This window comes from Brucella pseudogrignonensis (genome assembly GCF_032190615.1).
Taxonomy (GTDB): domain Bacteria; phylum Pseudomonadota; class Alphaproteobacteria; order Rhizobiales; family Rhizobiaceae; genus Brucella; species Brucella pseudogrignonensis_B.
Window position 1 is genome coordinate 56234 of the sequence record NZ_JAVLAT010000001.1, and the last position, 56951, is coordinate 113184.

A 56951-nucleotide genomic window follows, 5' to 3' on the forward strand; every position below is an offset into this window, starting at 1 on the left:
ATGCCCTGTGCTGCACCCGTTACTAATGCGACTTTAGCTGGATTTGCCATGATGTATCCTTTTTTTTTGATAAGCGGGGACGATTCTGAGGCCATCGACGACCCTCGTGATCACGTTCACATGGTCTGATGACGCTGCAAAGACAATTAGGATTAGCTGATGTTGATTTCATTGATCGTGATCAACTTCTCACTCATTGTCTTTAAGCTATAGATTTAGCTTCTTAAATCTAAGGTCAAGCTATATACTGGATTAAAATTATCAATTTTGGGCATGTCATGACCATTTTATCGAAGTCGTTTAGCTCAAACGGTTTGGGCACAGTGCATCGCAGGGGCTTTTTCGCCTTGGCAGCCGTGGCGCTTGTTGCTTTTTCAAACCCAGTATCGCTGCATGCTGAGGACAGACCAGTGCTGCGCGTTGCGCTTGCAACGAGCATTTCCAATCAGGCTGCGGAAGTTGCAGCTGCGGAGGCGAAAGAGCAGGGATTGGATGTCGAACTGGTGGAGTTCAGTGACTGGAATACGCCGAATACGGCCGTTGCAGACAAGACCGCAGATGCAAATCTTTTCCAGCATATTCCGTATCTGGAATACACCAACGCCAATACCGGCAACGGACTTGTTCCAGTTGCTCCTGCGTTTAGCACCCCTTTCGGTCTTTACTCCAAAAAGTATGCAAAACTCGAAGATCTGCCTGATAACGCGCAGATTGCGTTTTCAGGAGATGTTATCAATACGGGCCGTTCCCTGTTGCTTTTGCAACAGGCGGGCTTTCTTGAGTTGAAGCCCGGTACAGACCAGCGCGCCAGCCTTGAAGACGTGGTGAAATGGAAGAAACCGCTTAAGATTGTACAGCTTGATGGTCCGCAAATTGCGCGTTCGCTGGATGATGTCGACGCCGCGGCTACCTATCCTACGTTCGCCAAACTTGCAGGATTAGAAGCATCATCTGGTCTGATTTTCGAGAACGAACCGATCTATGCATTTCAGTTCGTTACGCGGCCGGAACTGCGTGATGATGCACGGCTGAAGAAGTTCATTGAAGTTTACCAGAACTCTCCAGCTGTTAAGGCAAAGCTGCACGAACTCTATGGTGAAATGGTTTCATTCCCGCGTTAGAGGGGATTAGGCCATGCACTCTTTGAATCAGTTTTCTATAAGTATGCGCTGGAGAGTTTTAGCGTCTATTTTGCCAAATTTCTGTCTGTTGTTTAAATAGGGCATTGAAGCCGGGATGTGGTTCAGCTAGAAACGCCTCAAATGAGGCTTTCGCGCCTCCCGGCGATGCACCCGTAGCTCAGCTGGATAGAGTGCTGCCCTCCGAAGGCAGAGGTCACTGGTTCGAATCCAGTCGGGTGCGCCATAAAATCAATGACTTAGCAGTGATTGACATCTCCCTCCAAAATTGCAACTCACCAAATAATCACCAACTGAAAATACATAGTGATTAGTGATCAAGAATGAAAAATGCCCAGTTCAGGAGACTGACGATTCGTTTATTAAAATGCTTTCGAGGCTCTGAGATTATCTTGTCCGCTGGAGATGATTCCTGTTGGGCCCACACAACCGATCAGCTTCATTGTACAGCGGGGAGGTCTCGGATGTTGAATAAATAATCCGCTGCCACTTGTTTATGGTTTCCCGAGCGCAGACACTGCAATCTATATGCTCATGACCCCAATCATTGTGCGGTTAAAAACCTAAGAAATACAGCAAACATTTATCTGCTTTTGCTATGTAAATCTTATTTTATGGAAGATTGTCACTAATCATTCCTTTGAAAGGAATGGCGCGAGTGACGGGGCTCGAACCCGCGACCTCCGGCGTGACAGGCCGGCACTCTAACCAACTGAGCTACACCCGCGCATTGTTCCGATGCTTTCGCTTGGGAACGATGCTCATGTATGCGGGAACGCAGCCAGCGTCAATCGTTTCTATGCGTAAGACCATAAAAAAATGAGATAATTTGAATTTAAGCCCGACCTTGTGGATAAACTTGGCGTTTTTTGCTCGTGAAAAGGGAAAACCAGGGCAACATAGGAGTTATAAATGGAAAACGGCAGCTCGAATATGAGTGCCGCTACCTTCAGAGATTCGTTTAGCGAACAGTTTCGCCGGTCTTTGGATCAATCTTAATCTCGACCTTCGCGCCATTTTTCATGAAATATTCTATTTCATAATAGCCGCGATCATTCCAATCGACTTCATCGATATATTGAACGTCCGCTTGCTGCTCGATCTTAGAAATAATTTCAGAGAGTTTTGCGCCTTCGGGAGCGGCTGCAAAAGCTGATGCGGATGTTGCCGTAAGAAGAATGGCGGCGATCATGGTGCGCATGTAGGACTCCTTCGATTGTTACAACCTGTAGGTAAGGCTGCAAAATGTCTAATCAAGGAGCGGTATCGCCAGATACCTCATTGCCACGAGCCAAAATGTGTCTGCACAAGGCAGCCGAACACAAGGAATGCCAATATGGCGAGGGCGATCAAGAGTATTTTCATTATATGATCATCCTCATTGTTCAGATCACATACAAGAAAACTGTATGTGATCTGAAATTGTCAGGTCGATCAATGAAAGGAACTGATTTCGATCAACGGTTACGATTGTCGACTGAAAATGCACCCGCACCCGTTGCTACGAGGGTGATGAATACAAAACAGAACAAAATGGAGGCATCGCCGCCGTTTGCGACAGGGAAGAAGCTTTTTGGCGCGTGCGCCAAAAAATAGGCGAATGCCATGTGGCCCGAAAGGATGAAGGCAACCGGTCTTGTAAACCAGCCAAAGAAAATGAGCGCGCCACCAATGATTTCCAGCAAGGCCGAGGCAAGCTGCAACGCCGAGAGGCTATCAGGGCCAGCAATTGGAAAGCTGAAAGCTTTCTGTGTGCCGTGCTCAAAATAGAGAAGTGCAGTTACAATACGAAGAATGCCGATTGCGTAAGGCTGGTATTTGTTGAGCGAGCTGTTTTCTGCCACGAGTTTTTCCAAACATGAGATTTAAAGTCAATAAATCCATGAAGCCAAAAACCGCCATAAATGCAAGTATTTGCTAATGAAAAATGCCGCTGAATGTCAGCGGCAACGTGTTTGTCCGAGCTTTACGTCAAACTGACGTGGACCAACCATTCCGTTTTTCATCGGCTTAGAGACGATTGTTGCTCTAAGAGAGCAGGGACCAGCAATCACTTGGTACTTGTCGTCGTTTTGATAGATTACCTTGTCTATCGGGTATTGAGGCACAGCTTGGGCGGCTGCTTCAATAACGGCATTGAGTTCTTTTGCGCGTTGATAATTTGGGGCCAGTGCAGCCTCAGCAGCGCTTGCAACAACAAATAGTGAAACAGTGCCAAATATGATTGCCAGACGATCCATACTGATCTCCATCCAGTTTAATATTCAATAAAATTAAGCGGGCAGAAAAATAGGGCCCGCCTGTTGCCTCCCAAAGGTATCATCACAGTCATGCGATAAGATAGTGAAATCGGACGCAGGCTTTTCTTCACACCGCTCATCGCTGTTCAATCATTAAAAACCGTAAGAAGATTTCATCACGCGTCCCATTGATATCCCAAAATCTATCGCCATTTCCGATATTCGATAAACTTGAATAGCCAATGGATAATTGATGGCCATAGCCCCACAGCGCCGAGCACTGCTAATCGTCAATCCGAAAGCTAGGAATGGCAAAGGGTTCAATGCAGACATGCGCGCAATACTCGAACGCGGTGGCATATCTCTTGTTGAAAAAACAGCCAAGGGAGATGAGTCGATCTCCGATGTCATACGTGGCAATAGTGATGTTGATTTGGTCATCGTTGGCGGCGGCGACGGCACGCTGAATGCTGCAGCCCAAGGCCTTATGGAAACCAAATTGCCTTTGGCTATTTTGCCGTTGGGAACTGCAAATGACTTTGCGCGCACAATTGGTATTCCGGCTGATCCAACAGAAGCGACACGGCAATTGCTTACCTATCAGCAGCACCCCATCGATCTGGGGGAGGTGAATGGTCATCTCTATTTCAATGTGGCAAGCATTGGTTTTAGTGCTGAACTGGCCCAGAAACTCAGTGCCGATGCGAAGAAAAAATGGGGCAAGCTCGGCTATGCAATTGCAGCCGCCAGAATTTTGGCGCGATCGGAGCTTTTCACGGCCTATCTTGAACATGATGGAATAACTGAGCAGATAAAAACGCTTCAGGTCTCGGTGGGAAATGGCAAGTTTTATGGCGGCGGAATGGCTGTTCAAAAAGATGCGACCATTGATGATGGTAAACTGGATTTCTATAGTCTCGAAGTCGATCACTGGTGGAAGCTACTACGTTTGTTGCCAAGCTTACGCCAGGGCACGCAATCGAAGTGGGATGATGTACGCGCGTTTCCAACGACTGAAGTGATTATACGCACCAAAAAGCCACGCCCTGTGAATACGGATGGTGAGCTTTCAACGTGGACGCCTGCCCATTTCAAGCTGCATCGTAAAGCGATCAACGCTTTCAGGCCCGCATAAAAAATGGCCCGCTCTAGCAAGAACGGGCCTAATTCATGACGTTAGGTGATTGGCTCGGAGGTCATAAGAGCCGTATAAGTAACGGCTGCCCCCCTCAATTGTTCCTTCATCAGAAGAAAAAGTACCAGATAAACAGCACTGCAATAAAAGGTACGCCGAGAAGCCATAGGATAAGTGCACGGAACATTTTTTCTCTCCTTCGTGTTGAAAAAACAACGTGGTAGGGGCGTTTTGGTTCCCTGAGAGATGTGATGAAATTTTGTTAACCTTCATCGACTCAAGTCCCCGATTTGCAAATTCTTTAATGATCCGTCAATAATTCGGTGACATCACTATTTGCTCAAAGATATTTTGACCTCTCGGGTTGCGTAAAGAGTTGCGGGTGTGTGGCGTATGAGTTCGAACGGGTGGCAAAGCCGCGATGGAAGCGTAAGGCTAGCGATTAAGCGTGAAAAACGCGGATCGACTGCAATGTTGACATTCGTGGCGTTAGCTCTCGCTTTGGCAGGCTGCGCAAGCGCTTCGCAGCCGAAGTCATCAAAGAAAAAACATCCAAAAGAATATTTCGCTGAATCCAAATATGGTGTCAAAGCCAGTCCGCGGGTGACGAATGTGCAGGGAAAGCCTCTGCCGCGTGGTGGTGGGCGTGATCAGACGGGCAAGCCTTATCAAGTCAAGGGCCGTTGGTATTATCCGAAAGAAAATAAGAACTATGCTTCGCGAGGCCGCGCTTCCTGGTATGGCAGTGCTTTCCATGGACGCCTGACAGCTAACGGCGAAATCTACGATATGACGCATTTGACGGCGGCACATCCGACGATGCCGTTGCCAAGTTATGCGCGCGTTACCAATATGTATAATGGCAGTTCTGTGATCGTGCGTGTGAATGATCGCGGACCGTTTGAGCGCGATCGCGTGATTGATCTGTCGCAGAAGGCTGCTGAAATGCTGGATTATCAGCACCACGGTACTGCTGATGTGAAGGTCGAGTATGTCGGACGTGCACCATTGGACGGGCAGGACGATGCTTATCTTATTGCCTCTTATCGCCCTGGTAATGCTGATCCGATCGGACAACCTGCAACGGGTGTTATGATGGCAATGAATGCCCCAACACCGACGCCTGCTGGTATCGCCGCTATGCCAGTTCCGCAATCATCACCGTTTGAAGTAAATCCTGCATATGGTGACGGTGGGGCGTCTGTATTGCCAGCCAGTGTTCCAATTCCTTCACCAAAACCAGCAATTGGTTTTGGTGTCGCCAATGCATCTCAGCTAGGAACTTTGGGCTATGCGTCTGACCGTATGACCGTTTCTGCATATGCAGAAGAAAAAACATATGGCAGCATTCTGACTGCTAGCGCTGTTTCTGATGCGTGGAAGCGAAGAAATGCGGAAGAGCAGCGTGAATATGTTGAGTTGGGCACGTTTAGCTCGCTTGAAGACGTTATAAAGCTTGAAAAATTGCTGCCGCGTTCCGCACGTGTTACACGCATGAAAACGCCGACGAAAAATGGCGATATGTATGAGCTGACGGCCTTCTCGCAAAAAGGCAACAATGACGATCTGCTTCGCGCTGCTTGGAAGGCTGGAGCGACCGACGCCTTTGTCGTTCGTGCTGACTGAAAAGAGCAGAAGCCGCGAGGCAAGCTTGTCAAAGCATGACAGGTGTATCATGGGGTGCTCTTCGATCGGCATAAAGTTTGCAATGGCGGCGACTGTCGCTCTTGCATTGTCGTCTCCGGGCTTTGCGCAGCCTGTTGAGGTGATATTTGCAACCAAAGCCCCACAAGTTCTGTTGCTCGATGATACAAGCGGCACGGTTCTCCTTTCTAAGAATCCGGACCTGAAAATTCGGCCTGCGTCACTTGCTAAGCTGATGACGGCAGAGGTTGTTTTCGAAGCGCTTCAAAAAGGCGAAACGACGCTCGAAACGACCTATCCGGTAACTGAATTTGCGTGGCGAACGGGTGGTGCGCCTTCTGGCACATCAACAATGTTTGCTGCTTTGAAGTCGACGCCAACAGTAGCGGACCTGCTGCAAGGTATGATCGTGCAGGCGGCAAATGATGGTGCAATCATCCTTGCTGAGGGACTTTCCGGCAGCGAAGCAGCCTTTGCCGAGAAAATGAATGCGCGTGCGAAAGAACTGGGGCTGACCGGTTCCAATTTCGTCAACGCAACCGGATTGCCTGCTGACGGACAGACAGTAACGTTGTCTGATCTGATAAAACTTGCGCGACACATCCACAGCGCGCACCCTGAAAACTACAAATATTACGCTCAGGATGCGTTCACCTGGAACAAGATTTTCCAGCGTAACAGAAATCCACTGCTGCGACTTGATATTGGCGCGGATGGCATGGGTACGGGCTATACTGAAGCATCCGGCTATGCGCTTGTTGGTTCCGCCGAGGAGAATGGCCGCAGGCTTTTTCTTGCGATGAGTGGTCTCACCAGCATCAAAGAACGCGAAGAGGAAGCCAAAAAGCTTATTCAATGGGGCATGACGTCTTTTGATGCCGTCAATATTTATGTGGCTAATGAAGAGGTAAGCATGGCACAGGTGTTTGGCGGTGCAGCTTCAAGCGTTCCGCTCAAAGTCAAAGATGCTGTCGAATTACTGTTGCCCAAAGAGGGCCGCGATAAGCTTCAAGCACGCGTTTCCTATGAAGGTCCGCTCAATGCGCCGGTTACAGCGGATACGCAGATCGGGACAATTGCATTTGAACTGAACGGCAATGTGGTTCAGCAAATGCCGCTTTACACAGCGCAAGCGGTGCCTGTCGGCACACTTTCTCAGCGCGCAATGGGCGCTGCACTCGAGCTTTCCACTGGTTGGCTGCGCAAGTATCTCTAAAGCGCATCCCGAAAAGTGGGAACCGGTTTTCGGACGAGATGCGCGTTCAAAAAATATCTGGGGCGCCAATCTGATGTAATCAGATTAAAGGCACACGGGATACTCGACCTGACAGTGAAACCTCATTAAACAAGATCAAGCTTGTTTTGAGAGAAACTCAATTTTGCGGAAGTCAGTTTGACCGGATTGTTTATTACATTCGAGGGTGGGGAAGGTGCTGGGAAGTCGACCCAGATCGCCTTGCTGGCAGAGCATCTGCGCGCTCTTGGCCTTGATCCGCTGATAACGCGCGAACCGGGTGGTTCTGCGGGTGCCGAAGCTGTTCGCCATGTGATTCTAAGCGGTAATGCCGAGAGCTATGGCCCCGCGATGGAAGCATTGCTGTTCGCTGCCGCCCGCGCCGATCATGTTGATCAGCTGATCCGTCCGGCGCTTGCTGAAAGCCGCATTGTGCTTTGCGACCGATTTATCGATTCGAGCCGCGCCTATCAGGGCGTAACCGGCAATCTCGACGCCATCTATATGGCAGCCATTGAACGCATTGCGATTGATGGCGCGATGCCTGATCTCACAATCATTCTCGATATTCCTGCCGAAAAAGGGCTTTCGCGCGCCAATAAGCGCCGCGGGAGCGATGTGGCAGATCGTTTCGAGAAAGAGGCGATAGCTGTGCATGAGGCGCGCCGCCAAGCCTTTCTCGCTATCGCCGAAGCAGAACCTGATCGCTGCAAAGTGATCGATGCTGATCGCGATCAAGATGCGATTTCTGCCGATATTATTGCTGTTACTGATGAAATTCTGAAGAAAAGGGGACTTCTGTGATCGAAGAACTCGACGTCCCCAAAGCCCATGATTCAATCGAAGGCGTGGCTGAACCATCTGCCAGCGATTACCTGACTGGTCATGGTGAAATCACATCGTTTCTTGCGCAAGCCTATCGCGAAGGGCGCATGCATCACGCATTGCTGTTTGAGGGCGAGCAGGGCATAGGCAAGGCGACACTGGCATTCCATCTGGCAGGCCACATGCTTGCGCATGGTGATCATGCATCTGCGCCTGAAACCATTGAAACACCTGATTTCAGCAAACCGCTCTGGCGACAGATCGCAGGTGGCATGCATCCGGCGGTGCTGCATATCAACCGGCCTTTTGACCAAAAGACGGGTAAGTTCAAAACTGGTATTCCCGTTGAGGAAATTCGCCGTGTTACCCATTTTCTGACCCGCACAGCATCAGACGGCGCTTGGCGCGTTGTCATTGTCGATCCCGCTGATGACATGAACCGCAATGCCACCAATGCTCTGCTAAAAACGCTGGAAGAACCACCGGCGCGCGCGATGTTTATCCTGATCTCGCATTCTTCTGGCCGACTTCTGCCGACGATCCGGTCGCGCTGCCAGAGCATCCAGTTCAAGACGCTGGCGGATGCGCCACTCACCGGTGCATTGACGCATATCGGGCCAAGCGTTGGCCTTGATGCGGGCAATATCACACCGGCGCTACTAACGCGGTCCGAGGGCAGCGTGCGCAAAGCGCTGCTTTTGGTTGCCCATTGTGGTCTGGAAATCTCCGACACGGTCGATGCAATCCTGCGGGCACAGAGTTTTGATCTGCCAAAAGCACAGGCGCTTTCAAATGTTGTCAATGGTCGCGAGGCCGAAATTCAGTATGAGCTGTTTCGCGATTATCTGATGAGCCTGATCGCCGATGAAGCGCGTCGCTATGCCGATTCGGGGCAATTGCAGAAAGCAGATCAATGGTCCCGCTATTGGAGCGAGTTGACCCGTGAAATTACCAATGCTGAGACCTATAATCTCGACCGCAAGCAGGCTGTTATGATCCTTTTGGAAAAAACGCATCGCGCTTTTCGATCTGGCGTGCCGCCGCTTACGTGACATGCCGTCTGACTTGCGTTATGTCACCGCTAACGTTTTTGAACATCACACTTGAAGAAGCCGGATTTTAGATGAGCCGCGAAAAATTCTATATTACCACTGCGATTGCTTACCCGAATGGCAAGCCGCACATCGGTCATGCTTATGAGTTGATTGCGACCGATGCTATGGCGCGTTTTCAGCGTCTCGATGGCAAGGATGTTCACTTCCTAACCGGCTCGGATGAACACGGCATCAAGATGTTGCAGAGCGCGCGTAAGGAAGGCATCACGCCCCGCGAACTCGCAGATCGCAACACGGCTGCTTTCCAGCGCATGGGTGAGTTTCTGAACAGCTCACACGATGATTATATCCGCACCTCGGAAGGACGCCACTACAAGGCCAGCCAGGCAATCTGGCAGGCAATGTCTGCCAATGGCGATATTTATAAGGGCGGTTATGCGGGCTGGTATTCGGTTCGCGACGAAGCCTATTATGGCGAAGACGAAACCGAAGTCCGAGCAGACAATGTTCGCTACGGTCCACAGGGCACGCCGGTCGAATGGGTTGAAGAAGAAAGCTATTTCTTCCGCCTGTCCAATTATCAGGACAAGCTCCTCGAACTATATGAAAACAATCCCGGCTTCATCATGCCTGCGGAGCGTCGCAACGAGATCGTTAGCTTCGTAAAGTCGGGCCTGAAAGATTTGTCGATTTCTCGCACGACGTTCGACTGGGGTATTCCTGTACCTGGCGATGAAAAGCACGTCATGTATGTGTGGGTCGATGCGCTGACCAACTATATTACTGCGCTCGGCTACCCGGATACCACGGACGAGAAGTGGGCTTACTGGCCAGCCGATGCACATATCATTGGCAAGGACATTTCGCGTTTCCACGCGGTTTACTGGCCAGCATTCCTGATGTCGGCAGGGATCCCGCTGCCAAAGCGCGTCTTCGCACATGGCTTCCTGTTCAACCGCGGTGAAAAAATGTCGAAGTCACTCGGCAACGTCATCGATCCGTTTGAACTGGTTGAACGCTATGGACTTGATCAGCTGCGTTACTTCCTGATGCGCGAAGTGCCCTTTGGTCAGGACGGCAGCTACAGCCACGATGCAATCGTCAATCGCACCAATGCTGATCTCGCCAATGATCTTGGCAATCTCGCACAGCGTTCGCTGTCGATGATTGCAAAGAACTGTGAAGGCAAAGTGCCCGTTCCGGGGGCGTTCTCGGAGGCAGATAAGGCCATTCTCGATCAGGCTGATGCAGCGCTGGAAACAGCGCGCAAGGCAGTTGGCGATCAGGCATTGCACATCGCACTTGGCGGCATTTTTGCAGTTGTTGCAGAAGCAAACCGCTATTTTGCAGGGCAGGAGCCTTGGGCGCTGCGCAAGACCGATCTGGAACGCATGGGCACGGTGCTTTATGTAACGGCAGAAGTGATCCGTCGCGTCGGTATCATGGTTCAGCCCTTCATTCCGCAGTCGGCAGAAAAACTTCTCGATATTCTGGCAATCCCGGCAGATCAGCGTCAGTTCTCTGACGTGAGCGCGCATCCGCTTGTCGGCGGTGCAGAGCTGCCAGCGCCAGAGCCGGTTTTCCCGCGCTATATGGAACCAGAAGAGCCGAACTGAGCCGAATATGCTTGTTGATAGTCATTGCCATCTAGACTTTGCAGATTTCGAGCCGGAGCGCGATGCGATTGTGCAACGCGCGCTTGATGCTGGCATCAAACGCATGGTCACGATTTCAACGCGTGTGCGCAAGTTCGATACGATCCGCGCACTCACGGAGAAATACGAAAGCGTCTATTGTTCGGTTGGCACCCATCCGAACAATGCGCATGAAGAACTTGATGTTACTGCCGACGATCTCGTGCGGCTGGCAGAGCATCCGAAAGTTGTCGCCATAGGCGAGGCGGGGCTTGATTATCATTATGATTATGCGCCGCCAGAAGCCCAACGTCAGGGCTTCCTCGTGCATATTGAAGCCGCTCGTCGTACGCAGTTACCGCTTGTGATCCACGCACGCAGTGCGGATCAGGAAATGGCCGATATTCTGGAAGCTGAGACGGCTAAGGGTGCATTTCCTTTCATCCTGCATTGCTTCTCATCAGGCAAAGCTTTGGCTGAAAAAGTCGTTGAACTGGGTGGTTATGTGTCGTTCTCCGGCATTCTGACCTTCAAGAACTCAGCTGACATTCGCGAAATAGCGCAGATCGTTCCGCGTGATCGTCTGCTGGTTGAGACAGATGCACCTTATCTCGCGCCGAAGCCGCATCGCGGAAGCCGCAATGAACCATCCTTCGTGCAGCATACAGCATCCGTTTTGGCTGAAACAATTGGCGTAAGCCGCGAGGAAATCGCTGACATTACCAGCGAAAATGTCTTCAGGCTTTTCTCCAAAATGCCAAAGCCTGCTGAGGGATAGTCATCGTGGTATCGCCTCGCAATTGTCTGCGTTTCACAATTCTCGGGTGCGGTTCGTCTCCCGGTGTGCCGCGTATCAATGGCGATTGGGGCAATTGCGATCCTCAGAATCCAAAGAACAAGCGTCGCCGTGCTGCTTTACTCGTTGAACGCTTCAATGCGGAGGGGAAAAGCACGGTCGTTGTTATCGACACTGGCCCGGACTTTCGCGACCAGATGATAGATGCAAAAGTGGCGTCGCTCGATGCTGCCATCTACACACATCCCCATGCCGACCATATTCACGGCATTGATGATCTCAGAACCTATGTCGTTGAAAACCGGCGGCTGATGGATGTCTATGCCAACCGGCTAACGCGCAACCGTCTGTTTGAAGCTTTCGGTTATTGTTTCGAGACACCAGTGGGATCGAGTTATCCGCCGATCTTGTCAATGCACGACATTATGGCTGAAACGCCTTTCTCAATTGCCGGAGCAGGTGGGGCGATCCGCTTTGAACCGTTTCGCCAAGTGCATGGCGATATTGAATCACTGGGCTTTCGGATTGGCAATGTCGTTTATTGCACCGATGTTAGCGCGTTCCCGGATGAGAGCCTGAAATATATCCGCCATGCCGATGTGCTGATTATCGGTGCTTTGCAATATCGCCCGCATCCAAGCCATTTCTCGCTGGAACAGGCACTGGAATGGATTGCGTTCTTCGGACCGAAACGCGCAATCCTGACGCACATGCATGTGCCGCTCGATTACGACACGGTCATGCGCGAGACGCCTGATTATGTCGAGCCCGGCTATGACGGGTTAAGCTTTGAAGTTCCAATGACATAAAAAAGGCCCGTTAAGGGCCTTTTTCTTTAATGGTTAGCTTTATCAGGCAACCGAACCCTTAACCGGGAACTGCATGACATTGCTCACTTCAGCTTCTTCTTCGTGAGCTTTTGCTGATTTGTCTTCAAGCTGCAAACCGCCAGCACGAAGCAGATCAGAGAAGCGGCCACCACGCGCAGCCAGTTCATCGAAACTGCCGCGTTCGACCAGATGGCCCTTGTCCATGAACAGAACAATATCGGCAGAGCGGACAGTCGAGAGACGGTGCGCAATGATAAAGGTCGTGCGGTTCTGGCTCAGATCATCAACGGCCTGCTTGACCTTTTCTTCGGTTTCGACGTCGAGCGCACTGGTGGCTTCATCAAGCACGAGGATTGGTGAATCCTTCAGGATAGCGCGGGCAATAGCCAGACGCTGACGTTCACCACCCGAAAGCTGCGAACCGCGTTCACCCACAATCGTGTCATAACCATTTCCCTTTGCGAGAATGAAGTCGTGCGCAGCAGCAGCTTTCGCGGCAGCATGAACCATGTCAGCAGAAGCATTCTCATTACCGACGCGGATGTTTTCTTCCACCGAACGGTTAAACAAACCGGCATCCTGAAAAACAGTCGCAATCGCGTGACGCAGCGAACGACGGCTGACAGTACGTGTGTCTGTACCATCTATCAGAATGCGACCGGCGGCGGGGTCAAACACACGCTGAAGAATATTGATCAGCGTCGTCTTGCCAGCACCCGTTGGACCAACGATAGCGACTGTTTGACCGGGCTTTACTTCAAATGACACATCATAGACGCCCTGACCCGAATTCGGGAATTCAAATGTCACATTGTCGAAAACAATGTCACCCTTAACGTTTTCAAGATCTGTCGCGTCCTGTGGCTCTTGACGATCAGCGGTCGCGTCTTCCATTTCGAAGAATTCTTCAAGCTTGGCACGCGCTGTTACCGTCTGGTTGATGAAGGCGCTGATCTGGTCGAGGCGGCCGATCATCAGCTGTGCGAAGCCAATAAAGGCAATTACGTCACCCACGCGCATCTGCCCCTTGGTCACGAAATATGCACCAAGCAGCAGCACGATAACCATCGAGAGTGTCGAAGCCATGCGGTTCAAACCGCTGGCTAGAGCCCACCAGTTAAGAACCGGAAACTGAACGTTTTCAAGGTTCTTCGCATATTCACGCAGGGACTTCGTTTCCGAAGAAATGCGATTATAGCTCTGCACAACCGAAACGTTGCTGATTGTATCGCTCACATGCTCAAACAATTTGTGGTGATGCTTTTCAACCGCTGCCTGACCGTCCTTGGTTTTGCGCATAACGAGCTGGCCGATCATTACATAAATGACACCAAGCACGACCAGCACCATGGACATGCGCATATCCATTGTCATGGCGACAGGAATTAGCGCGCCCAGAGCCACAACAGTGGTCAGGTGCTGGCGCATAAATTCAAGCCAGAGCGTAAAGAGCGAATCTGTTGCGCGGATCAGGGTGTGTAGCGCGTTCGACGTGCCGCGCTTCTGATGCCATGATAAAGGCATGGTGATTATGCGCTCATACGAGTCGATCATCACTCCCAAACGGCGGCGATGGGCGAGGCGGTCAGCCCCGCGCGCCACAAATACGGCTGCGATGATGTTAAATGCACCAAGTGCGGCCCACATGGCGAGCTGCGTAAAAATATCGCCCTTATCGGAGATAGCCTGAATGACCTGACCGAAAAGGATCGGTTCAGCCAGCATGACAAGGGCAACCAATACGCTTGCAATACACATGGTGATCGTTGCAGCTTTCTCCGCCGCAAGATATTCCATGGCTCGCCAGTAGATTTTGAGCAATGACACCTTAGCACTCCCGCTCGTTCTATTTCAGAGGACTACATGGTGCAGTCGCCCTATTCTATCAATATGCAATGATGGCAAGAAGTGGCGAATAGGTGAAAAGGTTGACCATAAATTAAAAACACATGTAACCGAGCGTGAAGACTCTGAAGCTCATTTGTGGCGGTGGTAAATGCTTTTATGCCTAGCAATCTGCCCTTTGCGCGTCTATTGACAGTCATAAAAGAGCGGCACGCAAGGCTTGTGCCCCAAAGAAGTATTGATCGGGTTTTCTCCATGGCAGGCGTTGAACAAAAAACTGTGGCTACAGACGAGGCTGGTATGCGCCTTGATCGTTGGTTCAAGGTCCACTTTCCGGGGCTCGGCTTTGGACACCTGCAAAAGCTGCTGCGCTCCGGTCAGGTTCGCGTTGATGGTGGGCGCGCAAAGTCAGACACACGTTTGCAGGCTGGCCAGTCGGTCCGCATTCCGCCGATTGGTGGCGATGAAACGCCAACTGGCCCCGTGACAGCGCGTACCATTCGCTCTCAGGATGATGGCGATGTTCTGAAGCAAATGCTGATTTATGAAGATCCGAAGGTCTATGTTTTCAACAAGCCTGCGGGTCTGGCAGTGCAGGGCGGTTCCGGCCTTGTTCGTCATGTCGATGGCATGCTGGAAGCGTGGCGCAATAAAAAAGGCGAAAAGCCTCGCCTAGTGCATCGTATCGACCGTGATACGTCAGGCTGCCTTGTTGTTGCAAAAACACGTGGCGCTGCACAGGCACTAACCGCCGCATTCCGCGAACGTGATACCAAGAAAACCTATTGGGCTTTGGTGAAGGGCGTTCCACGTAAGCGCGAGGACAAGATTTCTACCTGGCTTGTCAAAGAGCAGACGCCGGATGGCGACAAAATGCGCGTTTGCCAGCATGGTGAACCGGATTCCGATCATGCTGTCTCTTATTACCGGATCATCGAGAAGGTCGGCAACAATCTGACCTGGCTTGAGATGGAACCTTACACAGGCCGCACGCATCAGCTGCGCGTTCATGCGGCGCATATTGGTCATCCGATTATTGGCGATCCAAAATACTTCGAAGCTGACCAAAACTGGGAATTCCCCGGCGGCATTCAGAAGAAACTCCATCTTCATGCACGACGCATTCGCATTCCAAATCCATCTGGCGGCATGATCGACGTCACCGCTCCACTGCCACCGCACATGGTGCAGTCATGGAACTTGCTGGGCTTTGATGAGGCAGACACGGAAGAGTAAACATGTCGGGTGCTGGAGGGGAATCGGCAGCGGGAACAGTTCCGGGCAAGGCGGCATTTGACGGGCTGGCAATAGCGCTTGTCATGTTCATCATGTTCACATGGGGGCTCAATCAAGTTGCTATTAAGATCGGCAATCGCGGTTTTAATCCCATGCTTATGGCCGCCGGACGTTCTGCATTGGGCGGGGTTTGTGTCTTCCTTTGGTGTTATTGGAAGCATATTCCGCTTTTCAGGCGCGACGGAACGTTAAAGCCCGGCATTCTGGCTGGGCTTTTGTTTGGCGTTGAATTCGTTCTGATCTTTCTGGCGATGGAGCTGACAAGCGTTGGGCGTGTCGCCCTTTTGATGAATGTCATGCCATTCTGGGTGGCAATCGGCAGTCATTTTCTGTTGGGCGAACGCATGTCGATGCGCGCCTTTATCGGCATGTGCGTGGCATTCTTCGGTGTCGTGATCGTATTCGCCGACAATAGCAGTCGGCCCGGACCTTATGCGCTCTATGGTGATATTCTGGCACTGATATCTGGTATGTTATGGGGGATGACGACGATTGTCATCAAACGTTCGAAGCTTGCAAGTGCTGCACCTGAAAAGACCTTGCTTTATCAGCTGGCTGTCGCAGCAATTGTGCCGCTGCCATTCATGTTTCTAAGCGGCCCCTTGATCCGCGAGCCTGATTTGCTTTCGGTTCTGTCATTTCTGTTTCAATCGATGTTCGTGGTGGCCGTTACCTATCCTCTGTGGTTCTGGATGATAAGTCGTTATCCCGCTTCCAAATTGTCAAACTTTGCATTTCTGACGCCTGCGTTTGGCGTGTTGTTAAGCGGATTGCTACTCAATGAGACACTTGGCTGGAAAATCTTTGCAGCACTGGCTCTGATCGGACTTGGCCTCATTATTATCAACCGACGCGGAAAAGCCGGAGCAACTTCATGAAACTCGTTCTCTTTGATTGCGACGGAACACTTGTCGATAGTGGCGACACTATCCACCATTGCATGGCTGCAAGTTTTAAAGATGCAGGACTGACGCCGCCGGAAATTGAGCAAACCCATTCGATCATTGGTCTTTCATTGCCAATTGCTATTGCGCAATTGCTTGGCCGCGAAGTTGACGAACAGGCATATTGGCTCACGCAGCGTTACAAGGAAAATTTTGTAAAGTACCGTCAGAATCCTGATTTCGCAGAGCCGCTTTATGACGGTATTCTGCCACTTCTGACTGAGCTTGGTAGTCGCGATGATCTGTTGCTAGGCATTGTCACCGGCAAGTCGCAGCGTGGCGTGCGTTCGATTTTTGAACGACATGGCATTGGACATCATTTCGTGACTGTTCGTACTGCCGATAATTGCCCGTCCAAGCCTCATCCGGCTATGGTGCTTGAATCCTGTGCCGAAATGGGGATAGAACCAGAGCGAACAATCGTGATCGGTGATGCGATTTACGATATGCAAATGGCTCGTTCAGCGGGTGCGCGTGCCGCTGGTGTTTCTTGGGGCTACCATAAGCCTGATGCACTGAAAGATGCAGGCGCCCACCATGTCATGAACAAGCCTGAAGAACTCCATGCAATTTTGCATGAAATGGATGCCTTCGCATCCTGACCAACAACAATTGGATAGTATTATGCGCGACACTCTGAGCGATCCCCAAGCTGAAATGCCGATCTCGCAAACCGACCCGGTAAAGCGCTCGCAGGAACTGATGCGCACACCTTTGCCAAAACGGTTTTATGAAAAGGCGGAAGTGGCTGAAACCGAAGGCGGTTTCACGGTGCATCTGGATGGTCGCCCGGTTAAAACACCTGCGCGTGCAGTTTTGCTTTTGCCAACAGCGCAAGCGGCAGAAATCGTTGCAGAAGAGTTTCGCGCACAGGTAGAAGTTATCGATCCTTCCAAGATGCCTGCAACGCGTCTGGTGAACACAGCAATCGACGGCATTGCGCAAGACCCGCAGGCGGTTTTCGAAGATATTCTGCGCTTTGCTGGCACCGACATGATCTGTTACCGCGCCGCGAGCCCGAAAGAGCTTGTTGCTCGCCAGACCGAACAATGGTGTCCGCTGATCGACTGGGCCGAAAGCCTCGGCGCACGTTTTGCACTGGCCGAAGGCGTGATGCATGTTGAACAGTCCCGCGAAGCAATTGCAGCTTTTGGCGTTCATCTGACAGAATTTAGAAATCCGATTGCGCTGGCTTCGCTCCACACCATGACCACACTGACGGGCTCCGCACTCATTGCATTGGCAATTGCTAAGGGCGAATTGTCTGTAGAAGACGGCTGGAAGCGTGCGCATCTCGATGAAGACTGGACTGTCGAGCATTGGGGTGAAGACGCAGAAGCACAAGCGCGTCGCAAGACCCGTCACGGAGAAATGCTGGTTGCAGCCCGCGTGTTGCAGGCGCTCTAGTTATTATTTAGCTAATAAGCGTAGTTTATTGATAGAAATAGAAAACCCGGCTTGCGCCGGGTTTTCTTTCGCGTGCATTTTGCACGTCGTTCCCCTCGGTAACCGTCTTAATCGATGCGGGCCGTTGCCGACCCGCAGTAGCGATTAAACCGAGTAGTACATGTCGAACTCGACTGGATGCGGCGTTGTTTCATAACGCAGCACTTCAGCCATTTTGAGTTCGATGAAGCTGTCGATCTGATCGTCTTCAAACACGCCGCCAGCCTTGAGGAACTCGCGATCCTTGTCGAGTGCCTGCAGAGCTTCACGAAGCGAACCGCAAACCGTTGGGATCTTCTTGAGTTCCTTTGCAGGCAGATCGTAAAGATCCTTGTCCATAGCCTGACCTGGATGAATCTTGTTCTTGATACCGTCAAGACCAGCCATCAGCAGAGCTGCAAAGCACAGATATGGGTTTGCCGATGGATCAGGGAAACGAACTTCAAGGCGCTTTGACTTCGGCGACGAGCCGAAAGGAATGCGGCAGGAAGCCGAGCGGTTGCGAGCCGAGTAAGCCAGCAGAACTGGAGCTTCATAACCTGGAACCAGGCGCTTGTAGGAGTTGGTTGATGGGTTCGTGAATGCGTTTACAGCCTTAGCGTGCTTGATAACGCCGCCGATGAAGAACAGGCAGTTTTCCGACAGGCCAGCATATTCATTGCCAGCGAAAGTTGGCTTGCCATCTTTCCAGATCGAGAAGTGAACGTGCATACCAGAGCCGTTGTCACCGAAAACTGGCTTTGGCATGAAGGTTGCAGTTTTGCCATAGGCATTAGCGACCTGATGCACGACATATTTCTGGATCTGCATCTTGTCGGCATTGCGTACCAGCGTGTCGAATTTCGTGCCAAGTTCGTGCTGTGCAGAAGCGACTTCGTGGTGATGCTTTTCAACGGTTACGCCCATTTCCGTCAGAACGGTGAGCATTTCGGAGCGCATATCCTGAAGGCTGTCCACTGGTGGAACCGGGAAATAGCCACCCTTAACGCGTGGACGATGACCCATATTGCCAGTTTCGTAATCGGTATCGTCGTTCGAAGGCAGTTCGGTCGAGTCGAGCTTGAAGCCGGTGTTGAATGGATCAACCTTAAACTTCACATCATCGAAGACGAAGAATTCAGCTTCCGGGCCAACATAAACGGTATCGCCGATGTTGAGCGACTTCATGTAGGATTCCGCCTTCTTTGCAGTCCCGCGTGGATCGCGGCCATAAGCTTCACCCGAAATCGGATCAAGAATGTCGCAGAGAATAACCAGCGTGGACTGTGCGAAGAATGGATCAATGTGGGCTGTTTCTGGATCTGGCTTCAGAACCATGTCGGATTCGTTGATAGCCTTCCAGCCGCCAATCGAAGAGCCGTCGAACATAACGCCGTCTTCAAACATTTCTTCGTCGACGAGGCCAACATCCATCGTGACGTGATGCAGCTTGCCCTTTGGGTCGGTGAAGCGAAGGTCAACAAACTTTACGTCGTTGTCTTTGATCTGTTTCAGAATGTCATTGGCAGTCGTCATTTTGGTATCCTGTTTGCACGGCTGTGTTCGGTAGACTTGGGTCGGAAGACTTCGGTCGATAGTTTGATTGGGTTAAATCGCGTCCACGCCGGATTCGCCGGTACGGATACGAATAACTTCTTCGATATTGGAAACGAAAATCTTACCGTCGCCAATACGGCCTGTCTGGGCCGCTTTGCGAATAGCTTCAATAGCGCCATCAACAGTTTCGTCAGCGACGATGACTTCGACTTTTACCTTGGGAAGAAAATCAACGACATATTCTGCACCGCGATAAAGTTCAGTATGGCCTTTCTGACGGCCGAAACCCTTGGCTTCAATGACCGTAATACCCTGCAAGCCGACTTCCTGAAGGGCTTCCTTCACTTCATCGAGTTTGAAAGGTTTAATAATGGCTTCGATCTTTTTCATCAGAGAATTGTCTCCGCTCTTGTTCGGAAATGGACATTGTGCCCGTTTCGCTGAAATAGAAGCATGAACTGTGCCAACTTATTTGTCGTTTGTCGAATTTTTAAAAACATGCGCTGATTTGGGAGGTTTTTCCCATATTTCTGCATCTAAACCGCTAGAAATGCGGCTAAACGCGAGGCTAGCGCATTTTTTAAATTTCAAAAGTTCAAGTTCTTCGTCGCAGACTGGCATTATTATGAGCATCTACACAAGCTGCTCTGCGAGAAAGATTTTTAACAAGGTTTCAATCTCGTTAGCGGTGATTAAAAAATAGGCGAAATGCAATAAACTTCATCAGGCTTGCGCAAATTCGTCTGCCGCGTAATTAATAACGTTCATTGCAGAGGAAGGTGCCGCTTATGTTTGAACTCTTGACGCCGGAGCAAATGTCGCGTGCAGATGCTATAACCATCGATAGCGGCAAGCGAGACGGTTTTTCTCTCATGCTTGCGGCTGGCCATGCAGTTGCTGAAGTGGCGCGGAGTATGTTTTCCGCACGAGGACCAATCGCAATTCTATGCGGGCCGGGGAACAACGGCGGTGATGGCTATGTTGCAGCACAGTTCCTTATAGAAGCGGGACGCGAAGTCATTTGTTTTGGAACGAAGCAGCCGCGTGAGCGAAGTAATGCAATGCGCGCCCTTCATTTTTACAAAGGAGAAGTTCACCGCCTAAGCGCGATGGTGCCGACTGATTTCGTCGGCATTATAGATGCGCTCTATGGTGCGGGCTTGTCACGTCCGGTCGATGGCGTTGAGGCGCGTGTTATCGACAGGGTGAATGCATCAGATATTCCGGTTCTTGCTGTCGATTTGCCAAGCGGTATTTCGGGCTTTAACGGGCGGGTGCTTGGTAATGCCATCAACGCACGCGCAACTGTAACCTTCTTCCGCAAAAAGCCCGGACATCTTTTACAACCCGGTCGCACGCATTGTGGTGTGCTTCATGTTGCAGACATTGGCATCTTGGATAATGTGCTCGACAAGATTGCGCCAAATACATTTGAAAACGCGCCAGAACTTTGGCGGGATCAATTACCAGCACTGTCAATCAACGCGCATAAATATAGTCGCGGTCATGCCGTTGTTTTTTCTGGCCCGGAACATTCAACAGGCGCAGCGCGACTGTCCGCCATGGCTGCTGCACGCAGTGGTTCAGGGGCTGTTACTCTTCTGTCGCCACCTCACGCGTTTGCAACAAATGCGGCTCATCTGACGAGCATAATGGTGCGCGAGACGCGCAGTATCAAAGATGTTGAAGCATTCCTGATTGATCGCAAGGTTGCAGCCTGTGTTCTCGGCCCAGGCTATGGCAGTGCCAAGTTTGCGCGCGATCACGCTCCGTTACTTCTGTCAGCAGCGAATAATCGCGCGGAACATTTAAAGGGATTGGTACTTGATGCGGACGGCATAACCGCTTTCGAGGAGAGGCCTGAACAACTTTTCAACGCAAAACGCAGCGATCACACAGCGCTCGTACTCACTCCGCATGAAGGAGAGTTTCGACGTTTATTTCCCGATATTGCTGCGGATTCCGAAACATCAAAACCGGATAAGGCACGCCAGGCAGCCAAACGTGCCAATGCTGTGGTGATTTATAAGGGGCCAGATACAGTCATCGCAGCACAAGATGGACGTGCGGCCATCAATGCTAATGGCACGCCACTCTTAGCGACAGCCGGATCGGGCGATGTGCTTGCTGGCATCATATGCGGACTGCTCTCACAAGGAATGCCAGCTTTTGAAGCCGCATGCGCTGCGGTCTGGATACACGCTGATGCGGCACGTCGTTTCGGTCATGGCCTTATTGCCGAGGATTTACCGCTGCAACTGCCTGCTGTCTGGTCAGCTCTTGAGCGATCAGCGTCTTGAAATGCGGCTGTTTCCGTTGCCCACGTCGACGGTGATACTACCGGAAACTGACACATCCGTATTACCAACGCGGAAGTTTTTCCATGTTCCGCCTTGCTGATTGTCGGGTTCAGGCGCAGGCGGTGGCGCTGATACGATCGGCGTTTGCGGCTTTACCCCCGGCAGGCCAGTAGGCGCAGGTTCATTTGCAAAAGCAAATGCTGATATTGTTGTCGAGAAAACGGTGGTAAGCATAAGTAATCTATTCATAATCATACTCCCTTACACCTTATCTGCGACGGCCTCTAAAAGCTGGTCCGCCATTTCGAGCGTAAATTCATCATAATGCGAAATGACGCGGCTCGGTTCGTAATGCTGAACTGGCAAATCAGTATATCCGAAATCGACCGCCACGACAGGAATGCCTGCTGCCTTCGCAGTATCAATATCGGTACGGCTATCACCAACCATGATAGCGAGGTCGCGATTACCGCCTGCAAGAGCGATGGTTTCCGTCAAATGACGAGGGTCAGGCTTGCGGAATGCGAATGTATCTGCGCCGCAAATAGCAGCGAAACGATTCGCTTCACCCATTGCCTTCAGCAACTTTACTGCCAGCGCTTCAAACTTATTTGTACAAACTGCCAGCGTATAGCCATTCGCACTGAAGCGATCCATGGCTTCAAGCACGCCCGGATAGAACGATGAATGTCCCGGCATATTTGCGCTATAATGCGCGCGAAATTTTTCAACCAACTCATCCAGCTTCGCGTCATCGACCTGCTTTTGCTGGGCTGCAAAAGCGCGTTCAATCATAACGCGTCCGCCTTGGCCGACAAAGCGACGAAGTGCGCCATGATCTGCTGTCTTTAAACCGGAAATCGAAAGGCAATGATTTAAGCTATCCAGAAGGTCCGGTGCAGTTTCAACCAATGTTCCGTCGAGATCGAACACAATGATTGGTTTTGAATTGGCAGCGAACATAATGTTTCCTTCTGGAATTGATCTGTGCATTGCTAGCTGATCTTTCAGATAGGCTCAAGTTTGTGTCTTCTCAAGACAACGCTGAAACAAGAGTTCATCGCAAAAATAACGATAAATTGTATTGAGAGCTTTGTTGCGTTGGCCACGCATGCTAGAGGCGTTGCCGGAGAAGGATGAAAATCCGCTGGGAAGACAGGAATTCTGAGCATGGATGAAGCACGCAAGCTGAAAATCGCCGCCGCTGCCGAGGCATTGACGCACGTCAAAGACGGAATGCGTCTTGGAATTGGCACCGGCTCTACCGCAGAAGAATTTGTGCGCCTGCTGGCTGAAAAGGTGAAAAGCGGTTTCAAGGTTATTGGCGTGCCGACATCGGAGCGCACCGCAGAACTCTGTGCTGACCTTGGTATTGCGCTGACAACGCTTGAAGAAACGCCACATCTTGATCTGACAATTGATGGCGCTGATGAGGTTGATCCAAACCTGTCGCTTATCAAAGGCGGCGGTGGCGCTTTGCTTCGCGAGAAGATCGTAGCAACTGCGTCTGATTCGATGATCGTTATTGCCGACGGATCGAAAGTTGTTGAAACACTCGGCCGTTTTCCTTTGCCAATCGAAGTCAATCGCTTTGGCCTTAAAGCGACTTTGCTCGGTATTGAGGCTGCCGCAGCGCAATGTGGTCTTGCAGGTCCACTCGTCCTGCGGTTAAAAGATGGCGCGCCATTTGTAACGGATGGTGGACATTATATCGTGGATGCATCTTTTGGCCGCATTCCCGATCCAAAGATTCTTTCTGACGCTCTCTTCGCCATACCGGGTGTTGTTGAGCACGGACTTTTTATCGGACTGGCACGCGCCGCAATCATCGCTGGCGCTGACGGTATCCGAACCATGAACCGGCCTTGAGGGGCCGATACGAATTGTTTGAACGGAGTACCGACCATATGATCCCGGCAACTGGCTTCCGCCGTCTGATTGCACCGTTTTCCGCACTTGTCTTGATGTCAGGCATCCATGCGGCATCTGCGCAGGAAATTTCTGCCTCGCATCTCGATGCTGCCCGCGCGGCAATCGCTTCGATTCAGGCAACTGAACAGTTCGACGAAATTCTGCCAAGCGCGGCACGCGCTCTCAAGGGTGAGCTGATCCAGAAGGATCCAAACCTTGAAGCGCTCATCACGAAGACCGTTGATGACAAGGCTATTGCTTTGGCTGCACGCCGCGCTGATCTCGAAACCGAATCTGCCCGCGCTTATGCCAATGCGTTCAGCGAAGATGAACTCAAGGCAATCGCTGCGTTCTACACATCGGATGCGGGCAAGAAGCTTCTTGCAGAAGGTCCAATCGTAACCCGTGAAGTCGTGAAAGCTGCAAATATCTGGCAGAACGGCATTGCCCGCGATCTCGCGACCTCTGTTGCAGAAGTTCTCGCAGCACAGGCTGGTGCCGCTGCTGCTCCTGAGCAGCCAGCTCAGTAATATTTTGCGATAGTCACGTAGAATTTAAAAGCCCGGCGACTTGGCCGGGCTTTTTCTTTTGCTTACATAAGTCGAAGAAACAGATTTGAATGGAGAGTTCCATGGCCGGTTATGATTATGATCTTTTTGTTATCGGCGGTGGCTCCGGTGGTGTACGGGCAGGGCGACTAGCCGGTGCCATGGGCAAAAAGGTTGGTCTGGCCGAAGAATATCGCATGGGCGGAACCTGCGTCATTCGTGGCTGTGTTCCTAAAAAGCTGTTTGTCTATGCTTCGCAATTTCCAGAGCATTTTGAAGATGCAGCTGGCTATGGCTGGGATGTCGGCAAATCAAGCTTTGACTGGAAGAAGCTTATTGAAGCCAAAGACAAAGAAATTGACCGGCTTGAAGGCCTTTATCGCAAAGGTCTGGAAAACTCGAAGGTCGAGATTTTTGCAAGCCGTGCAGAACTGATTGATGCTCATACGATTGAACTGAAAGCTGATGGTCGCCGTGTCACTGCCGATCAGATTCTGATTGCAACTGGTGGCTTTGCCAGTGTGCATGAATCCCTGCCGGGCGCAGAATATTGCATCACCTCCAATGAAGCGTTTCATCTCGAAAAATTGCCAAAGGCCATCGTTATTGCTGGCGGTGGCTATATTGCTGTCGAGTTTGCCAATATTTTTCATGGGCTTGGCGTTGAAACCACAATTGTCTATCGCGGCAAAGAAATCCTGTCGCGCTTTGATCATGATCTGCGTCATCTGCTGCATGAAACCATGGAAGCCAAGGGCATCCGCATTATATGCGGGGCGGTGTTCGAGAAGGTTGAAAAACAGGCTAATGGCGAGCTGAAAGTTTTGCTGACCAATGGTGAAACACTGAATGTCGGTCAGGTGATGATGGCAATTGGGCGTAAGCCCAACACAAAGGGTCTCGGCCTCGAAAAAGCTGGCGTTAAAACAGACGCGCTCGGCGCAATCGAAGTGGATGACTATTCACGCACCAGTGCGTCAAACATCTGGGCCGTGGGTGACGTCATCAATCGCGTTCAGCTGACCCCGGTGGCCATCCATGAAGCCATGTGCTTCCTTGAAACCGCGTTTAAAAACAATCCGACCAAGCCTGATCACGACCTGATTGCTACAGCAGTGTTCTCGCAGCCTGAAATCGGCACCGTCGGCTTGCCGGAAGATGAAGCCGCCAAGAAATATGCTGAGCTGGAAATCTATCGCGCACTTTTCCGCCCGATGAAGAACACGCTTTCGGGCCGCAATGAAAAGATGCTGATGAAGCTCATTGTGGATGCTGAAAGCCGCAAGGTTGTCGGTGCTCACATCATGGGGCCGGATGCAGGCGAAATGGCGCAATTGCTGGGAATTTCTTTGAAGGCTGGTGCAACCAAAGATGACTTCGACCGCACCATGGCCGTGCATCCGACAGCAGCGGAAGAGCTGGTCACCATGTATAAGCCGACCTACCGTGTTGTGAATGGCAAGAAGGTCGAAAACTGAACTTTCGTATCCTTCCAATCCTGTTAACGATTCTTGCTGGTATAAAGTGAGCGTCTGCATTATATCAACGCGATCACGCGTGCTGGTTTGCGTGCAAAGACATTAAATTGTCTTGCTCAAGCGCATTCCAGCTTTCGTGCAAGGAGGACAAAATCCGAGAGAAATCGCGCGGATAATTAAACAGGTGTGAAATGACGAAGAACTGGACCCCGAATTCCTGGAGAGACAAACCGATCAAGCAAGTGCCGTTTTATCCAGACGCACAGGCTTTGACCGATGTTGAGGCTCGCCTTCGTACCTATCCACCGCTCGTTTTTGCCGGCGAGGCACGTAAGCTGAAAACACAGCTTGCAGCCGTTGCCGAAGGAAAAGCATTTCTGCTTCAGGGCGGCGATTGTGCGGAGAGTTTCGCAGAACATGGCGCGGATAATATTCGCGACTTTTTCCGCGTCTTTTTGCAGATGGCCGTTGTACTGACTTTTGGTGCTTCCAAGCCTGTTGTTAAGGTTGGCCGTATTGCGGGTCAGTTCGCAAAGCCGCGTTCATCCGATATGGAAACGCTCAATGGCGTTGAGCTGCCTTCATACCGCGGTGACATCATCAACGGCATCGATTTCGATGAAGCTTCGCGTATCCCTGATCCGCAGCGTCAGGACATGGCTTACCGCCAGTCTGCTGCGACGTTGAACCTGCTGCGAGCCTTCGCACAGGGCGGCTACGCGAACCTCGAGAATGTGCATCAGTGGATGCTCGGCTTTGTTGGCAAAAGCCCGCAGGCAGAGCGCTATGCCGCTCTCGCACAGCGTATTTCGGAAACGATGAACTTCATGCGCGCCATTGGGATTACTTCCGATAGCAATCATTCTTTGCGTGAAACCGATTTCTACACCAGCCATGAAGCTTTGCTGCTTGGCTATGAAGAAGCGCTCACACGCGTCGATTCGACCTCTGGCGACTGGTACGGCACTTCCGGTCATATGATCTGGATTGGCGACCGCACACGTCAGGCTGATCATGCGCATATTGAATATTGCCGTGGCATCAAGAATCCGCTCGGTCTGAAATGTGGCCCATCGCTTCAGCCGGATGATCTCATTCGTCTGATTGATCTTCTCAACCCTGAAAACGAAGCAGGTCGTCTGACGCTCATCGCTCGTTTCGGTTACGACAAGGTTGGCGATCATTTGCCACAGCTCATTCGTGCTGTTGAACGTGAAGGCCGTAAGGTCGTCTGGTCTTGTGATCCGATGCACGGCAACACGATCACCGCTGGCGGCTACAAGACGCGTCCGTTCGACCGTATCCTCAAGGAAGTGGAGTCCTTCTTCGCGATCCATCGTGCCGAAGGTTCGCATCCGGGCGGTATCCATGTTGAAATGACCGGCAAGAATGTTACCGAATGCACGGGCGGCGCCCGCGCAATTTCGGCAGAAGATCTGCACGATCGTTACCACACGCATTGCGATCCACGCCTGAATGCCGATCAGGCGCTTGAGTTGGCTTTCCTTTTGGCAGAACTGCTCAAGAAGGAACGCGATGCCGGGACAGAAAAGCAGGCTGTTAACGCCTGATTGGAAAGTCACTTTTTAAATAAGGTCAGGGCGGAGAATTCATTCTCCGCCCTGTTGATTTTTATATGAAGACACTTATTGATCTTTGCATAATTTTTCGGGGGCATCCATGAAGCGGATTTTTCTGGCGTTTCTTAATTCAATGCGTGCTCTCAAGCACTTGGCGAAGCATGAAAAGGCCGTTCAGCAGGAGCTTGTCCTGTTTCTCCTGTCGCTCCCAATCGCATTCTTCATTGCTCCAACTTGGCTGACATTCCTGCTGATGACAGGATCGATCCTGTTTCTCATTCTGGTTGAAGTACTCAACACCGGCATCGAAGCGACCTGCGATGCCGTTTCGCGTGATTTTCATAAAGAAATTCAGATTGCCAAAGACTGTGGCTCGCTCGCAGTGCTGATCGCCATCGTTTTTGTAACGGTCACATGGGTCTATATTCTTTTTACAACCTATCTCATCTGACAAAGAACAACCGTTCTTCAACGCAATCCGTTGCAATCAATCACACAAGCGCGCTAAAGCTTGCGCATGACCAGCGTTAGCGAGAATCTCGATATGCTTCGTATTGCCGTTGCACAGCTCAATCCTGTAATGGGCGACATCGCCGGAAATCTTGAGAAAGCGCGCACAGCGCGTGCACAAGCCGCCCAAATGAACGCCGATCTTGTGATGTTCACGGAGCTGTTCATCGCGGGCTATCCGCCAGAGGATCTGGTTCTGAAAACTGCCTTCGTTGCAGCTTGCGAAAAAGCAGTGAAAGAACTGGCCAAAGACACAGCTGACGGCGGCCCCGGCGTAATTATCGGTACGCCTTTGCAGCGCGATAGCGGCTTACATAATTCAATTGCGGTTCTCGACGGTGGTGAAATTATTGCCGAACGCTTCAAGGTCGATCTGCCAAACTACGGCGAGTTTGACGAAAAGCGCGTTTTCCAGCCCGGCCCGATGCCGGGACCAGTCAATTTCCGTGGTGTACGCATTGGAATTCCGATCTGCGAAGACATCTGGGGCGATTTGGGTGTTGCGGAAACGCTGGCAGAGAGCGGCGCAGAGTTGCTGCTGGTGCCAAATGGTTCGCCTTATCACCGTGCCAAGATCGAGCGTCGTTATCAGGTTGTGCTCAAGCAGGTTATCGAAACAGAGCTCCCCATGCTCTATGCCAATCAGATGGGCGGGCAGGACGAACTGGTTTTCGACGGCGGCTCGTTTGCCTTCAATACGGATAAGAGCCTTTGCCTGCAAATGCCGCAGTTCGCAGAAGCCATCACTTTGACTATCTGGAAGCGCGAGGCTGATGGCTGGCGCTGTGAAGATGCTGAAAAGGCAAAATTGCCCGAGGGTCTCGAAGCCGATTATGCGGCTTGCATGTTGGGCCTGCGAGATTACGTCAATAAGAACGGCTTCAAGGATGTTGTGCTTGGCTTGTCAGGTGGTATCGACTCAGCGATCTGCACCGCGTTAGGCGTCGATGCATTGGGCAAAGATCGCGTGCGCTGTGTGATGCTGCCTTATCGTTATACATCGGAGGAATCGTTGAAAGACGCCGCCGATTGCGCGAAGGCGCTCGGCGTGCGTTACGATATTGTTCCGATTGCAGAGCCGGTTGAAGGTTTCCTTTCTGCGCTCAAACCAATGTTTGAAGGCACTGAAAGCGGTGTAACCGAGGAAAACCTGCAAAGCCGTGCGCGCGGCACTATTCTTATGGCCATCTCCAACAAGTTTGGCTCAATGGTTGTGACTACCGGCAACAAGTCGGAAATGTCGGTGGGCTATGCGACGCTATATGGCGACATGAATGGCGGCTTCAACCCCATCAAGGACGTCTACAAGATGCAGGTGTTCGCACTGTCTGAATGGCGCAACAACAATGTTCCGGTGGGAAGCCTTTGCCCATCCCGCGAAGTGATCCCGACTAATATCATTACAAAAGCACCGTCGGCCGAGTTACGCGAAAACCAGACCGATCAGGACAGTCTTCCACCTTATCCGGTGCTGGACGACATTCTCGAATGCCTCGTTGAAAACGAGATGAGCAATGCCGAGATTGTTGCGCGCGGTCATTCGCTTGAGACGGTGCAACGGATCGAGCATCTGCTCAATCTGGCCGAATATAAGCGCCGACAATCGGCACCTGGTGTCAAAATTACCAAGAAGAATTTCGGACGTGATCGTCGTTATCCAATAACGAACCGCTTCCGCGACCGCTGAAAGATTTAGTCATGACCGTAACTGTTCGTTTTGCACCGTCGCCGACGGGCTATATTCATATTGGCAATACACGCACCGCACTTTCAAATTGGCTTTATGCCAAGAAGAATGGCGGCAATTTCATCCTGCGTTATGATGATACCGACATTGAGCGTTCTAAACAGGAATATGCGGACGCAATTGCTGCCGATCTCGCATGGCTTGGTGTCACGCCTGACCGTGTCGAATATCAGTCAAAGCGCTTTGACGTTTATGCTAAGGCCGTTGAAAAGCTGAAAGCGGCGGGTCTTCTCTATGCCTGTTATGAAACGGCAGAAGAACTGGAGCGTCGTCGCAGGCTCCGTTTGGCGCGTAAGCTTCCTCCGGTCTATGGCCGTGAAGCGCTAAAGCTGACGGATGAAGAGAAAGCGGCCTTTGAAGCAGAAGGCCGCAGGCCACATTGGCGTTTTCTCCTGCCGAACTTTGAAAGCGATCCTTTCAACACCACACGCACTGAAGTGCATTGGGATGATCTGGTTCGTGGACCACAAACCGTTGATCTGGCTTCGATGTCCGATCCGGTTCTGGTTCGTGAAGACGGAACATATCTCTACACGCTGCCATCGGTTGTCGATGATATTGATCTTGGCATCACGCATATTATTCGTGGCGATGACCATGTAACCAATTCCGGCGTGCAGATTGCCATCTTCAAAGCGCTTGGCGCAGAGCCGCCTGTTTTCGGCCATCACAACCTACTGACCACAGTTTCAGGCGAGGGACTTTCCAAGCGCTCCGGTGCCTTGTCTGTCGGTAGCTTGCGCGAAGGCGGTTATGAACCGATGTCAGTTGCGTCTCTCGCAATCCTTATCGGTACTTCTGAATCTGTGTCTGCTGCATCCGATATGGATATACTCGCAGAGCGATTTGATCTGGCTGCGATTTCAAAGTCATCGGCAAAGTTTGACCCGGCAGAACTGGATACGCTCAACCGTGCACTGCTGCATGAAATGCCATTTGATAAGGCGAAAGATCGTCTCGAAGCATTGGGCATTTCGGGTGAAAAGGCAGAGCATTTCTGGCTGACTGTGCGCGGCAATCTCGAACGCTTCAATGAAACTACCCATTGGTGGCAGGTTATCACCGGCGACTTACCCGAAAAGCCGGAACTATCTGAAGAGGATCAGGCTTTTGTGAAGGAAGCCTTCACGCTGCTTCCCGCAGAGCCGTGGGACAAACAGACCTGGAAGGTATGGACCGACGCTGTAAAAGCAGCAACGGGACGCAAGGGCAAGACATTATTCATGCCCTTGCGCTTTGCTCTTACGGGGCAGGCACATGGTCCGGAGCTGGCGGACCTATTAGTTTTGATTGGTCCGGAAAGAACGAAGAGCCGACTACTCTGACTTTTGTGCTATCTGAATAAGCTCGTTCTGTCGGCGGCGCTATTGCTGCCGGCGCCACATGGCTCGGTTGTTGGGACAAAGGGTGCGCAGACGGCGTGTAAGCGACTGACTCTGTCTCATTGGTTTTTTGAGATGAATATGCTGGAACGACGTAATCTTCTATAAATACTGGTTGGTCGTTAGATAACTTTTCTATTCCAATAGTCTTTGCAGCTTGCCGCTTTGCTGAATGAATCTTGACTTCAATATTTTTCCGAGCTCTTTTCCTGATCGTCCGCTCAGGTTGCCAACTGGCTACGCAAGACTTTACGTGTTTACCAGCATGTGGTTGGCTTGCAATCGCTGCATTTATTTCTGTAAGACGTTCTTCAAGTAGATATTTTTCTGAAACCAGTTGTTTTTCCTGTTTCTTCAGACGTTCGCAAGTGACTGAACCTTTTTCCGGCGAAAACAGACTTTCATTACAGCGCCCTTGAGCACGTTCGACACGAACAGCTGAAAGGCGTTTTTGAATAGCATTCAGTTTTAGCTTTGTTGGATCAAGCACTTTACTGAGTTTGGCAACTTGCTGAGTGTTGCATGGCATAATCTGCTTTGTCGTTGTCATACAACCACTTAAAACGCCAATTGTAGCGAAAACGAATATCGCTGACTGAAAATTTCGAAAACTCTTATCAACAATCATCATAGAACAAGCCCATCCCGTTGTCCGTATGTCTGAATGTTTGATCTTTATAGTTAAAAAAACATAAACGCCAAGTATTAATTAAATACTTGGCGTTTTATATAAGTATATTTACTTTATTAGTTTGTGTTAATTTAAATTTTCTTATTGAATTCGTTGGACTTTTGCAGTGCTTCAACTGCTGCTAATGCAGTCATGTTAACAACGCCGCGCGAGGTTACTGAAGGTGTTAGAATATGGGCAGGGCGCGCAGCACCAAGTAGAATTGGTCCGACATGCAATGCGTCCGTTACTGTCTTTACGACGTTCAGCGTGATGTTTGCCGCATCGAGATTAGGGAAAACCAGCAAATTTGCTTCGCCCTTCAGTCGCGAATTCGGGAATACGCGATCACGCAATGCCTGCGAGAGTGCGGAATCACCGTGCATTTCGCCATCGGATTCAAGTTCCGGCGCTTTTTCAGCAAGAATCGCGGCGGCGCGACGCATCTTTTCAGCACTAGCCGACTCTTTTGAACCGAAATTGGAATGCGAAACAAGCGCAGCTTTTGGCTCAATGCCAAAACGACGGATTTCTTTCGCGGCCAGAATTGCCATTTCAGCAATTTCTTCTGCTTCTGGCTCAACTGTCACGTAAGTGTCTGTCAGGAACAATGCGCCGCGCTGTGAGATCAAAAGGCTCAATGCCGAATAATCACTGATGCCTGGCAGCTTACCGATGATCTGTTTTACAACGCGGGTATGGCGCTCAAAACGACCTTCAAGGCCACAGATCATCGCATCCGCTTCATCACGCATGACAGCAAGAGCCGCAATGGCAGTCGAGTTCGTACGAACGATCGTGCGTGCTGCTTCTGGGGTTACGCCCTGACGGCCTGTATAAGAGAGATACAGATCAACATAATCACGGTAGCGTGGATCATCTTCCGGGTTAATTAGTTCGAAATCTGTTCCTGCGCGGATTTTGAGACCGTAGCGATTTAAGCGTGCTTCAATTACACTTGGACGACCGACGAGGATAGGCGAAGCAATACGTTCTTCAATGACAACCTGGGCAGCGCGCAATACGCGTTCATCTTCACCATCGGCATAGATCACGCGCATTGGTTTGCTCTGCGCCCGGGCCGCCGCGAAGACCGGCTTCATAATAAGGCCGGAGCGGAAAACGAAACGCGTCAGGCGATCAGTATAGGCTTCCCAGTCTTCGATCGGGCGTGTCGCAACACCGCTATCCATCGCAGCCTTTGCAACGGCAGGTGCGATACGCAGAATGAGGCGCTGATCGAACGGCGATGGAATGATATAATTTGGGCCGAATGTCGGTGTGTCGCCAGAATAGGCGCGGGCCGCAACATCTGAAGGTTCTTCACGGGCAAGCGATGCAATCGCGCGCACCGCAGCAAGCTTCATTTCCTCGTTGATTGCCGTTGCGCCAACATCAAGTGCGCCGCGAAAAATATAAGGGAAGCATAGTACGTTGTTCACCTGGTTTGGATAGTCAGAACGGCCGGTGCAGATCATCGCATCCGAACGCGCTTCGCGTGCAGCTTCTGGCATAATTTCAGGGTTTGGATTTGCCAGTGCCATAATCAGTGGCCTTTCAGCCATTTGCTTAAGCAGTTCAGGCTTGAGAACACCAGCAGCGGAAAGACCGAGGAATACATCTGCGCCACCAATAACATCGGCCAGAACACGCGCGTCGGTTTTTTGCGCATACACGTCTTTCCAACGGTCCATCAGCTTCTCGCGGCCTTGGAAAACTACGCCTTCAAGATCGCAGACAAAAATATTTTCGCGCTTAGCCCCGAGTTTAACGAGCAAATTTAAGCAAGCGAGCGCAGCGGCACCCGCGCCTGACGTTACAATCTTGGCGTTTGTAATATCCTTTCCTGCCAATTCCAGACCATTCAGAACAGCGGCTGCAACAATAATCGCGGTTCCATGCTGATCGTCATGGAATACTGGTATATTCATCTTGGCGCGAAGCTGTTCTTCAACTTCGAAACATTCGGGAGCTTTGATATCTTCAAGATTGATACCGCCAAAAGTTGGCTCAAGCGCAGAAACCACATCAACCATGCGGTCGATTTCCAGTGCGTCGATTTCAATGTCGAAAACATCAATATCGGCGAATTTCTTGAAAAGAACTGCCTTGCCTTCCATCACCGGCTTGGATGCAAGCGCGCCGATATTACCGAGGCCGAGTACCGCAGTGCCATTTGAAACAACTGCTACCAGATTACCACGCGCCGTATATTCGGCAGCGGTGGATGGATCTTCGTGAATTGCAAGGCAGGGCGCCGCAACGCCTGGTGAATAAGCAAGCGCTAGATCGCGTTGATTGCCAAGCGGCTTGGTCGCTTGGATCTCAAGCTTACCGGGTTTCGGATAGCGGTGGAAGAAAAGTGCCGCTTCATCAAAATCCGAACGCGTGGACGTGGAGGGGGTCTTTTTATTCGTCATGATCGCATCACTTTCCGGTTCATGCTTGCAATAGGGGAGTTGCGCTGATGGGAACTAGCACCCTTTGAGCCAACGTCGCTTTTATCTCAACTTTTCAAAACAATGTAGGCCTGATTCTGAAAAGCAGTTATTACGCTAAGGCTTTAAAATCAAATCAACAGCTTGTTTGAGCGCCATGTGCATGACATGTGGGGTCGGCATTTAACCATATTCTGGTTTACATTTTAAATCTCATTTAAACGGCCTGATAATTTTTTATAAGAAGTGCAAATCGTTTCCATTGTATTTTTAATTCACCAATAAGACGCGTCGTGTTTATTATAATCAATTAATATTGCTAACGATATTTATCGGTTTCGGTCAATTATTATTGAAATATAATAGCTATTTTAAAGGGGATTATTGTCATGAAGAATTCAATTCCAAATATATTCGTTTCTCAAACATCTATTTCCGATGTTAATTTTGTCGAAGGTACATTCACTTTACGCGGTGTGCCTATCAAAGAATTGTGCATTGATACAAGATTGGAAAGCGTAATTGAGCTGTTGTGGAAAGACTTGTTTCCAAATTTTCCTACAGGCTCTGACCTGCAGTCAGCATTAGGCCAGGCGCGCGAGCAGATTTTTCTTTATACTGAAGATATAGATGACGAATTGTTTGATATGAAACCTGTCGACGCTGTTCGTACTTTAATGACTAAAATTCCCGATGTGACGGACTTGACTACGGCGCTTCATTTGATTGCGGCACCAGCTGTTTTTGCACCCGCATTCATACGTATGAAGCGGGGCAGGCATTCCGTTCGTCCGGATGCATCAATGCCCCACAGCGTTGATATTTTACGTATGATGAATCTCTCGTTGCCAAGTGATCAGGAAGTTTCTGCGCTCGATACGTATCTGATATCCTGCGTAGACCATGGTTTGACACCCCCGACATTAGCGGCGCGACTAGCGGCTTCAGTCAATGCTGGAATGACATCATCGATTCTGGCAGCCCTGTCGGTATTTAGCGGATCGTCGCATGATAGTAAGTCGGACGGGATTCTGGATATTCTCGACGCGTTTCAATCCAATCAGACATCTAGGAGCAACGTCGACTTCGCGGTATCGGAGAGGCGGAACGTTTGGGTGAAAAATAATGATCCCAGGACAGAAATCATTAAAGACGCACTTTTAAACGTCGAAAATAGTGGATCTTCGCGATTTCAGAGTAGATTGTCATTAGTTGAACAGCTCTTTGCTAATCAAAATCATAAAGAATTGTCAAATACTGTTGGAGCAGGGGAAACGACAGAGTTGAAGGTTTATTCCGCATTGCTGCTTGAGCAACTTGGCTTTGCTCGAGAAGTTTTTAGTTGTGTGCTCTCCATGGGGCGATCCATTGGCTGGATTGCGCATTCTCGCGAACAGGTGAATAAACCTTGGCTTATCCGCCCGCAGTTAGAATACATCAGACCATAAATTTAAGCTTTAAATTGTCACTATTTGAGTTCGAAAGTTCTCTCGACTTTTAAGGCTGCGCCCTGCATTTGCAGCCGTCATATCCCTGTGACGTGAATCGGTTTTTCTTCGTTCAAATTCAGGTTGCCAGATGGAGGGACAACCACATGAGCGAAGATCAGATTGAACCAAAAAAATTTCGCACTTTGTTTATTTCAGACGTGCATCTCGGATCGAAAGCAGCTCAGGCTGAATTGCTTTTAGATTTTCTGCGTGTTCACGAAGCAGATACCATTTATTTGGTTGGTGATATTGTTGATGGCTGGCGTCTGCGACGCAATTGGCACTGGCCGCAGGAACATAACGATGTTGTTCAGAAACTTTTGCGCAAGAGTCGCAAAGGCACGTCAATTATTTACATCGCCGGCAATCATGATGAGTTTCTGAGAAATTTTCAGGGAACGCATTTCGGCGGCATTGAGGTCATGAATCGCGCGATTCATGAAACCGCGGATGGCCGCAAATTTTTGGTTATCCATGGCGACCAGTTTGATGTCGTCGTGCGTAATGCGCGTTTTATCGCCTATCTCGGTGATTGGGCCTATGACACGGCAATCTGGATTAATACTGTTATGAGCCGGGTGCGCGCAAAGTTCGGATTGCGTTATTGGTCATTTTCCGCATGGGCAAAGTTTCGCGTTAAGAAGGCCGTTAACTTCATCGGAAATTTTGAAGACGTCGTTTCAGAAGAAGCGCAGCGCATTGGCGTCGACGGTGTTATTTGCGGTCACATCCATCATGCAACAATCAGCAGAATGAATGGTGTTGAATATATCAACACGGGCGATTGGGTTGAAAGCTGCACTGCTGTCGTTGAACATTTTGATGGTCGTATGGAGTTGTTGGAATGGACCGACCGTCTCGGTCAGCGATCGTCGCTTCTTTCCGCTCACGATGGCAATAAGGTGATTAGGTTGCCGCACGTAGCTCGCAAAACTGCGAACGGCAGCAAATGAAGAAGCTGGTGATCGTTTCGGATGCTTGGCACCCACAGGTAAATGGCGTTGTGAGAACACTGACCAAATGCTGTGAACTGATGGCCGAGCGCGGTTACGAAGTTATCGTTATCTCACCGCAGGACTATCGCTCCTTCCCATGCCCGACCTATCCTGAAATCCGGTTGGCAATGACAACACCATCGGCGCTTCGGCAAAAATTGGTCGGCTTGCAACCCGATTATGTGCATATCGCAACCGAAGGTCCGCTTGGAATTATGGCGCGGCGTGCATGTATCAAAATGGGCTGGAGCTTTACCACCAGCTTTCATACCCGCTTTGCAGAATATGTCAGGGAGCGGTTTCCAATTCCGCTGAGCTGGACCTATTCGTTTTTGCGTAAATTCCATAATGCCGCATCACATACGCTTGTCCCAACACAGTCTATTCTCACCGACTTGCATTCGCGTGGGTTTACGGGGCTCGAATTGTGGACGCGGGGCGTGGACCGTCATCTGTTTCATTCGCGAAACGATGTAACGAAAGATTTGCCGCACCCCGTATTCATCTGTGTGGGTCGCGTGGCAACAGAAAAAAACCTGCCGGCATTCCTTGACCTCGACTTGCCCGGGACCAAGCTTATCGTCGGAGACGGACCGGCCCTTGAAGACTTTAAAGCTCGTTTTCCGAATGTCGTATTCATTGGCAAAAAAGAAGGCCATGAGTTGGCTAAAGCTTATGCATCAGCTGACGTATTCGTGTTTCCGAGCAGAACTGACACATTTGGCTTGGTTCTGCTTGAAGCGATTTCATCTGGTTTACCTGTAGCAGCTTTTCCGGTTCCGGGGTCTTCTGATGTTGTCGGAGCCACCGGCGCTGGAGTTTTATCTGAGGACCTCCGCGCCGCTTGTCTGGCGGCGCTCGAGATGCCCGCATTCGATCCTGCTGAGGTGCTAAAACCTTTCACATGGGATGCCTGCGCGGATATTTTCGAAAATGTGCTTGCAGCAACCAACAGTGTCAATCAGCGATCAAACCACACATATAATCAGCCCCAGAGCGTGGCTTCCGGCGGATAAACGAGTGCACCTTCATATTTGAGACCCGGAGCGCGGTCCTTTGCAAGAAGCAATGGTCCGTCAAGATCGACAACATTGGCCTTCTGCGCGAGCAAAACTGCCGGTGCCATTCCAAGTGACGTGCCGACCATGCAACCAACCATCACTTTTAAACCAAGCGATATGGCCTTCTCACGCATGATCAGTCCTTCGGTGAGCCCGCCCGCCTTATCGAGCTTGATGTTAACCGCATCATAACGGGTCGCCAACTCTTCGAGTCCAACAGATGTATGCACGCTCTCATCTGCGCAGATAATCACTGGTCGATCTATGCGGCTTAGAATTTCGTCTTTACCCGCAGGTAAAGGCTGTTCAATCAAAACTACGCCAGCCTTAGCTGCCGCAGCCGTGTTTTCTTCGATGTTGTCGTCGGTCCAGCCTTCATTGGCATCAATGATTATTTGGCTGTTTGGAGCAGCACTTGTAACGGCATGAATGCGCTCAATATCATTGTCGCCGCCCATTTTTACTTTAATCAATGGATAATGAGCAACTTTAGCGGTCGATACTGCCATCTCTTCAGGCGTACCAAGCGATACGGTGATCGCAGTTTCAAGAGGATGGGGCAGGGTTCCAAGCGTGTCTGCAACACTCTTGCCCGATACCTTTGCTTCCAGATCCCAGAAAGCACAATCAACTGCATTTCTTGCTGCGCCTGCGGGCATGAGCGTTTGAATAGTCAGACGATCCGCACCGCTTTCGATCGCGCTCCGGACAGCTTCAATCTGTTCGCTAACGCTCGCGATTGATTCTCCATATCGTGCATAAGGAACACATTCACCGCGCCCCAATTTTCCATTGTGACTTATTTCACAAACTATGACCAAAGCTTCGGTCTTTGAACCGCGAGAGATTGTGAATTTTCCGGCAATGGGATAGCGTTCTTGGATGATTTTCAAACTATTGTGCATGGATATGCCCTTTAGGACGCAGTATTTCGGTCGTGAACCGACTCGTATAAGAGGTTAGGCCATGTTGACCGACACTGCCGACAAAGCAAGTGCTGCTTCTGATGTCTCGCCAAAGATTGATTTGGCCGAGCATGAAGGCGCACGCCTCGTAAATCTTAGCGGACGCTGGGTTTCGCAAACTATCGGCATTGTCGACAAGAAGATGCGTGAGCTGGAAAATGTTGGCGGCTCGCATTCAATTATCATCGATGCAACGAATGTTGCGGGACTTGATACTGCTGGCGCTTGGCTGATTGAACGCTTGCGCCAGAGGCTGGTGTCTCAAAATATCGATGTTCATTTGGAAGGTGTCAGACCTGCGTGGCTACCGCTCGTTGAGGAAGTGGGCAATTCGGTTGAGCGCACCCTTGATGTAAAGCCGGCGAAAAAGCCTTTTTTTCTTATCAAAATGCTGGACTCTCTCGGACGAGGTGTCGCCTCAGTTTATGAAGATTTCCTGATGGCGATGCACATTCTGGGGGCAACCATTCGTGGCGCACAGCTTAAAGCCGGTCGCGGCAGCGGCATCCCATTTCCAGCGATTGTAAAGCAGATTGATCGGATGGGTGTCGGTGCAATTCCGATCATCGTCCTCATGTCCACGATTGTTGGCGCAATCATTGCGCAGCAGGGCGCTTTTCAGTTGCGCTACTTCGGCGCAGAAATTTTCGTCGTCGATCTGGTTGGTATTCTCGTTCTGCGTGAGTTAGGCGTGCTCTTGACTGCAATTATGATCGCCGGTCGCTCGGGCAGTGCGATCACTGCTGAAATAGGCTCGATGAAGATGCGGGAGGAAACCGACGCACTCACAGTAATCGGGCTTAATCCTGTGGGCGTTCTAGTCTTTCCAAGGCTTGTCGCCTTGGTGGTGATTCTGCCTCTTCTGACGATCATCGCTGATTTGTCGGCATTGGTGGGTGCAGCCGCAGTTACTTACTTTTACTCAAATATTTCGCCGGAAGCTTTTATCAGTCGCTTGCATGATGCCGTTGCACTCAACACATATTTCGCGGGTTTGATCAAAGCTCCCTTCATGGCACTCATAATCGGCATACTTGCTTCTGTGGAAGGAATGAAAGTCGGCGGAAGTGCAGAATCACTGGGTAGCCGCGTGACGGCCTCGGTCGTTAAATCGATCTTCGTTGTCATTGTCGTAGACGGCATGTTTGCGATGTTCTATGCCGCAATTGACTTCTAACCGTTTAGTTTTGCAACTTTATAGGGTCTTTCAGACACAATAAGGGATAAAACTGAAGAAAGCCGTTTCTCGCGGTTCAGTCTCGTAATAAGCTCGGATAAAGAATATTCATGGAGAAGAGTATCGATAATCAGCCGCATTTGCAGGACGTTGGCAACAACGATCAGCCAGTACCGATCATTTCGGTACGAGATGTTACCGTTGGTTTCGGCGGTCGCGCACCTGTGCTCGATAATCTTTCACTCGACATTTATAAAGGCGAGGTTCTCGGCTTTATCGGGCCTTCTGGCTCAGGTAAATCTGTGCTGACCCGAACTATTCTGGGCTTGAATAAAAAGCAGGCAGGACAGATTGAGATATTAGGAAATAATATCGATAAGCTGACCGATGTTGAGAAAATGGCTATCGATATGCGTATGGGGGTGCTGTTTCAGCACGGCGCTTTGTTTTCAGCTCTTAGCGTCCTTGAGAATATCCAGGTCCCGATGCGTGAATACCTGGATCTTTCGCCCAAATTGATGGATGAGCTCGCACGCCTTAAAATTGATCTGGTTGGACTCAGCCCTGATGCGGCGGAAAAATTCCCATCTGAATTATCAGGCGGTATGATCAAGCGTGCGGCTTTAGCGCGAGCGCTGGCTCTTGATCCCGACATCGTGTTTCTTGATGAGCCTACATCTGGGCTTGATCCGATTGGTGCGGCAGACTTTGATGAATTAATTGCCAATCTGCGCGATACAATGGGCCTCACGGTCTTTATGGTAACGCATGATCTCGATAGCCTTTTTGCGATTTGTGACCGCATTGCCGTGCTGGGTAATAAAAAAATTCTGGTGAGCGGTTCCATTGAAGACATGCTGACTGTAGATGATCCATGGGTTAAATCCTATTTTCGAGGAAAGCGCGCACGTCAGATTGACACATCCGCGCCGAGCAGACGTCGGCCTAACAGCCAAATGCAGACGGGATAAGATATGGAAACGAAGGCCAATTACGTTGTGGTGGGAGTTTTCACGCTGATCGTCAGCCTGCTGGCTTTCGGTTTCGTGTATTGGATTGCGCGTTACGGCGAGGCGCGGGATTCTGTTGGTCTTGATGTTCGCATACCGGGCTCTGTGACCGGCCTTGGCATCGGCAGTCAGGTTCTGTTCAATGGTATCAAGGTGGGTGATGTTCGTCGGTTGCATTTGGATGAATCCAATCCCAGCATGGTTATTGTGCAAACGCGCGTGAATGCCACGACTCCGATTACTCGCTCGACAAAGGCTTCACTTGGCTTTCAGGGATTGACTGGTCAGGCTTATATTGAACTGAATGGTGGCAGCCTCGACGAGCCCAATCTTCTTACAGAAGCAGCCAAAGAAGACACGATTGCGCGTATTGATGCTGATCCTTCATCGATCAACAATCTGCTTGCAACCGCGCAGGACATTTTTGGACGCGCAAATTCCGTCCTCGGCGAACTCGAGGGCTTTGCTAAAGAAGCACGCGGCCCGCTGATCGATACGATCAATAATACAAAGACCTTCACAGACGCTTTGGCTAAGAATGCCGACGTGATTGATGAATTGGGTTCGAACGCGGGCAACATCAATCAGATCGTCTCGGAAGCGAAGCAGATGATGGAGCGCCTGAACGCTGCGTCTGCACGTGTTGAAAACGTTATTGCCAAGGCAGACCAGTTGCTTTCTAGTGACGACAAGGATGGTCTTGTTGCACAAGCTAAGTCTACACTTGAATCGATCCGTCAGTTATCGAACAATCTCGATAAGCGCATTACACCGATTGCCAGCAATCTTGAGCGCTTCTCCGGTTCAGGTCTGAGCGATGTACAGGCATTGATCGGTGACAGCCGTCGCGCAGTACAGCGCGTAGAGCAGGCGATTACAGAACTAGAGCGTAACCCACAGCGTTTGATTTTTGGTGGTTCCGGCAGTGTACCGCAGTATAACGGAAGGACGCGTCATTAATGTCCATTACAGGTTCTATCGTGACAAAATCCCATCGTAAGCTGATCGTTCCACTTCTTTTGACAACCATGCTTTCCGGTTGCGGAACCACGACGCCACTCGACACATTCAGCCTGTCAGCGCCGCAGCAGCTGCAGGGCACATCAGTCAGCCGTAAGAACCTCCAGATACTCGTGCCATCGCCCAATGCGTTGAAGGCGCTTGATAGCGAAAATATCGTTGTCAACACTGCGCCCGGCGCGATTGAGTACCTCAAAGGTGCTCAATGGGGTGACAGACTGCCAAATCTCGTTCAGTCTCGTCTTGTGCAGGCCTATGAAAACGTTGGCGTATTCGGTGGCGTAGGCCGTCCGGGTGACGGTCTGGCGATCAATTATCAGATACTGAGCGATCTGCGAGTATTCAGCATTCAGGCCTATGGCTCTCAGCGTGCAGCGGTCGTAGAGATCGCTGTTAGGCTGATGAATGACAAGAATGGTGAAGTTCGCTCCACACGTGTTTTCCGCGCCTCTACGCCAGTTCACGGCACCACAAACAGCGAATATGTACGCGCGCTGGACAAGGCGTTCGATAAGGTCGCAAGTGAGATCGTCAGCTGGACAATCTCTTCGCTTTGATCCTACAAAACACTAAAATATTAATGGCAGCCCGGATAAATCGAGCTGCTTTTTTGTCGACGTGAATTCTTAAAGATCTGTTTGGTCATCAGTTTGGCATAAGATTGACACCCAAAAACCGAACAAATCATAGAACGAAAATAAAAAAGCGCAGCCTTTTGGCTGCCTCAGACTGCTGACAAACCCGTCGATTTTTTGGGCGGGTTTTTGGTGTTTTGGGAGTGCGTGTTCAGATGGTATTTTCGCGGCTTGGTGGGCGCAGTTTGAAGTGGACTTGAGAGCCCTCATCCCCAAGCTGGTTTTGGGGTTTTCGTCATCGCCATTGCGATCTTCTTGATATTCTGGGCGCTCGCTGCAAGCAGGCATTGCCATCTGACCTTGATGAGACCGCGAAAGCGGGCATAGCGGTGCCCGTGTAGCTGTTTGGCATCGGCAAACGAGCGTTCGACCGTCTCTTTGCGCCGCTTGTAGATCACCTTGCCCCACGTCGTCTTGCGGTTCATGTCGGTGCGCTCTCGGGCATCAGCCCAGACATGCCGGGTAGCCGATGAACAGCGCCTTGAACATCAGCGTCGGATCGAGCGGCGGGCGGCCGTTGTCGGCGCAGTAGAGCCTCGCGACGCGATCATGGATGAAGGAGAAGTCGATCACCGCATCGATCTTGCGAAGCAGGTGATCCTTCGGCACCAGGCTATCTAGCGTCACCATCTCGAGAGCCGTCTGTTCGGGAGCTGGTTTCTTCAACATGGCCCAGTGAATCATAAACCCCCAGCTTGCGCCAGAGGTTTGTCAGCAGTCTGAGGCCCGCTTAAAGCGGGCCTTTTCATTTCAGATATAATTTAATTAGTCTTGCGCTGCATCATCGTCCGTTAGTGCCTCGGACTCACGGTTTGCGATCACCTCAACTTCTTCATTGGCACCAGAGGTGACTTTGAAATCGCGCTGATAAATACGATCCTTGTTTTTTGCGACGGCAACATAGTCGCCCTCGATCAAAACCATGGATGAGTAAGCACCAGCACTTTCACGAACAACGTCGCCAGAGGCATTTAGGATCGACCATGAAGTGTCGGCGAGGGCTTCGCCGCCTTTTTTCGCCACAAGCTTAAGAACGACCTCGGCTGCCCGATGCTGAACCGTCGCTTCTGTCAGCTTGCCTGCTTCCACACGAATATCTGCACGGATAATGGCATTCGCTGTGCCATAGTTGGAAACAACGTGATAGGTGCCGCTATTCAACCGGATGATCGTGTCTGGCTTTACATCTGGCACGATGAGCGAACGGTCGCTGTTGTCTTCATCGGCATAAATTGAGAAGCGCACGAGATCACTTTTGATTTTGCCCTCGTCGGGTAAAACGGCGCTCAGTTTCATTCCGCCAGCGTCGAGCGTCATAACCTCATGACGCGTATTTTTATTGAGTGTAATGCGTTTCGTCGCACCAGCGCGCCCATAGGCAGCGTGAACAAGATAACTGCCTTCCGGCAAGTTAAAAACTGTGCTGCCACCCTTTGCTGATGCAATCAGTGCCAGTTGTCCGTCTGCGCCAACCTCCGGCGCAAATACTCGCCAAACGATTCCCGAAGAAATATCCGGTCCATCCTGATTGAGACGAGCCTTCAGATCGAGCTCGCTCGTTTTAATCAGCGGATTGTTCTCTGGACTTGTCGGGTCGGCATAGGGGCTGATTGATGGTAAATTCAGTTTGGGATCCGGGAAATTCGGCAAGCCAATCGCATTGTTAGACTGCGTTGGTCCAGTGTTTCCCGAAGGGGATTGCATTGCTGGTGCTGCTGCCGTTGCGGGTAACTCGAGCTGAAAGCTCGGTAATTTGAAACCACTGCCACCAGGACCACCTTGCGGACCACCACCAAATCCACCGCCGGGCCCACCCGGTCCACCACTCTGTCCACCGCCGGGGCCACCTGGCCCCTGCGCTAAAGCAGATGATGCGATTAGGGCAAACGAAAGTGTCGCTACAAGTGTCTTGCGGCGCGATGATTTTGCACTGTTTGCCCGAAACGGACCCAGACTATCTGACATGATGTTGTTTTGAACCGAAGCGGGTGGCGAATTCAAGGCTAAATTGGCGGACACCTTCGCAAATTTACGTTTATGCAAAAACACGAAATAGATTTTTGACTTTACACCCCGATCCTATCGGGCGAGAAGGAACTGCCTCCACATTAAACTGGAGTGACATATACAGATTTCAGCGATGAGGTTTCCCCCGTGACGCATCCGGTTTTTGAGTTTCTGGCGCAGCGCAGCTCCACGCCTATTTCCGCAATTTTAGAACCGGCTCCACAAGGTGCTGAGCTGGATGAGTTGCTTAAAGTGGCCGCGCGTGTGCCTGATCATGGCCGTCTGACGCCATGGCGCTTCATTCTTTATCGCGGTGATGTACGTCATAAGGTTGGTGAATATCTGGCCAAGCGCGCCGAGGAGCGGGAAGGACCACTGAATGAAAGTCGCAAGGATCAGGAGAGGGCGCGTTTTGCGCGTGCACCACTGGTTATAGGCGTCGTCTCTTCGCCAGTCGCTCATGAACGTATCCCGGAATGGGAGCAGTTTTTGTCGGCAGGTGCTGTCGCCATGAATCTTTGTACCGCAGCGAATGCGCTTGGTTATGCAACCAACTGGATTACCAACTGGTATTCCGATGATGCGCCAGCCCGCACCTATCTGGGACTTGCACCAGAAGAGCGTGTTGCCGGATTTATTCACATCGGTACGGCTGCAAACAAAATGCCAGAACGTCCGCGGGCGGACATGGATAAAATTGTTTCTGATTACAGCGGGCCATGGATATCTTAATCGTTCTCCTCTAAAATTAGTTATAAGTGACGGAAAACGCTGATGTTTTATGAACCTTCATCTGGTCATAATCTTCCTCATAATCCATTCAAGGCAATCATCGCGCCGCGTCCTATCGGTTGGATCGGTACGCGGTCGAAAGATGGTGCGGTAAACCTTTCACCATACTCATTCTTCAATGTGGTCAGTGACACACCGCCGATGATTATGTTTTCGTCCAGCGGTTTTAAGGACAGCGTTTCATATATAGAAGAGACAGGTGAGTTTACGGCCAGTCTCGTCAGCGATCATCTCAAAGAGCAGATGAATGCATCTTCAGTAAATGCACCACGCGGCGTGAGCGAATTTGATTATGCAGGTTTGACCGTTGCGCATAGCAAGCTGATTGCAGCACCTTTTGTCAAAGAGGCTTATGCTGCACTGGAATGCGTTCTGGTCGAGATCAAGCGTTTGCAGGACAAAGAGGGCAGGCCGACCGACAATTACATGGTGATTGGCGAAGTCGTTGGTGTTCACATCGATGAAAGCGTGCTGACCGATGGGTTGTTTGACATCAAAAAAGCCAAACCGGTGACACGCCTTGGCTATATGGACTTTGCGACGACGGATGAGGTTTACCAGATGTTCCGTCCGAAATGGGACGACGAGATTTGAGGGAAGGGACTGGTTACAGCCCCTTTTTCTTTGCCTCGCCCCAGATCGCTTCCATTTCTTCGAGTTGGGCCGCTTCAAGGCTGCTGCCCGACTCCTTCAATGATGTTTCGATGAAGTCGAAGCGGCGCTTGAATTTGTCGTTCGCTGCAATCAGCGCAGTTTCCGCATCAATTTCGAGGTGTCGGCCAAGATTGACCATCGCGAAAAGCAGATCGCCATATTCTTCTGTGATATGTGCCTTGTCCTTAGCTTGCATCGCTTCTTTAAGTTCAGCCGTTTCTTCAGCAATCTTATCGAAGATTGGCGCTGCTTCCGACCAGTCGAATCCTACCTTGGCGGCCTTTTGCTGGAGTTTAAGAGCACGGAGCAGGGCAGGGAAAGCGTTTGGAATATCGTCAAGATATCGTGTTTTCTCAACTGTTTCCAAACCAAGCTTCGCACGACGCTCGGCCCGCTCGGCTTTTTCTTCTGCCTTGATGCGGTTCCATGATCCCTTTGCCATGCCAGCACTTCTGGCTTCTGCATCACCAAAAACATGCGGGTGGCGCCGGATCATTTTGCGAGTAATGGCCTCCACAACATCGCCAAAACCGAATTTGCCGTCTTCTTCTGCCATGCGTGCATGGAAAACGACCTGTAACAGCAGATCACCCAGTTCTTCGCGAAAATCATCCATATCGTCGCGCTCAATGGCATCGAGCACTTCGTAGACTTCTTCCAGCGTATAGGGCGCAATAGATTGCGATGTCTGCTCTACATCCCATGGGCAGCCAGTTTTCGGATCACGCAGCGCAACCATGATTTCGAGAAGACGGGCGATATTTTGCGAGGGTTCCATCTTCACTCCGTAAGAATTGATGTCGCATTGTTGGTACAAGCTGCAAGAATCAAGTGGTTTGGGTTGCAGTCGGTCTCGGTTTTTGCATAGTCAGCTCGCAATCGGGATCGCACATCAAGGCGATATGTTCAACAAGCAGGTATTTAAACAATGACGATTCTTGTGACAGGTGGCGCCGGATATATTGGTTCGCACACATGCGTTCAGTTGATTGAAGCCGGTCATGAAGTTGTTGTGGTCGATAACTTCGAGAACAGTAGCCCTGAATCGCTTCATCGGGTTGAGAAAATCACAGGGCGCGCGCCGATCCGCGAGCCAGGAGATATCCGTGATCGTGCCTTGCTGGAAAAGATCATCACACGGCACAAATGCTCAGCAGTCATCCATTTTGCTGGATTGAAAGCCGTTGGTGAGTCGGGTGAAAAGCCGTTGCATTATTATGACTGTAACGTGCTGGGCACTTTACGTCTTCTGCAGGCAATGGAATCGACCGGCGTAAAGACTCTCGTGTTCAGTTCGTCAGCGACAGTCTATGGTGACCCGCAAAAGCTGCCGATCACCGAAGATCAGTCGCTTTCTGCAACAAACCCTTATGGTCGCACGAAACTTGTGGTCGAAGATATGCTGCGCGATCTCTATAACAGTGATAGCAGCTGGAAAATCGCGATTTTGCGTTATTTCAACCCTGTTGGTGCGCATGAAAGTGGTCTGATTGGTGAAGACCCAAAGGGTATTCCCAACAATCTGATGCCGATTATTGCGCAAGTCGCGACCGGGCGTCGCGAAAAACTCAATGTCTGGGGCAATGATTACCCGACGCCAGACGGAACAGGCGTTCGCGATTATATCCATGTCGTTGACCTTGCAGCCGGTCATCTCAAAGCACTGAAAAAGCTTGAAGAACCACAGTGCTTCTCAGTCAATTTGGGAACCGGGCAGGGCTATAGCGTGTTCGATGTGGTTAAGGCTTTCGAGCATGTCTCTAATCGTGAAATCAAATATGAAATTGCCCCTCGTCGTCCGGGCGATGTGGCCGAATGCTATGCCGATCCGTCATTTGCTCGCGATTTTCTAGGCTGGACTGCGCAGAAGGATCTGCGCGAAATGTGCAAGGATATGTGGAACTGGCAGTCCAAGAATCCGAATGGATACGAACAAGACTGATGATGCCCAGCTTCCCGTAAATGTGAACTGATAAGCTGCTTTGCCTATCCTTTAGTATTGTACCAAAGTCTGATTGCACTATTACAACAAGGGAAAGGGCTGCCCAGTTTGCGGCCTGAAGGGTCTAAGCGAGCTTATTAAGGACTATCGAGATAATGCGTTTTATACCGGACAAATTCACCTGTATGTTGATTGCAACGATTGTGCTTGCGTCATTTCTTCCAGTGCAGGGTGATTTTGCCGAGTGGTTTGGCATAGCGACTAAAATTGCAGTCGGTCTTCTGTTCTTCCTTCATGGTGCGCGTCTATCGCGTGAAGCTGTCGTTGCTGGCGTCACGCATTGGCGTCTGCATCTGGCCGTCGCAAGCTCCACATTCATTCTGTTTCCTATACTCGGCTTGGTTGCCGGCTGGACCATTCCTGGACTGTCGCAATCGCCATTCTATCTCGGCATTCTCTATCTCTGCGTTCTGCCATCGACTGTGCAATCGTCGATTGCTTTCACGTCGATGGCTGGCGGTAACGTATCAGCGGCCATTGTTTCAGCATCCGCATCCAACATTTTCGGCATGTTTTTAACGCCGTTACTCGTGGGCCTATTGTTTGCTGTTAAGGGCGGCGGTGGAATTTCCGTCGATGCACTTGAATCTATCTTGCTGCAATTGCTCGCGCCGTTTGTGCTTGGTCAGATTCTTCAGCCATGGATTGGCAATTTTATGCGTCGTCACGGCAAGTCATTGGGCCTTGTTGATCGCGGTTCGATCCTCATGGTGGTCTATCTCGCGTTTAGCGAAGCGGTTGTTGAAGGCTTGTGGCACAAGGTTTCTTGGAACGATCTGAGTGTAATGATCGGCGTCAATATCCTGCTTCTGGTGATTGTCATGCTCGCCACCTGGTATGGAAGTAAATGGCTTGGATTCAATCGCGCCGACCGGATTACGATCATGTTCTGCGGCTCCAAGAAAAGCCTTGCCAGTGGTGCGCCGATGGCGAGCGCTATCTTCATCGGGGCTGATGTCGGCAGCATCGTATTGCCGCTGATGCTGTTTCATCAAATACAGCTTATGGCTTGTGCCGTTATTGCGCGAAAACTTGCTGATCATAAACCCGCATCCAACACGGTAACGTCGGCAGCGGAATAGAACTGTTCTTGCTGTCAAAGCGTTATGAGGGTAGGAGGGCAGCAGATCTCAAGAAAAGGCAATGCATATGTCCGAGCAGAACGGCAAATCCACTGATAAAGAGTCATTTGATCAGGAAGCTTTAGCAGAAGCTTACAATCAGGCACTTGCGCTGGAAAAGGCTGGCGATTTGGATTCTGCCGCGTTGGCCTATCAGGCTGTTCTTGAAATAGATCCCGAGGATCATGGTGGCGCTGCTGTGCGTCTTGCGAGCATGGGACGTGGTGCTGTTCCGTCAAAAGCACCAGATGCCTATGTGTCGACGTTGTTTGATCAACATGCTGAAATGTTTGATACAATTCTTGTCGATCAGCTGGGCTATGATGTGCCGTTGCAATTGCGCGAAATGCTTCTCGAAATGGATGAAGAATTTCAGGCTGACAGAATGCTTGATCTCGGCTGCGGAACCGGACTTTCAGCCGACGCGCTGGATGATATGGCTGACCACAAAACCGGCGTTGATATCTCCGAAAACATGATCGAAGTCGCCTATGAAAAAGGTGATTATGATGCGCTGTTTGTAGGTGAAGCGGTGCGCTTCCTTGAAGAGACCAAGGAGGACGCTTGGGATCTGATCGTCGCCACAGACGTGCTGCCTTACATGGGGGCTCTTGAGCAATTCTTCGCTGGAGTATCGGCGCATTTGACATCTGGCGGCTATTTTACTTTCTCAAGCGAAACACAGCCTGACGAGCGATTTGCTGGGCGTAATTTCATGGTCGGCGATTATCAGCGCTTTGCACATGCTCAGACATATGTACGTTCGCTTCTATTTAAGCATGGTATGGAATGCATCCGCTGCGACGACATTGTTGTTCGCAGTGAACAAGGTTCCCCAGTACCTGGACATCTTTACATCGCCAAACGCCACTGATCTTAGAACGGCCAGCACAATTTAGTTCCATAAGATAGCTTATGCGATCATCGATTGTGGCCGGGGTGGGTTCTAATTTGAAGTGCGACTTGCAAATGATAACAATGAGTTATCCAATGCAAGGAACTCGTCATGGACCGCACCTATACGCATAATAATCCGGATTTTCGACGTTGAGTTGAGTTCTGGCAGGATGTGAGCATTTCTCGGTTTAGAGATAAAAGCGAAGCCGTCGGAACTTTAACGATCACGGCGCGTTTAAAAAAAGATGTTGGCATATATATTTAAAATCGACTTATATAATATACGCATAAGCACATATGATTTCAAAGATTTAGACTTATGTTGGCGCTTTGATTGGCTTTAGGAGAGGACGGGTTCATGGTTAAAATAACAGCAGCCTTGGTTGCGCTGCTTATTATTTCGGGTTGCACAAGCACTGAAAAAGACGTCAGCATTGGCACAGTCGCTGGTGCGGCTATTGGCGGTATTGCTGGTGGTGGACGTGGCGCGTTGATCGGTGCTGGCGCGGGAGCTCTTGGCGGTCTTTTGGTTCGTAATCTCCGCAACGGAAATTGCGAATATAGAAATAGCCGCGGCAAAATCTATACTGCTCGTTGCCGCTAAGAATGTGAGGCAGGGCCATAAGCCCTGCCCCATTTTAAATTTTCAAACATAATGACAAAAGCGAGTTCGCGTCACTTTGTTTCGTTTTCAATTTTCAAGTTGACTAGAATTTAGATTTTTTGGCCGACATCAATGCGATTTCCATCCGGGTCTTCAAAGACAAAAGCCCGCAATCCATAGTCCTTATCTTGTAAACCTTTTATGATCCGCAGTCCGTTCTGCTTGCATAGTGTGTGCAGAGCGTCGACATCATCAACCAGCATATGAGCAATGTTGAAATTTGCAGCCTTATGCTCTTTTTGCAGCGATAAATGCAATTCGCCGTTCTCGCGGCGCAGGATCATGAAACCCACCGGATTTCCGTTCTCAAAGACTTTTTCAAAGCCCAGTACATTCATGTAAAAACTGCAGGCCCGGTCCATATCTTTAACGGGAATCATAACTGCAATTCGTCCGAAACCGACATTCTGATTAGCGACATTGTTCATCGCGTAACCTCTGTTTGCGAAGGCCTAGCCTCCAGACAGACGGTGCTGTTGAAAGAAATGCGCTTCATTGTTTTTATGAGAAGGACGGTGCCAACGCCCTATTCCTACTTTGTTTTCAGTTGCTTTGGAACTCGTCTGTGTTGATTAAGATCATTTTTCGGCAGACGTATTTTGATATAGCTGCTGGGAGTTGATCTAAGACGAAAGCATGCGTGTAATAGTCGGCTGCTTAGGCTATTACCTCTATGCGCCGACTCCGAATGCCAGTGTGAACATCCCTGCACGGAGAGCGTTGTTTCCAGCCTTTTTGGCTGGTCTGCAAGGAAGGTAAATTAGATGTTGGAAGCACGTATCAGGAACACATCTCTGCGTGATAAGATTATCACTGCGGAAGAAGCAGCAAGCCTGATAAAAGATGGCATGATTGTCGGTATGAGCGGTTTTACCCGCGCAGGCGACGCCAAGGCTGTTCCTCTTGCAATGGCAGCGCGGGCCAAGGATGATCCGTTTCAGATCACTCTGATCACCGGCGCGTCGCTTGGTCACGATGTCGACAAGCTGCTGACAGAGGCTCATGTTCTTGCACGCCGTATGCCGTTTCAGGTCGACCGGACTTTGCGTTCAGCCATCAATCGCGGTGAAGTCATGTTTATCGATCAGCACCTGTCCGAAACCGTCGAGCAGCTGCGTTCCAACCAGATTGGCCCGATTGATTACGCCGTTGTTGAGGCTCTGGCAATTACCGAGAATGGCGGGATTATCCCCACAACTTCCATTGGCAACTCTGCAAGTTTTGCAATCCTTGCTGAGAAAGTGATTGTTGAGGTTAACCTCAATCAGCCATTGGCGCTGGAAGGGCTTCACGACATTTATATTCCAACCAAGCGCCCTTCCCGCGACCCTATCCCTGTGACGGCTTGTGATAGTCGCGTTGGTTTGCCCTATATTCCAATTCCGCCCGAGAAAATCGCTGGTATCGTTATAACCCAAGAAAACGATAGCGCATCTACTGTTGAGCCCGCTGATGTCGAAACCGTTGCGATTGCTTCACACCTGATCAAATTTCTATTGAGCGAGGTTGATGCCGGTCGTCTCGATCTGACGCTTAACCCGCTGCAGGCTGGTATTGGGACGATTGCTAATGCGGTTCTGAATGGATTTTCTGAAAGCCCTTTCCATAATTTGCGGATGTATAGCGAGGTGTTACAGGATAGCACTTTCGACCTGTTTGACGCAGGCAAACTTGATTATGCGTCGGGTTCATCGATCACGCTAAGCCCGGCATGTGGTGAGCGCGTATTCAACAATATTGATCGTTATCGCGATAAGCTGATCCTGCGCCCGCAGGAAATCAGCAATCATCCGGAAGTTATTCGTCGTCTTGGCATTATCGGCATCAATACGGCACTTGAGTTTGATATTTACGGCAATGTAAATTCCACGCATGTGGATGGAACGCATATGATGAATGGTATTGGCGGTTCGGGTGACTTTGCGCGCAACGCCTATATTTCGATTTTCGTCAGCAAGTCTGAAGCGAAGAATGGAGCCATATCTTCAATTGTTCCGATGGTGACCCATGTTGACCATACCGAGCACGATGTGGATATCCTTGTTACCGAACAGGGGCTGGCGGATCTGCGTGGTTTAGCACCGCGTGAACGCGCAGAGCTTATCATTAATAATTGCGCTCATCCTGATTATCGTGACCAGTTACACGACTATTTTGATCGTGCGTGCCAACGCGGCGGGCATACCCCTCACCTGCTTGAGGAAGCTTTCAGCTGGCATAGCCAACGTCAAACGACTGGCAGTATGTTAAAATAGTTGTCGATAGAAAATTATCGGCGACGTAAGTCGCCGATTTATGATCAAAATTATGGGAACCTTATTCTGATTGGAACGTTAACTGGCACATCATTTCTTTAATTAGGTGATGCCGAGTGAGACTATGCAACTTAAAAAATAAGTAAGGCACCTCATTCGCTGGTTCACTCTTCGGTTTGGCGATGGAACAGCCACTGACTGAGTTTTAAACAGACGTTCCGGGAAAGGCCCGACTGCCTATGTCAATCCTAATCAGCCTTCTGATAACGGTTCTGGTTATCTTTCTCGTTCTTTATCTTATCAATATGTTGCCGCTGGATGGTAAGGTAAAACAAATCGCTCAGATTATTGTAATCATTATTGGTATAATATCGCTGCTTAAGTATTTGGCAGTCTTCTAGATAGTTTGCGATATAAGACTTTAGTGCTAAGGGCGCCCATTTGGGTGCCCTTAGCATTTTTATGAATAGAGTTTAGAGAATTATAAATTAGTAACATGTGAAAAATTTCATTCCCTGTTATTTTTTTTAAGATAGTTGTTGTGCGGATAAACTATAGGTAATATAGAACTGTGCTCTACCATAGATTGTGCCTTTAATGGCACGCATGTAATTAAAATTGCATCGGTGGCGAGACTTAACTTTTCCCACCAAAGCGCTCCTCTTATAAGACCCACAATATTAGGTCTGTTCACAGAGGGTTCAGAAACAGACACCTAAAAGATCGTCGTTGGGCTTGGGGGGATAGGCATGAAGTCGGCTATTTGGAAGGCAGCGTTAATCACGTTGTCTGTCGTCTTGTTTTCTGTGGGAACGAGTATAGCCGTCGGCTTCTTCTCTGGTGGGAAGCCGAGCTTTGTCACAATTAGTCTCAGCGCTGGCATTCCATTGGTGACGGCATTCCCATCTCTCTTCTATATTTTTCTTCAGCATAACAAGCTAGCCGAAGCGTATGTTCAGCTTGAAAAGGCTCATAGCGAATTGCAGGCGCGCTCACGCGTTGATCATATGACTGGCTTGCTTAATCGAGAAGCATTGTTTGATGCGATGAAAATTAGCCGTTCGCGCATTGAAAGTGGAACCCTGCTGGTTATCGATGCTGACCACTTCAAAGCAATCAATGATACGTTCGGACATAGTGTTGGTGATCGCGCACTCAAGCTGATTGCTTTTGCACTGCAGAATGTGACCCGCAAAGGTGATCTAGTTGGTCGCATTGGCGGGGAGGAGTTTTGTGTTTTTCTTCCGGGTGCAACGGGGGACACCGGCGTGCGGGTTGCGCAGCGCATCCGTGCTGAAGTGGAGAACACACCATTCCACGCCACGGAATATCAGATATATCCGTTGACGATCAGTATCGGTGTTGCATCGGCCCCAAAGAACGAAACCAATTCTCAAGTGTTAAGCCGGGCAGACCGTTGCCTTTATATGGCCAAGCAGCGTGGTCGCAATTGCGTTGTTTTCGATGAAGAAAGCGGCCGCATTACGAGCGCATCTGTGGTTTCGATTACCAGCGGACGCGAAATCGCGCGCGGCTAGTTTATTCCCAGCGGATGACTTCTTCCTCCGACCACCCGACGGGCACAAAACCCATTCTCTGATATAGTTGCAGCGCACGCGGGCTGTCGAGGGTATTGGTATGAATAGCCACTTTCTGCGGTCCGTGCGACCATGCAGCCGAAATGGCCTCATTCAGGAAAAACTTTCCAAGCCCCCGCCCCTGATAGACCGGCATAAGACCGAAATAAAGGATTTCAGCCGTGTCTGGTAACGCAGACAGATCCAGTTCGATAAGGCCAGCCGGGTTGCCATCGACGTAGAGAACGTGAATTTCGGCGGTTTCCGCATGGATCGCGGCAGCCACTTCCGCGTCGGTTTGCACGCGGCGCATCATCCAATGATGCTGGCGTCCGACCTGTTCATAAAGATAACGGTAGAAATGCACCGGTGTTTGTGTCGAACGCATCAGTGCAAGGCGCAGGCCAGATGGCACTGGAACCGAAAGCGCCGGACGCGCTGTCATTTCCAGATGGGTCACTCTGGCCATCAGTTTTTCAGTCATGCTTATTCTGCTTCGCCGGTCACGACAGGTGTATCCTGCCTGCTGCCCCATTCGCTCCACGAACCATCATAAAGCCGATTGTCTTCGTGGCCAAGCGACGTCAATGCCAGTGTGATGACTGCTGCGGTCACACCGGAACCGCAGCTGGTGACGACCGGCTTGTTGAGGTCAACACCGGCATCAGCAAAGATTTTGCGAAGGCTATCAAGGCTTTTCAGTTCACCATTTTCAGACAGAGTACCAACAGGAACGTTTCGTGCGCCCGGCATATGGCCTGATCGCATGCCTTCACGTGGTTCGGCATCGCGACCCGTGAAACGTCCGGCAGCCCGCGCATCAGCAATCTGAGAGCTGCATTTGTCCACGATTTTGCTCATCTCTTCGAAGCTAACAACTTTGGCTTCGTTGAATGAAGGTGTGAAAAGCGTTGCGGCGATTTTTGTAACTTCATTGGTGACTGGAAATCCTGCCGCCTTCCAGCCATCTAAACCACCATCAAGCACCAAAACATTTTTTACGCCCATTAAGCGGAACATCCACCAGACACGCGGCGCGGAAAACATGCCGGGGCCATCATAGACAACAACAGTCTCATCCGCCGTAATGCCCATCGCACCAACATGACGGGCAAAAAGCTCCGGCGATGGCAAGGTGTGGGGGAGGCCAGATTCTTTGTCGGCAATCAGATCCTGATCGAAGAAGACTGCGCCCGGAATGTGCGCTGCATCATATTCATCACGACCATTGCGACCGGCTGCTGGCAAATACCAGGATGCATCCACGATTGCGAGACCCGGCTCGCCCAGACGAGCTTTCAGATCATCGCGGGAGATAACAAATGCGCTTTTGTCGGACATGATTGCTCCTGAACTTACACTAGTGGTGCATTGCCAAATCGAATGCGGAAACGGCGGTTTTCCCTGCCCTTCTTTTCGATCTTGCCGATGTGGATTTCACCCACTTCCTGCGTGGTAGAAACGTGTGTTCCGCCGCAAGGTTGCGAATCCACTGAGCCATTTTCACCGATAACCACCAGACGAAGGCGTCCGGCACCAACGGGCGGGCGCACGTTCTTTGACTTCACAATATCTGGATTGGCGAGAAACTCTTCATCGGTAATCCACTGCAGCGTGACGGGATCATTGGCTTTCACCATTTTCATGAGTTTTTCGGTAACGCTTTCCTTGGTGTGGCTCGCATCTGGAAGATCGAAATCGACGCGACTTTCCTCTTCACCTACGGCAGCACCGGTGATTGGAAACGGGCACGCGACAGAAAGTAGATGGCAGGCTGTATGCATACGCATCAGCTTGTAGCGGCGCTCCCAATCGATATGCAGAACCAGCTTCTCGCCAATCGCGGGAAGCGCCTCCCCTTCGGCTGGCACATGGACGATTTCGCTTTTGTTTTCGCCGGTAACAGTTGCAGCAATTTCAATGCGCGATCCATCAGCACGTTCAAAAAAGCCAGTATCTCCCGGCTGTCCGCCGGAAGTGGCATAAAAATTGGTCTGATCAAGAATAATGCCGCCGGTGTCTGTCACAGCCAAGACGGAGCCCTCCGCGCTTTTAAGATATGCATCTTCGCGGAATAAAGCTTCAGTCTCATATGCCATGGTCAGTCCTCGTAGGGGATGTCAATTTCAGTCTTCGTTGCCAGCCACCCCGGCACTGGCAGGTTTTTGCCGCGCAGGAAAGCAGGATTGAACAGTTTGGACTGGTAACGATTACCATAGTCGCAAAGCACGGTCACGATTGTGTGGCCCGGCCCAAGATCTTTTGCAAGGCGGATTGCACCGGCAATATTGATGCCTGAAGAACCGCCGAGGCAAAGCCCCTCCTCCTGCACCAGATCAAACAGAATATCGAGCGCGTCCGCATCGCCAACACGGTAGGAAAAATCGGGTTTGAAACCTTCGAGATTGGCCGTGATGCGCCCCTGCCCGATGCCTTCTGTGATGGAATCACCTTCTGATTTCAATT

56 protein-coding genes, 2 tRNA genes and 2 pseudogenes (2 of these 60 running past the window's edge) are annotated in these 56951 nt (G+C 50.4%); 38 read left to right on the top strand and 22 right to left on the bottom strand.

The genetic code is table 11. The annotated features are described in order from the left end of the window. A protein-coding gene (locus tag RI570_RS00325; RefSeq protein ID WP_313826456.1) for an acetoin reductase crosses the window boundary here: on the bottom strand, positions 1 to 50 show its 5' end (the start). Its footprint begins 730 nt before the window's first position; the window shows 50 of its 780 coding nt (coding positions 1-50); it begins with the start codon at positions 48 to 50; its stop codon lies off the left edge, out of view. A gap of 228 nt (positions 51 to 278) precedes the next feature. Here RI570_RS00325 and RI570_RS00330 point away from each other — a divergent pair, with 228 nt between their 5' ends. After that, the gene (locus RI570_RS00330; protein WP_313826457.1) at positions 279 to 1121 is read left to right on the top strand and encodes a MetQ/NlpA family ABC transporter substrate-binding protein; all 843 of its coding nucleotides are present in this window, start codon (positions 279 to 281) and stop codon (positions 1119 to 1121) included. Between the two features lie 167 nt (positions 1122 to 1288). After that, a tRNA-Arg gene (locus RI570_RS00335) sits at positions 1289 to 1365 on the top strand. Between the two features lie 424 nt (positions 1366 to 1789). On the opposite strand, the gene RI570_RS00340 is transcribed toward RI570_RS00335, so the two are convergent. The 4 genes from RI570_RS00340 to RI570_RS00355 form a co-directional block, all read right to left on the bottom strand. Continuing rightward, a tRNA-Asp gene (locus RI570_RS00340) sits at positions 1790 to 1866 on the bottom strand. Positions 1867 to 2100: 234 nt separating this feature from the next. Continuing rightward, positions 2101 to 2340, bottom strand: a complete 240-nt coding sequence (locus RI570_RS00345; RefSeq protein ID WP_310010152.1) for a PepSY domain-containing protein — start codon at positions 2338 to 2340, stop codon at positions 2101 to 2103. Positions 2341 to 2596: 256 nt separating this feature from the next. After that, the gene (locus tag RI570_RS00350) at positions 2597 to 2983 is read right to left on the bottom strand and encodes a DoxX family protein (RefSeq protein WP_313826458.1); all 387 of its coding nucleotides are present in this window, start codon (positions 2981 to 2983) and stop codon (positions 2597 to 2599) included. A gap of 96 nt (positions 2984 to 3079) precedes the next feature. Continuing rightward, complete coding sequence (locus RI570_RS00355; RefSeq protein ID WP_313826459.1) at positions 3080 to 3379, bottom strand: hypothetical protein; 300 nt, start codon at positions 3377 to 3379, stop codon at positions 3080 to 3082. Positions 3380 to 3632: 253 nt separating this feature from the next. On the opposite strand from RI570_RS00355, the gene RI570_RS00360 reads away from it, so the two are divergent. The 8 genes from RI570_RS00360 (at position 3633) to RI570_RS00395 (ending at position 12511) form a co-directional block, all read left to right on the top strand. Further along, positions 3633 to 4514, top strand: a complete 882-nt coding sequence (locus RI570_RS00360; RefSeq protein WP_313826460.1) for a lipid kinase — start codon at positions 3633 to 3635, stop codon at positions 4512 to 4514. 393 nt (positions 4515 to 4907) lie between these two features. After that, complete coding sequence (locus RI570_RS00365; protein ID WP_313826461.1) at positions 4908 to 6140, top strand: septal ring lytic transglycosylase RlpA family protein; 1233 nt, start codon at positions 4908 to 4910, stop codon at positions 6138 to 6140. Between the two features lie 82 nt (positions 6141 to 6222). Continuing rightward, positions 6223 to 7374: a D-alanyl-D-alanine carboxypeptidase family protein gene (locus tag RI570_RS00370; protein WP_409558640.1), complete on the top strand. Its 1152-nt coding sequence runs from the start codon at positions 6223 to 6225 to the stop codon at positions 7372 to 7374. A 177-nt stretch (positions 7375 to 7551) separates the two neighbouring features. Next, on the top strand, positions 7552 to 8196 hold the full coding sequence (gene tmk, locus RI570_RS00375; protein ID WP_313826462.1) for a dTMP kinase: 645 nt from the start codon (positions 7552 to 7554) through the stop codon (positions 8194 to 8196). Next, positions 8193 to 9269, top strand: a complete 1077-nt coding sequence (locus RI570_RS00380) for a DNA polymerase III subunit delta' (protein ID WP_313826463.1) — start codon at positions 8193 to 8195, stop codon at positions 9267 to 9269. The genes tmk and RI570_RS00380 overlap by 4 nt, the downstream gene beginning before the upstream one ends. A gap of 71 nt (positions 9270 to 9340) precedes the next feature. Then, positions 9341 to 10888, top strand: a complete 1548-nt coding sequence (gene metG, locus RI570_RS00385) for a methionine--tRNA ligase (protein WP_313826464.1) — start codon at positions 9341 to 9343, stop codon at positions 10886 to 10888. Positions 10889 to 10895: 7 nt separating this feature from the next. After that, entirely contained in the window at positions 10896 to 11684 is a 789-nt protein-coding gene (locus RI570_RS00390; protein WP_313826465.1) for a TatD family hydrolase, read from the top strand. Positions 11685 to 11689: 5 nt separating this feature from the next. Continuing rightward, a complete protein-coding gene (locus RI570_RS00395; RefSeq protein ID WP_313826466.1) occupies positions 11690 to 12511 on the top strand; it encodes an MBL fold metallo-hydrolase in 822 nt (273 codons plus the stop codon). A 42-nt stretch (positions 12512 to 12553) separates the two neighbouring features. Here RI570_RS00395 and RI570_RS00400 read toward each other — a convergent pair whose 3' ends face one another. After that, positions 12554 to 14359, bottom strand: coding sequence for a glucan ABC transporter ATP-binding protein/ permease (locus RI570_RS00400; RefSeq protein ID WP_313826467.1), 1806 nt, complete (start codon positions 14357 to 14359; stop codon positions 12554 to 12556). A gap of 273 nt (positions 14360 to 14632) precedes the next feature. On the opposite strand from RI570_RS00400, the gene RI570_RS00405 reads away from it, so the two are divergent. The 4 genes from RI570_RS00405 to RI570_RS00420 are packed head-to-tail and all read left to right on the top strand — an operon-like array spanning position 14633 to position 18024. Further along, positions 14633 to 15613, top strand: a complete 981-nt coding sequence (locus RI570_RS00405) for an RluA family pseudouridine synthase (protein WP_310010134.1) — start codon at positions 14633 to 14635, stop codon at positions 15611 to 15613. Between the two features lie 2 nt (positions 15614 to 15615). Next, complete coding sequence (locus RI570_RS00410; protein ID WP_313826468.1) at positions 15616 to 16551, top strand: DMT family transporter; 936 nt, start codon at positions 15616 to 15618, stop codon at positions 16549 to 16551. Then, positions 16548 to 17219 (top strand): HAD-IA family hydrolase, encoded by a 672-nt coding sequence (locus tag RI570_RS00415; protein ID WP_313826469.1) that lies wholly within the window; start codon positions 16548 to 16550, stop codon positions 17217 to 17219. Before RI570_RS00410 ends, RI570_RS00415 begins: the two co-directional genes overlap by 4 nt. 22 nt (positions 17220 to 17241) lie before the next feature. Beyond that, entirely contained in the window at positions 17242 to 18024 is a 783-nt protein-coding gene (locus RI570_RS00420; protein WP_313826470.1) for an ATP12 family chaperone protein, read from the top strand. A 144-nt stretch (positions 18025 to 18168) separates the two neighbouring features. Here RI570_RS00420 and glnA read toward each other — a convergent pair whose 3' ends face one another. Together glnA and RI570_RS00430 are read right to left on the bottom strand one after the other, a co-directional pair. Next, positions 18169 to 19578 (bottom strand): type I glutamate--ammonia ligase, encoded by a 1410-nt coding sequence (gene glnA / locus RI570_RS00425; protein ID WP_313826471.1) that lies wholly within the window; start codon positions 19576 to 19578, stop codon positions 18169 to 18171. A 72-nt stretch (positions 19579 to 19650) separates the two neighbouring features. Beyond that, positions 19651 to 19989, bottom strand: a complete 339-nt coding sequence (locus RI570_RS00430; protein ID WP_007874909.1) for a P-II family nitrogen regulator — start codon at positions 19987 to 19989, stop codon at positions 19651 to 19653. Between the two features lie 398 nt (positions 19990 to 20387). On the opposite strand from RI570_RS00430, the gene RI570_RS00435 reads away from it, so the two are divergent. Next, positions 20388 to 21899 (top strand): NAD(P)H-hydrate dehydratase, encoded by a 1512-nt coding sequence (locus tag RI570_RS00435; RefSeq protein ID WP_313826472.1) that lies wholly within the window; start codon positions 20388 to 20390, stop codon positions 21897 to 21899. On the opposite strand, the gene RI570_RS00440 is transcribed toward RI570_RS00435, so the two are convergent. Both RI570_RS00440 and RI570_RS00445 read right to left on the bottom strand, forming a co-directional pair. Continuing rightward, on the bottom strand, positions 21888 to 22154 hold the full coding sequence (locus RI570_RS00440) for a hypothetical protein (protein ID WP_313826473.1): 267 nt from the start codon (positions 22152 to 22154) through the stop codon (positions 21888 to 21890). The two genes, RI570_RS00435 and RI570_RS00440, sit on opposite strands and share 12 nt — an antisense overlap. Before the next feature lie 6 nt (positions 22155 to 22160). Next, positions 22161 to 22862 carry an HAD family hydrolase gene (locus tag RI570_RS00445; protein WP_313826474.1) on the bottom strand — a complete coding sequence of 234 codons (702 nt, stop codon included), beginning with the start codon at positions 22860 to 22862 and terminating at the stop codon, positions 22161 to 22163. 207 nt (positions 22863 to 23069) lie between these two features. On the opposite strand from RI570_RS00445, the gene rpiA reads away from it, so the two are divergent. The 7 genes from rpiA to gltX all read left to right on the top strand — a co-directional run bounded on the left by rpiA (position 23070) and on the right by gltX (position 30998). Continuing rightward, on the top strand, positions 23070 to 23768 hold the full coding sequence (gene rpiA, locus RI570_RS00450; protein ID WP_313826475.1) for a ribose-5-phosphate isomerase RpiA: 699 nt from the start codon (positions 23070 to 23072) through the stop codon (positions 23766 to 23768). A 38-nt stretch (positions 23769 to 23806) separates the two neighbouring features. Next, positions 23807 to 24340, top strand: coding sequence for a DUF2059 domain-containing protein (locus tag RI570_RS00455; protein WP_250040769.1), 534 nt, complete (start codon positions 23807 to 23809; stop codon positions 24338 to 24340). A gap of 101 nt (positions 24341 to 24441) precedes the next feature. Continuing rightward, complete coding sequence (gene gor / locus RI570_RS00460) at positions 24442 to 25836, top strand: glutathione-disulfide reductase (protein ID WP_313826476.1); 1395 nt, start codon at positions 24442 to 24444, stop codon at positions 25834 to 25836. 191 nt (positions 25837 to 26027) lie between these two features. Continuing rightward, positions 26028 to 27407 carry a class II 3-deoxy-7-phosphoheptulonate synthase gene (locus RI570_RS00465; protein ID WP_250040760.1) on the top strand — a complete coding sequence of 460 codons (1380 nt, stop codon included), beginning with the start codon at positions 26028 to 26030 and terminating at the stop codon, positions 27405 to 27407. Positions 27408 to 27516: 109 nt separating this feature from the next. Then, on the top strand, positions 27517 to 27867 hold the full coding sequence (locus tag RI570_RS00470) for a diacylglycerol kinase (RefSeq protein WP_313826477.1): 351 nt from the start codon (positions 27517 to 27519) through the stop codon (positions 27865 to 27867). A 66-nt stretch (positions 27868 to 27933) separates the two neighbouring features. Next, positions 27934 to 29613: an NAD+ synthase gene (locus RI570_RS00475; RefSeq protein WP_313826478.1), complete on the top strand. Its 1680-nt coding sequence runs from the start codon at positions 27934 to 27936 to the stop codon at positions 29611 to 29613. Between the two features lie 11 nt (positions 29614 to 29624). Further along, a complete protein-coding gene (gltX, locus tag RI570_RS00480) occupies positions 29625 to 30998 on the top strand; it encodes a glutamate--tRNA ligase (RefSeq protein ID WP_313826479.1) in 1374 nt (457 codons plus the stop codon). Here gltX and RI570_RS00485 read toward each other — a convergent pair. Both RI570_RS00485 and RI570_RS00490 read right to left on the bottom strand, forming a co-directional pair. Then, positions 30916 to 31686, bottom strand: coding sequence for a hypothetical protein (locus RI570_RS00485; protein ID WP_313826480.1), 771 nt, complete (start codon positions 31684 to 31686; stop codon positions 30916 to 30918). The two genes, gltX and RI570_RS00485, sit on opposite strands and share 83 nt — an antisense overlap. A 131-nt stretch (positions 31687 to 31817) precedes the next feature. Continuing rightward, the gene (locus RI570_RS00490) at positions 31818 to 34145 is read right to left on the bottom strand and encodes an NADP-dependent malic enzyme (protein ID WP_313826481.1); all 2328 of its coding nucleotides are present in this window, start codon (positions 34143 to 34145) and stop codon (positions 31818 to 31820) included. A 407-nt stretch (positions 34146 to 34552) separates the two neighbouring features. On the opposite strand from RI570_RS00490, the gene RI570_RS00495 reads away from it, so the two are divergent. The 3 genes from RI570_RS00495 to RI570_RS00505 all read left to right on the top strand — a co-directional run bounded on the left by RI570_RS00495 (position 34553) and on the right by RI570_RS00505 (position 37664). Next, positions 34553 to 35611, top strand: a complete 1059-nt coding sequence (locus RI570_RS00495; protein WP_313826482.1) for a citrate/2-methylcitrate synthase — start codon at positions 34553 to 34555, stop codon at positions 35609 to 35611. 146 nt (positions 35612 to 35757) lie between these two features. Beyond that, positions 35758 to 36606, top strand: coding sequence for a UDP-2,3-diacylglucosamine diphosphatase (locus RI570_RS00500; protein ID WP_313826483.1), 849 nt, complete (start codon positions 35758 to 35760; stop codon positions 36604 to 36606). Then, on the top strand, positions 36603 to 37664 hold the full coding sequence (locus tag RI570_RS00505; RefSeq protein WP_313826484.1) for a glycosyltransferase family 1 protein: 1062 nt from the start codon (positions 36603 to 36605) through the stop codon (positions 37662 to 37664). Before RI570_RS00500 ends, RI570_RS00505 begins: the two co-directional genes overlap by 4 nt. Here the strand turns inward: RI570_RS00505 and dgcA are convergent. Further along, the gene (gene dgcA / locus RI570_RS00510) at positions 37634 to 38614 is read right to left on the bottom strand and encodes an N-acetyl-D-Glu racemase DgcA (protein WP_313826485.1); all 981 of its coding nucleotides are present in this window, start codon (positions 38612 to 38614) and stop codon (positions 37634 to 37636) included. The two genes, RI570_RS00505 and dgcA, sit on opposite strands and share 31 nt — an antisense overlap. A gap of 61 nt (positions 38615 to 38675) precedes the next feature. On the opposite strand from dgcA, the gene RI570_RS00515 reads away from it, so the two are divergent. The 4 genes from RI570_RS00515 (at position 38676) to RI570_RS00530 (ending at position 42438) form a co-directional block, all read left to right on the top strand. Continuing rightward, the gene (locus RI570_RS00515; protein WP_313826486.1) at positions 38676 to 39851 is read left to right on the top strand and encodes an ABC transporter permease; all 1176 of its coding nucleotides are present in this window, start codon (positions 38676 to 38678) and stop codon (positions 39849 to 39851) included. 110 nt (positions 39852 to 39961) lie between these two features. Then, entirely contained in the window at positions 39962 to 40822 is an 861-nt protein-coding gene (locus tag RI570_RS00520; RefSeq protein WP_313826487.1) for an ABC transporter ATP-binding protein, read from the top strand. Positions 40823 to 40825: 3 nt separating this feature from the next. Further along, positions 40826 to 41821: an MlaD family protein gene (locus RI570_RS00525; RefSeq protein ID WP_313826488.1), complete on the top strand. Its 996-nt coding sequence runs from the start codon at positions 40826 to 40828 to the stop codon at positions 41819 to 41821. Beyond that, entirely contained in the window at positions 41821 to 42438 is a 618-nt protein-coding gene (locus RI570_RS00530; protein WP_313826489.1) for an ABC-type transport auxiliary lipoprotein family protein, read from the top strand. The genes RI570_RS00525 and RI570_RS00530 overlap by 1 nt, the downstream gene beginning before the upstream one ends. Positions 42439 to 42722: 284 nt before the next feature. On the opposite strand, the pseudogene RI570_RS00535 reads toward RI570_RS00530, so the two are convergent. The 3 genes and pseudogenes from RI570_RS00535 to RI570_RS00545 all read right to left on the bottom strand — a co-directional run. Then, positions 42723 to 42980, bottom strand: a pseudogene (locus RI570_RS00535) (transposase); the annotation flags it as partial. Then, positions 42979 to 43185, bottom strand: a pseudogene (locus tag RI570_RS00540) (IS5/IS1182 family transposase); the annotation flags it as partial. The pseudogenes RI570_RS00535 and RI570_RS00540, both read right to left, overlap by 2 nt. A 96-nt stretch (positions 43186 to 43281) precedes the next feature. Further along, positions 43282 to 44220 carry a hypothetical protein gene (locus RI570_RS00545; protein ID WP_409558641.1) on the bottom strand — a complete coding sequence of 313 codons (939 nt, stop codon included), beginning with the start codon at positions 44218 to 44220 and terminating at the stop codon, positions 43282 to 43284. 450 nt (positions 44221 to 44670) lie between these two features. Between RI570_RS00545 and RI570_RS00550 the strand changes: the two genes are divergently transcribed. Then, the gene (locus RI570_RS00550; protein WP_313826490.1) at positions 44671 to 45255 is read left to right on the top strand and encodes a nitroreductase; all 585 of its coding nucleotides are present in this window, start codon (positions 44671 to 44673) and stop codon (positions 45253 to 45255) included. Positions 45256 to 45297: 42 nt separating this feature from the next. Then, positions 45298 to 45909, top strand: coding sequence for a flavin reductase family protein (locus tag RI570_RS00555; RefSeq protein WP_313826491.1), 612 nt, complete (start codon positions 45298 to 45300; stop codon positions 45907 to 45909). 13 nt (positions 45910 to 45922) lie between these two features. Here RI570_RS00555 and mazG read toward each other — a convergent pair whose 3' ends face one another. Beyond that, positions 45923 to 46747 carry a nucleoside triphosphate pyrophosphohydrolase gene (mazG, locus tag RI570_RS00560; protein WP_313826492.1) on the bottom strand — a complete coding sequence of 275 codons (825 nt, stop codon included), beginning with the start codon at positions 46745 to 46747 and terminating at the stop codon, positions 45923 to 45925. A 150-nt stretch (positions 46748 to 46897) separates the two neighbouring features. Here mazG and galE point away from each other — a divergent pair, with 150 nt between their 5' ends. The 4 genes from galE (at position 46898) to RI570_RS00580 (ending at position 50593) form a co-directional block, all read left to right on the top strand. Continuing rightward, on the top strand, positions 46898 to 47911 hold the full coding sequence (gene galE / locus RI570_RS00565) for a UDP-glucose 4-epimerase GalE (protein ID WP_313826493.1): 1014 nt from the start codon (positions 46898 to 46900) through the stop codon (positions 47909 to 47911). A 155-nt stretch (positions 47912 to 48066) separates the two neighbouring features. Beyond that, entirely contained in the window at positions 48067 to 49053 is a 987-nt protein-coding gene (locus RI570_RS00570; protein WP_313826494.1) for a bile acid:sodium symporter family protein, read from the top strand. A 67-nt stretch (positions 49054 to 49120) separates the two neighbouring features. Continuing rightward, a complete protein-coding gene (locus RI570_RS00575) occupies positions 49121 to 49966 on the top strand; it encodes a class I SAM-dependent methyltransferase (RefSeq protein ID WP_313826495.1) in 846 nt (281 codons plus the stop codon). A 381-nt stretch (positions 49967 to 50347) separates the two neighbouring features. Next, the gene (locus tag RI570_RS00580; RefSeq protein WP_313826496.1) at positions 50348 to 50593 is read left to right on the top strand and encodes a YMGG-like glycine zipper-containing protein; all 246 of its coding nucleotides are present in this window, start codon (positions 50348 to 50350) and stop codon (positions 50591 to 50593) included. Between the two features lie 110 nt (positions 50594 to 50703). Here the strand turns inward: RI570_RS00580 and RI570_RS00585 are convergent, their stop codons facing one another. Then, positions 50704 to 51081, bottom strand: a complete 378-nt coding sequence (locus RI570_RS00585) for a glyoxalase superfamily protein (RefSeq protein WP_313826497.1) — start codon at positions 51079 to 51081, stop codon at positions 50704 to 50706. A gap of 336 nt (positions 51082 to 51417) precedes the next feature. Here RI570_RS00585 and RI570_RS00590 point away from each other — a divergent pair, with 336 nt between their 5' ends. The 3 genes from RI570_RS00590 to RI570_RS00600 all read left to right on the top strand — a co-directional run bounded on the left by RI570_RS00590 (position 51418) and on the right by RI570_RS00600 (position 54446). Beyond that, positions 51418 to 52908: an acetyl-CoA hydrolase/transferase family protein gene (locus RI570_RS00590; protein WP_313826498.1), complete on the top strand. Its 1491-nt coding sequence runs from the start codon at positions 51418 to 51420 to the stop codon at positions 52906 to 52908. A gap of 239 nt (positions 52909 to 53147) precedes the next feature. Then, positions 53148 to 53309, top strand: coding sequence for a Thivi_2564 family membrane protein (locus tag RI570_RS00595; RefSeq protein WP_313826499.1), 162 nt, complete (start codon positions 53148 to 53150; stop codon positions 53307 to 53309). A 348-nt stretch (positions 53310 to 53657) separates the two neighbouring features. Next, the gene (locus RI570_RS00600; protein ID WP_313826500.1) at positions 53658 to 54446 is read left to right on the top strand and encodes a GGDEF domain-containing protein; all 789 of its coding nucleotides are present in this window, start codon (positions 53658 to 53660) and stop codon (positions 54444 to 54446) included. 1 nt (position 54447) lies between these two features. Here RI570_RS00600 and RI570_RS00605 read toward each other — a convergent pair whose 3' ends face one another. The 4 genes in view from RI570_RS00605 to RI570_RS00620 are tightly spaced (at most 14 nt apart) and all read right to left on the bottom strand, a layout consistent with a single transcriptional unit that may run on beyond the window. Continuing rightward, positions 54448 to 54969 (bottom strand): GNAT family N-acetyltransferase, encoded by a 522-nt coding sequence (locus RI570_RS00605; protein WP_313826501.1) that lies wholly within the window; start codon positions 54967 to 54969, stop codon positions 54448 to 54450. Positions 54970 to 54971: 2 nt separating this feature from the next. After that, a complete protein-coding gene (sseA, locus tag RI570_RS00610; RefSeq protein ID WP_313826502.1) occupies positions 54972 to 55826 on the bottom strand; it encodes a 3-mercaptopyruvate sulfurtransferase in 855 nt (284 codons plus the stop codon). A 14-nt stretch (positions 55827 to 55840) separates the two neighbouring features. Next, entirely contained in the window at positions 55841 to 56584 is a 744-nt protein-coding gene (locus RI570_RS00615) for an alanyl-tRNA editing protein (protein ID WP_313826503.1), read from the bottom strand. 2 nt (positions 56585 to 56586) lie between these two features. Continuing rightward, positions 56587 to 56951, bottom strand: the final stretch of a protein-coding gene (locus RI570_RS00620) for a cysteine synthase A (RefSeq protein ID WP_313828503.1). It continues 664 nt past the right edge of the window; the window shows 365 of its 1029 coding nt (coding positions 665-1029); the start codon falls outside the window, past its right edge; it ends in the stop codon at positions 56587 to 56589.

Bases quoted from the DNA above. Each gene is read 5' to 3' on its own strand.
- RI570_RS00590 (WP_313826498.1), top strand. From the start codon at position 51,418: ATGTTGGAAGCACGTATCAGGAACACATCTCTGCGTGATAAGATTATC.
- RI570_RS00355 (WP_313826459.1), bottom strand. From the start codon at position 3,379: ATGGATCGTCTGGCAATCATATTTGGCACTGTTTCACTATTTGTTGTT.
- RI570_RS00415 (WP_313826469.1), top strand. From the start codon at position 16,548: ATGAAACTCGTTCTCTTTGATTGCGACGGAACACTTGTCGATAGTGGC.
- RI570_RS00430 (WP_007874909.1), bottom strand. From the start codon at position 19,989: ATGAAAAAGATCGAAGCCATTATTAAACCTTTCAAACTCGATGAAGTG.
- RI570_RS00580 (WP_313826496.1), top strand. From the start codon at position 50,348: ATGGTTAAAATAACAGCAGCCTTGGTTGCGCTGCTTATTATTTCGGGT.
- RI570_RS00455 (WP_250040769.1), top strand. From the start codon at position 23,807: ATGATCCCGGCAACTGGCTTCCGCCGTCTGATTGCACCGTTTTCCGCA.
- RI570_RS00440 (WP_313826473.1), bottom strand. From the start codon at position 22,154: ATGATTATGAATAGATTACTTATGCTTACCACCGTTTTCTCGACAACA.
- RI570_RS00505 (WP_313826484.1), top strand. From the start codon at position 36,603: ATGAAGAAGCTGGTGATCGTTTCGGATGCTTGGCACCCACAGGTAAAT.
- RI570_RS00500 (WP_313826483.1), top strand. From the start codon at position 35,758: ATGAGCGAAGATCAGATTGAACCAAAAAAATTTCGCACTTTGTTTATT.
- RI570_RS00530 (WP_313826489.1), top strand. From the start codon at position 41,821: ATGTCCATTACAGGTTCTATCGTGACAAAATCCCATCGTAAGCTGATC.
- RI570_RS00410 (WP_313826468.1), top strand. From the start codon at position 15,616: ATGTCGGGTGCTGGAGGGGAATCGGCAGCGGGAACAGTTCCGGGCAAG.
- RI570_RS00585 (WP_313826497.1), bottom strand. From the start codon at position 51,081: ATGAACAATGTCGCTAATCAGAATGTCGGTTTCGGACGAATTGCAGTT.
- RI570_RS00520 (WP_313826487.1), top strand. From the start codon at position 39,962: ATGGAGAAGAGTATCGATAATCAGCCGCATTTGCAGGACGTTGGCAAC.
- RI570_RS00475 (WP_313826478.1), top strand. From the start codon at position 27,934: ATGACCAGCGTTAGCGAGAATCTCGATATGCTTCGTATTGCCGTTGCA.
- RI570_RS00345 (WP_310010152.1), bottom strand. From the start codon at position 2,340: ATGCGCACCATGATCGCCGCCATTCTTCTTACGGCAACATCCGCATCA.
- RI570_RS00360 (WP_313826460.1), top strand. From the start codon at position 3,633: ATGGCCATAGCCCCACAGCGCCGAGCACTGCTAATCGTCAATCCGAAA.
- RI570_RS00390 (WP_313826465.1), top strand. From the start codon at position 10,896: ATGCTTGTTGATAGTCATTGCCATCTAGACTTTGCAGATTTCGAGCCG.
- rpiA (WP_313826475.1), top strand. From the start codon at position 23,070: ATGGATGAAGCACGCAAGCTGAAAATCGCCGCCGCTGCCGAGGCATTG.
- RI570_RS00545 (WP_409558641.1), bottom strand. From the start codon at position 44,220: ATGCAATCCCCTTCGGGAAACACTGGACCAACGCAGTCTAACAATGCG.
- RI570_RS00615 (WP_313826503.1), bottom strand. From the start codon at position 56,584: ATGGCATATGAGACTGAAGCTTTATTCCGCGAAGATGCATATCTTAAA.
- RI570_RS00595 (WP_313826499.1), top strand. From the start codon at position 53,148: ATGTCAATCCTAATCAGCCTTCTGATAACGGTTCTGGTTATCTTTCTC.
- RI570_RS00495 (WP_313826482.1), top strand. From the start codon at position 34,553: ATGAAGAATTCAATTCCAAATATATTCGTTTCTCAAACATCTATTTCC.
- RI570_RS00330 (WP_313826457.1), top strand. From the start codon at position 279: ATGACCATTTTATCGAAGTCGTTTAGCTCAAACGGTTTGGGCACAGTG.
- RI570_RS00365 (WP_313826461.1), top strand. From the start codon at position 4,908: ATGAGTTCGAACGGGTGGCAAAGCCGCGATGGAAGCGTAAGGCTAGCG.
- sseA (WP_313826502.1), bottom strand. From the start codon at position 55,826: ATGTCCGACAAAAGCGCATTTGTTATCTCCCGCGATGATCTGAAAGCT.
- RI570_RS00515 (WP_313826486.1), top strand. From the start codon at position 38,676: ATGTTGACCGACACTGCCGACAAAGCAAGTGCTGCTTCTGATGTCTCG.
- RI570_RS00465 (WP_250040760.1), top strand. From the start codon at position 26,028: ATGACGAAGAACTGGACCCCGAATTCCTGGAGAGACAAACCGATCAAG.
- dgcA (WP_313826485.1), bottom strand. From the start codon at position 38,614: ATGCACAATAGTTTGAAAATCATCCAAGAACGCTATCCCATTGCCGGA.
- RI570_RS00605 (WP_313826501.1), bottom strand. From the start codon at position 54,969: ATGACTGAAAAACTGATGGCCAGAGTGACCCATCTGGAAATGACAGCG.
- gor (WP_313826476.1), top strand. From the start codon at position 24,442: ATGGCCGGTTATGATTATGATCTTTTTGTTATCGGCGGTGGCTCCGGT.
- RI570_RS00420 (WP_313826470.1), top strand. From the start codon at position 17,242: ATGCGCGACACTCTGAGCGATCCCCAAGCTGAAATGCCGATCTCGCAA.
- RI570_RS00600 (WP_313826500.1), top strand. From the start codon at position 53,658: ATGAAGTCGGCTATTTGGAAGGCAGCGTTAATCACGTTGTCTGTCGTC.
- RI570_RS00470 (WP_313826477.1), top strand. From the start codon at position 27,517: ATGAAGCGGATTTTTCTGGCGTTTCTTAATTCAATGCGTGCTCTCAAG.
- RI570_RS00575 (WP_313826495.1), top strand. From the start codon at position 49,121: ATGTCCGAGCAGAACGGCAAATCCACTGATAAAGAGTCATTTGATCAG.
- RI570_RS00485 (WP_313826480.1), bottom strand. From the start codon at position 31,686: ATGATGATTGTTGATAAGAGTTTTCGAAATTTTCAGTCAGCGATATTC.
- galE (WP_313826493.1), top strand. From the start codon at position 46,898: ATGACGATTCTTGTGACAGGTGGCGCCGGATATATTGGTTCGCACACA.
- RI570_RS00570 (WP_313826494.1), top strand. From the start codon at position 48,067: ATGCGTTTTATACCGGACAAATTCACCTGTATGTTGATTGCAACGATT.
- glnA (WP_313826471.1), bottom strand. From the start codon at position 19,578: ATGACGACTGCCAATGACATTCTGAAACAGATCAAAGACAACGACGTA.
- RI570_RS00405 (WP_310010134.1), top strand. From the start codon at position 14,633: ATGGCAGGCGTTGAACAAAAAACTGTGGCTACAGACGAGGCTGGTATG.
- RI570_RS00435 (WP_313826472.1), top strand. From the start codon at position 20,388: ATGTTTGAACTCTTGACGCCGGAGCAAATGTCGCGTGCAGATGCTATA.
- RI570_RS00525 (WP_313826488.1), top strand. From the start codon at position 40,826: ATGGAAACGAAGGCCAATTACGTTGTGGTGGGAGTTTTCACGCTGATC.
- gltX (WP_313826479.1), top strand. From the start codon at position 29,625: ATGACCGTAACTGTTCGTTTTGCACCGTCGCCGACGGGCTATATTCAT.
- RI570_RS00370 (WP_409558640.1), top strand. From the start codon at position 6,223: ATGGCGGCGACTGTCGCTCTTGCATTGTCGTCTCCGGGCTTTGCGCAG.
- metG (WP_313826464.1), top strand. From the start codon at position 9,341: ATGAGCCGCGAAAAATTCTATATTACCACTGCGATTGCTTACCCGAAT.
- RI570_RS00555 (WP_313826491.1), top strand. From the start codon at position 45,298: ATGTTTTATGAACCTTCATCTGGTCATAATCTTCCTCATAATCCATTC.
- RI570_RS00445 (WP_313826474.1), bottom strand. From the start codon at position 22,862: ATGTTCGCTGCCAATTCAAAACCAATCATTGTGTTCGATCTCGACGGA.
- mazG (WP_313826492.1), bottom strand. From the start codon at position 46,747: ATGGAACCCTCGCAAAATATCGCCCGTCTTCTCGAAATCATGGTTGCG.
- RI570_RS00490 (WP_313826481.1), bottom strand. From the start codon at position 34,145: ATGACGAATAAAAAGACCCCCTCCACGTCCACGCGTTCGGATTTTGAT.